51 protein-coding genes, 10 tRNA genes and 1 riboswitch (1 of these 62 running past the window's edge) are annotated in these 57,671 nt (G+C 33.4%); of the genes, 43 read left to right on the top strand and 18 right to left on the bottom strand.

All coding sequences use genetic code 11. The features are described 5' to 3' along the window. From BX659_RS00305 to BX659_RS00285, 5 genes are all read left to right on the top strand, one after another. On the top strand, nucleotides 1-60 hold the final stretch of the coding sequence (locus BX659_RS00305) for a DUF523 domain-containing protein (RefSeq protein ID WP_097016597.1). 405 nt of this gene lie to the left of the window's left edge; the window shows 60 of its 465 coding nt (coding positions 406-465); its start codon lies beyond the left edge, outside the window; its stop codon occupies nucleotides 58-60. 131 nt (nucleotides 61-191) lie between these two features. Continuing rightward, nucleotides 192-656 carry a tRNA (uridine(34)/cytosine(34)/5-carboxymethylaminomethyluridine(34)-2'-O)-methyltransferase TrmL gene (gene trmL / locus BX659_RS00300; protein ID WP_172431816.1) on the top strand — a complete coding sequence of 155 codons (465 nt, stop codon included), beginning with the start codon at nucleotides 192-194 and terminating at the stop codon, nucleotides 654-656. Nucleotides 657-699: 43 nt separating this feature from the next. Continuing rightward, entirely contained in the window at nucleotides 700-1,557 is an 858-nt protein-coding gene (dat, locus tag BX659_RS00295; protein WP_097016599.1) for a D-amino-acid transaminase, read from the top strand. A 69-nt stretch (nucleotides 1,558-1,626) separates the two neighbouring features. Beyond that, on the top strand, nucleotides 1,627-1,851 hold the full coding sequence (locus BX659_RS00290; protein WP_097016600.1) for a hypothetical protein: 225 nt from the start codon (nucleotides 1,627-1,629) through the stop codon (nucleotides 1,849-1,851). A 151-nt stretch (nucleotides 1,852-2,002) separates the two neighbouring features. Further along, a complete protein-coding gene (locus BX659_RS00285) occupies nucleotides 2,003-2,329 on the top strand; it encodes a thioredoxin family protein (RefSeq protein ID WP_253250657.1) in 327 nt (108 codons plus the stop codon). 125 nt (nucleotides 2,330-2,454) lie between these two features. Here the strand turns inward: BX659_RS00285 and BX659_RS00280 are convergent. From BX659_RS00280 to BX659_RS00230, 10 genes are all read right to left on the bottom strand, one after another. Beyond that, nucleotides 2,455-2,539, bottom strand: a tRNA-Tyr gene (locus tag BX659_RS00280). Between the two features lie 96 nt (nucleotides 2,540-2,635). Continuing rightward, nucleotides 2,636-2,711, bottom strand: a tRNA-Thr gene (locus BX659_RS00275). Between the two features lie 64 nt (nucleotides 2,712-2,775). Continuing rightward, a tRNA-Asp gene (locus BX659_RS00270) sits at nucleotides 2,776-2,852 on the bottom strand. Between the two features lie 91 nt (nucleotides 2,853-2,943). Beyond that, nucleotides 2,944-3,019 (bottom strand) — tRNA-Val (locus BX659_RS00265). A gap of 97 nt (nucleotides 3,020-3,116) precedes the next feature. Then, nucleotides 3,117-3,192, bottom strand: a tRNA-Glu gene (locus BX659_RS00260). 207 nt (nucleotides 3,193-3,399) lie between these two features. Next, nucleotides 3,400-3,475: transfer RNA gene (locus tag BX659_RS00250), tRNA-Lys, on the bottom strand. An 85-nt stretch (nucleotides 3,476-3,560) separates the two neighbouring features. Next, a tRNA-Lys gene (locus BX659_RS00245) sits at nucleotides 3,561-3,636 on the bottom strand. 73 nt (nucleotides 3,637-3,709) lie between these two features. Then, nucleotides 3,710-3,785: transfer RNA gene (locus tag BX659_RS00240), tRNA-Lys, on the bottom strand. Between the two features lie 35 nt (nucleotides 3,786-3,820). Then, nucleotides 3,821-3,897 (bottom strand) — tRNA-Arg (locus BX659_RS00235). A 101-nt stretch (nucleotides 3,898-3,998) separates the two neighbouring features. Beyond that, nucleotides 3,999-4,075, bottom strand: a tRNA-Pro gene (locus BX659_RS00230). A gap of 431 nt (nucleotides 4,076-4,506) precedes the next feature. Between BX659_RS00230 and BX659_RS00225 the strand changes: the two genes are divergently transcribed. Together BX659_RS00225 and BX659_RS00220 are read left to right on the top strand one after the other, a co-directional pair. Further along, a complete protein-coding gene (locus tag BX659_RS00225; protein WP_097016602.1) occupies nucleotides 4,507-5,343 on the top strand; it encodes a helix-turn-helix domain-containing protein in 837 nt (278 codons plus the stop codon). Nucleotides 5,344-5,523: 180 nt separating this feature from the next. Next, nucleotides 5,524-7,101: a PAS domain-containing sensor histidine kinase gene (locus BX659_RS00220; protein WP_097016603.1), complete on the top strand. Its 1,578-nt coding sequence runs from the start codon at nucleotides 5,524-5,526 to the stop codon at nucleotides 7,099-7,101. 238 nt (nucleotides 7,102-7,339) lie between these two features. Here the strand turns inward: BX659_RS00220 and BX659_RS00215 are convergent, their stop codons facing one another. Both BX659_RS00215 and BX659_RS00210 read right to left on the bottom strand, forming a co-directional pair. Beyond that, nucleotides 7,340-7,561 (bottom strand): NifU family protein, encoded by a 222-nt coding sequence (locus BX659_RS00215; RefSeq protein ID WP_097016604.1) that lies wholly within the window; start codon nucleotides 7,559-7,561, stop codon nucleotides 7,340-7,342. Nucleotides 7,562-7,813: 252 nt separating this feature from the next. Next, nucleotides 7,814-8,779: an L-lactate dehydrogenase gene (locus BX659_RS00210; RefSeq protein ID WP_097016605.1), complete on the bottom strand. Its 966-nt coding sequence runs from the start codon at nucleotides 8,777-8,779 to the stop codon at nucleotides 7,814-7,816. A gap of 204 nt (nucleotides 8,780-8,983) precedes the next feature. Here BX659_RS00210 and BX659_RS00205 point away from each other — a divergent pair, with 204 nt between their 5' ends. The 11 genes from BX659_RS00205 (at nucleotide 8,984) to BX659_RS00155 (ending at nucleotide 22,649) form a co-directional block, all read left to right on the top strand. Next, the gene (locus BX659_RS00205; protein WP_097016606.1) at nucleotides 8,984-9,373 is read left to right on the top strand and encodes a Fur family transcriptional regulator; all 390 of its coding nucleotides are present in this window, start codon (nucleotides 8,984-8,986) and stop codon (nucleotides 9,371-9,373) included. A gap of 68 nt (nucleotides 9,374-9,441) precedes the next feature. After that, nucleotides 9,442-10,368 carry a UV DNA damage repair endonuclease UvsE gene (uvsE, locus tag BX659_RS00200; RefSeq protein ID WP_097016607.1) on the top strand — a complete coding sequence of 309 codons (927 nt, stop codon included), beginning with the start codon at nucleotides 9,442-9,444 and terminating at the stop codon, nucleotides 10,366-10,368. Between the two features lie 198 nt (nucleotides 10,369-10,566). Next, nucleotides 10,567-11,322: a basic amino acid ABC transporter substrate-binding protein gene (locus BX659_RS00195; RefSeq protein ID WP_097016608.1), complete on the top strand. Its 756-nt coding sequence runs from the start codon at nucleotides 10,567-10,569 to the stop codon at nucleotides 11,320-11,322. A 248-nt stretch (nucleotides 11,323-11,570) separates the two neighbouring features. Beyond that, a complete protein-coding gene (locus tag BX659_RS00190) occupies nucleotides 11,571-12,359 on the top strand; it encodes a basic amino acid ABC transporter substrate-binding protein (RefSeq protein ID WP_097016609.1) in 789 nt (262 codons plus the stop codon). A gap of 341 nt (nucleotides 12,360-12,700) precedes the next feature. Continuing rightward, nucleotides 12,701-13,243, top strand: coding sequence for a ribosome hibernation-promoting factor, HPF/YfiA family (hpf, locus tag BX659_RS00185; RefSeq protein ID WP_097016610.1), 543 nt, complete (start codon nucleotides 12,701-12,703; stop codon nucleotides 13,241-13,243). 235 nt (nucleotides 13,244-13,478) lie between these two features. Next, nucleotides 13,479-16,037: a preprotein translocase subunit SecA gene (gene secA / locus BX659_RS00180; RefSeq protein ID WP_097016611.1), complete on the top strand. Its 2,559-nt coding sequence runs from the start codon at nucleotides 13,479-13,481 to the stop codon at nucleotides 16,035-16,037. 106 nt (nucleotides 16,038-16,143) lie between these two features. Beyond that, nucleotides 16,144-17,239, top strand: a protein-coding gene (gene prfB, locus BX659_RS00175; protein WP_253250658.1) for a peptide chain release factor 2 whose coding sequence is annotated in 2 segments (ribosomal slippage) — nucleotides 16,144-16,215 and nucleotides 16,217-17,239 — 1,095 coding nt in all. Because the reading frame shifts where the segments join, the coding sequence is not laid out codon by codon here. Nucleotides 17,240-17,577: 338 nt separating this feature from the next. Further along, a complete protein-coding gene (locus BX659_RS00170) occupies nucleotides 17,578-19,296 on the top strand; it encodes an HD domain-containing phosphohydrolase (RefSeq protein ID WP_172431812.1) in 1,719 nt (572 codons plus the stop codon). Between the two features lie 177 nt (nucleotides 19,297-19,473). Then, nucleotides 19,474-20,196, top strand: a complete 723-nt coding sequence (locus BX659_RS00165) for a ZIP family metal transporter (RefSeq protein WP_097016614.1) — start codon at nucleotides 19,474-19,476, stop codon at nucleotides 20,194-20,196. 147 nt (nucleotides 20,197-20,343) lie between these two features. Continuing rightward, a complete protein-coding gene (locus BX659_RS00160) occupies nucleotides 20,344-20,979 on the top strand; it encodes an LmeA family phospholipid-binding protein (RefSeq protein WP_258176073.1) in 636 nt (211 codons plus the stop codon). Nucleotides 20,980-21,317: 338 nt separating this feature from the next. Next, nucleotides 21,318-22,649: an MATE family efflux transporter gene (locus tag BX659_RS00155; RefSeq protein WP_097016616.1), complete on the top strand. Its 1,332-nt coding sequence runs from the start codon at nucleotides 21,318-21,320 to the stop codon at nucleotides 22,647-22,649. Nucleotides 22,650-22,851: 202 nt separating this feature from the next. Here the strand turns inward: BX659_RS00155 and BX659_RS00150 are convergent, their stop codons facing one another. Further along, nucleotides 22,852-23,379: a cyclodeaminase/cyclohydrolase family protein gene (locus BX659_RS00150; protein ID WP_172431813.1), complete on the bottom strand. Its 528-nt coding sequence runs from the start codon at nucleotides 23,377-23,379 to the stop codon at nucleotides 22,852-22,854. Nucleotides 23,380-23,731: 352 nt separating this feature from the next. On the opposite strand from BX659_RS00150, the gene hcp reads away from it, so the two are divergent. The 10 genes from hcp to BX659_RS00100 all read left to right on the top strand — a co-directional run bounded on the left by hcp (nucleotide 23,732) and on the right by BX659_RS00100 (nucleotide 35,120). Beyond that, nucleotides 23,732-25,378, top strand: coding sequence for a hydroxylamine reductase (hcp, locus tag BX659_RS00145; protein WP_097016618.1), 1,647 nt, complete (start codon nucleotides 23,732-23,734; stop codon nucleotides 25,376-25,378). Nucleotides 25,379-25,453: 75 nt separating this feature from the next. Continuing rightward, entirely contained in the window at nucleotides 25,454-25,945 is a 492-nt protein-coding gene (locus tag BX659_RS00140; RefSeq protein ID WP_097016619.1) for a ferritin family protein, read from the top strand. 209 nt (nucleotides 25,946-26,154) lie between these two features. Then, nucleotides 26,155-27,999, top strand: coding sequence for a DUF5693 family protein (locus BX659_RS00135; RefSeq protein ID WP_097016620.1), 1,845 nt, complete (start codon nucleotides 26,155-26,157; stop codon nucleotides 27,997-27,999). Between the two features lie 511 nt (nucleotides 28,000-28,510). Further along, nucleotides 28,511-29,602, top strand: a complete 1,092-nt coding sequence (csaB, locus tag BX659_RS00130; protein WP_097016621.1) for a polysaccharide pyruvyl transferase CsaB — start codon at nucleotides 28,511-28,513, stop codon at nucleotides 29,600-29,602. Continuing rightward, nucleotides 29,599-30,342, top strand: coding sequence for a WecB/TagA/CpsF family glycosyltransferase (locus BX659_RS00125; protein ID WP_097016622.1), 744 nt, complete (start codon nucleotides 29,599-29,601; stop codon nucleotides 30,340-30,342). Before csaB ends, BX659_RS00125 begins: the two co-directional genes overlap by 4 nt. A gap of 15 nt (nucleotides 30,343-30,357) precedes the next feature. Beyond that, a complete protein-coding gene (locus tag BX659_RS00120; protein ID WP_097016623.1) occupies nucleotides 30,358-31,206 on the top strand; it encodes a YitT family protein in 849 nt (282 codons plus the stop codon). A 155-nt stretch (nucleotides 31,207-31,361) separates the two neighbouring features. Further along, entirely contained in the window at nucleotides 31,362-32,036 is a 675-nt protein-coding gene (deoC, locus tag BX659_RS00115) for a deoxyribose-phosphate aldolase (RefSeq protein WP_097016624.1), read from the top strand. Between the two features lie 236 nt (nucleotides 32,037-32,272). Continuing rightward, nucleotides 32,273-32,428, top strand: a complete 156-nt coding sequence (locus BX659_RS00110) for a XapX domain-containing protein (RefSeq protein ID WP_097016625.1) — start codon at nucleotides 32,273-32,275, stop codon at nucleotides 32,426-32,428. A gap of 238 nt (nucleotides 32,429-32,666) precedes the next feature. Then, nucleotides 32,667-33,857 (top strand): NupC/NupG family nucleoside CNT transporter, encoded by a 1,191-nt coding sequence (locus BX659_RS00105; protein WP_097016626.1) that lies wholly within the window; start codon nucleotides 32,667-32,669, stop codon nucleotides 33,855-33,857. Between the two features lie 291 nt (nucleotides 33,858-34,148). Continuing rightward, nucleotides 34,149-35,120: an ATP-dependent 6-phosphofructokinase gene (locus tag BX659_RS00100; RefSeq protein WP_097016627.1), complete on the top strand. Its 972-nt coding sequence runs from the start codon at nucleotides 34,149-34,151 to the stop codon at nucleotides 35,118-35,120. Nucleotides 35,121-35,402: 282 nt separating this feature from the next. Here BX659_RS00100 and BX659_RS00095 read toward each other — a convergent pair whose 3' ends face one another. Continuing rightward, a complete protein-coding gene (locus BX659_RS00095; protein ID WP_172431814.1) occupies nucleotides 35,403-36,356 on the bottom strand; it encodes a sugar-binding transcriptional regulator in 954 nt (317 codons plus the stop codon). A 358-nt stretch (nucleotides 36,357-36,714) separates the two neighbouring features. Between BX659_RS00095 and ulaG the strand changes: the two genes are divergently transcribed. The 12 genes from ulaG (at nucleotide 36,715) to BX659_RS00035 (ending at nucleotide 50,698) form a co-directional block, all read left to right on the top strand. Further along, a complete protein-coding gene (gene ulaG, locus BX659_RS00090) occupies nucleotides 36,715-37,785 on the top strand; it encodes an L-ascorbate 6-phosphate lactonase (RefSeq protein ID WP_097016629.1) in 1,071 nt (356 codons plus the stop codon). Nucleotides 37,786-38,416: 631 nt separating this feature from the next. Next, entirely contained in the window at nucleotides 38,417-39,844 is a 1,428-nt protein-coding gene (locus BX659_RS00085; RefSeq protein WP_097016630.1) for a PTS ascorbate transporter subunit IIC, read from the top strand. A gap of 36 nt (nucleotides 39,845-39,880) precedes the next feature. Continuing rightward, entirely contained in the window at nucleotides 39,881-40,162 is a 282-nt protein-coding gene (locus tag BX659_RS00080; RefSeq protein WP_097016631.1) for a PTS sugar transporter subunit IIB, read from the top strand. Nucleotides 40,163-40,317: 155 nt separating this feature from the next. After that, a complete protein-coding gene (gene tkt / locus BX659_RS00075) occupies nucleotides 40,318-42,288 on the top strand; it encodes a transketolase (RefSeq protein ID WP_097016632.1) in 1,971 nt (656 codons plus the stop codon). Nucleotides 42,289-42,320: 32 nt separating this feature from the next. Then, the gene (locus BX659_RS00070; RefSeq protein WP_097016633.1) at nucleotides 42,321-42,779 is read left to right on the top strand and encodes a PTS sugar transporter subunit IIA; all 459 of its coding nucleotides are present in this window, start codon (nucleotides 42,321-42,323) and stop codon (nucleotides 42,777-42,779) included. Beyond that, nucleotides 42,776-43,420, top strand: coding sequence for a 3-keto-L-gulonate-6-phosphate decarboxylase UlaD (locus BX659_RS00065; protein ID WP_097016634.1), 645 nt, complete (start codon nucleotides 42,776-42,778; stop codon nucleotides 43,418-43,420). The genes BX659_RS00070 and BX659_RS00065 overlap by 4 nt, the downstream gene beginning before the upstream one ends. A gap of 66 nt (nucleotides 43,421-43,486) precedes the next feature. After that, nucleotides 43,487-44,347 carry an L-ribulose-5-phosphate 3-epimerase gene (locus tag BX659_RS00060; RefSeq protein WP_172431815.1) on the top strand — a complete coding sequence of 287 codons (861 nt, stop codon included), beginning with the start codon at nucleotides 43,487-43,489 and terminating at the stop codon, nucleotides 44,345-44,347. Continuing rightward, nucleotides 44,347-45,039 (top strand): L-ribulose-5-phosphate 4-epimerase, encoded by a 693-nt coding sequence (gene araD, locus BX659_RS00055; protein ID WP_097016635.1) that lies wholly within the window; start codon nucleotides 44,347-44,349, stop codon nucleotides 45,037-45,039. The genes BX659_RS00060 and araD overlap by 1 nt, the downstream gene beginning before the upstream one ends. Nucleotides 45,040-45,264: 225 nt before the next feature. Then, nucleotides 45,265-46,236, top strand: a complete 972-nt coding sequence (locus tag BX659_RS00050; RefSeq protein ID WP_097016636.1) for an ATP-dependent 6-phosphofructokinase — start codon at nucleotides 45,265-45,267, stop codon at nucleotides 46,234-46,236. 318 nt (nucleotides 46,237-46,554) lie between these two features. Next, a riboswitch (cyclic di-GMP riboswitch) is annotated at nucleotides 46,555-46,644 on the top strand. 152 nt (nucleotides 46,645-46,796) lie between these two features. After that, nucleotides 46,797-47,591, top strand: a complete 795-nt coding sequence (gene budA, locus BX659_RS00045; RefSeq protein ID WP_097016637.1) for an acetolactate decarboxylase — start codon at nucleotides 46,797-46,799, stop codon at nucleotides 47,589-47,591. A gap of 87 nt (nucleotides 47,592-47,678) precedes the next feature. Beyond that, complete coding sequence (locus BX659_RS00040) at nucleotides 47,679-48,749, top strand: DctP family TRAP transporter solute-binding subunit (protein ID WP_216358742.1); 1,071 nt, start codon at nucleotides 47,679-47,681, stop codon at nucleotides 48,747-48,749. Between the two features lie 92 nt (nucleotides 48,750-48,841). Next, nucleotides 48,842-50,698: a methyl-accepting chemotaxis protein gene (locus BX659_RS00035; RefSeq protein WP_097016638.1), complete on the top strand. Its 1,857-nt coding sequence runs from the start codon at nucleotides 48,842-48,844 to the stop codon at nucleotides 50,696-50,698. A gap of 271 nt (nucleotides 50,699-50,969) precedes the next feature. Here the strand turns inward: BX659_RS00035 and nrdD are convergent, their stop codons facing one another. From nrdD to BX659_RS00025, 3 genes are read right to left on the bottom strand one after another with little or no spacing between them, the layout of a single operon-like run. Next, a complete protein-coding gene (gene nrdD, locus BX659_RS18765) occupies nucleotides 50,970-51,113 on the bottom strand; it encodes an anaerobic ribonucleoside-triphosphate reductase (RefSeq protein ID WP_143786648.1) in 144 nt (47 codons plus the stop codon). Nucleotides 51,114-51,131: 18 nt separating this feature from the next. Next, complete coding sequence (locus BX659_RS00030; protein WP_106231471.1) at nucleotides 51,132-51,824, bottom strand: anaerobic ribonucleoside-triphosphate reductase activating protein; 693 nt, start codon at nucleotides 51,822-51,824, stop codon at nucleotides 51,132-51,134. 15 nt (nucleotides 51,825-51,839) lie between these two features. Next, on the bottom strand, nucleotides 51,840-53,873 hold the full coding sequence (locus BX659_RS00025; RefSeq protein ID WP_106231470.1) for a ribonucleoside triphosphate reductase: 2,034 nt from the start codon (nucleotides 53,871-53,873) through the stop codon (nucleotides 51,840-51,842). Nucleotides 53,874-54,581: 708 nt separating this feature from the next. Between BX659_RS00025 and BX659_RS00020 the strand changes: the two genes are divergently transcribed. From BX659_RS00020 to BX659_RS00010, 3 genes are all read left to right on the top strand, one after another. Then, the gene (locus BX659_RS00020; RefSeq protein WP_106231468.1) at nucleotides 54,582-54,800 is read left to right on the top strand and encodes a FeoA family protein; all 219 of its coding nucleotides are present in this window, start codon (nucleotides 54,582-54,584) and stop codon (nucleotides 54,798-54,800) included. 69 nt (nucleotides 54,801-54,869) lie between these two features. Next, nucleotides 54,870-55,661, top strand: coding sequence for a FeoB small GTPase domain-containing protein (locus tag BX659_RS00015; RefSeq protein WP_106231466.1), 792 nt, complete (start codon nucleotides 54,870-54,872; stop codon nucleotides 55,659-55,661). Further along, nucleotides 55,648-57,042 carry a nucleoside recognition domain-containing protein gene (locus BX659_RS00010; RefSeq protein WP_106231465.1) on the top strand — a complete coding sequence of 465 codons (1,395 nt, stop codon included), beginning with the start codon at nucleotides 55,648-55,650 and terminating at the stop codon, nucleotides 57,040-57,042. The genes BX659_RS00015 and BX659_RS00010 overlap by 14 nt, the downstream gene beginning before the upstream one ends. Nucleotides 57,043-57,069: 27 nt before the next feature. Here the strand turns inward: BX659_RS00010 and BX659_RS00005 are convergent, their stop codons facing one another. Further along, entirely contained in the window at nucleotides 57,070-57,498 is a 429-nt protein-coding gene (locus BX659_RS00005) for a metal-dependent transcriptional regulator (protein WP_097016644.1), read from the bottom strand. Nucleotides 57,499-57,671: the final 173 nt, after the last annotated feature.

Raw genomic sequence — 57,671 nt, 5'->3', positions numbered from 1 at the left:
AAAGAAGGAATTGAAGTATTTAATGAAGAAGAGATAGATAGGATAATTACTAAATTATAATCTTTTCATAAAAAGAAATAAGTATGAGATTTTATAAGTAGCAGTATGATAGATTAAGTAAGAATAATTATTGTTTAATAATATTTGCTTATTTTATGAAATCGTTTGAAATACTTTTAAGATTAAGGAGGATAACAGTGAATATAGTTTTATATCAACCACAGATTCCACCCAATACTGGAAACATTGCTCGGACTTGTGCCTGTACTGGATCGAGCTTACATCTTATTAGACCTTTAGGTTTTTCAACTGATGAAAAGACTGTCAAACGAGCAGGATTGGATTATTGGGATAAATTGAATATTCATTATTATGATAGTTTAGAAGAGTTATTTGAAAAGTATAGTGATAGTAACTTTTATTTTTCTACTAAATATGCTAAGAATCATTATACAGATGTCGAGTATGAGTCTGATGATTTTCTAGTCTTTGGTAGAGAAACTACAGGTTTGCCTGATAATATTATCAAGGATTATTCTGATAATTGTATTAGAATTCCAATGAAGGCTGAGACTAGGTCACTTAATCTGGCTAACTCAGTATGTATAGTTTTATATGAAGCCTTAAGACAGACTGGTTTTTCAGAATTATTATAATAATTGATGCTTTTATAGTATTTTTTTCTTGAGGAGGGGAATAATGAAAGATATAGCTTACATAAGTGGACAATTTGTAGAACAATCTGATGCAAAAGTCTCTATTGAGGATAGGGGATTTCAATTTGGTGATGGAATCTATGAAGTCATTAAATTATACGATGGAAAATTATTTAAAGCTGATGAACATTTTAAGAGACTATTAAATAGTGCAGATTTAATTAGATTAAAGGTCAAGCACACCTTAGAGGAGTTAAAAGAGATAGCATTAAAGGTTATAGATAAGAATATAAATAATCAATCGGGAAGCCTTTATATCCAGGTAACCCGTGGGGTTTCACCTAGAAATCATAGTTTTAACCCTGACCTTGACCCTACAATTATTATGTATCTTCTACCACCTCAGCCTTTTCCAGAAGAGTTATGGGAGAGTGGTGTTAATGCAGTAACCCTGTTAGATACTAGATGGAGTTATTGTAATATAAAAACTACTAACTTACTACCTAATATCTTGGCAAATCAAGAGGCTAAGGACCAAGGTGCTTTTGAAGGATTTTTTGTGTCACCTGATAATATTGTCATTGAAGGGACTAGTAGTAATGTATTTATAGTTAAAGATGGTATAGTTATAACCCATCCAATTACTAATAAATTATTAAGTGGTATTACTAGAGAGATAGTTCTAGAATTAGCTGAAGAGAGCTTTGAAGCTAAAGAAGAGACCTATACAGTAGAAGAGCTTTATGATGCTGATGAGGTCTTTATTACCAGTACTACTAAGGAAGTCTTAGGTGTTATAGAGATAGATGGTAGAAAGGTCAATGATGGCAAAATTGGTCCTATAACAAGAAGGTTGCATAGTAGTTATAGGAAGTATAGGGAGAATATCGATAATTTTTAGTTCTTTAAAATTAAAGTATCTTTAGTTGAATATTATCATAAATTAAAATAGTAAGGGGAGATATTTGAGATGAAAAAAGGACTAGAGTTAGAGTTACATGTTTGGCAAGAGGTAATAAGTCTATTGAAGTATGATTATGAACACACTGATAATTATCAAGATAAAGAAGAGTTGACCGTAAAGATTATAGACGCTAGTAAAAAGATAAAGTCATTAAAGGCTCAAATAAGAGAAGAGAAGCAACAGCAATTAGCCAGCTTAGAGAAGGGGCTTTATCAAGAGAAGGTTTCATAATTTCTAGTTGATAGCTTATAAGCTGTCATTAAATTAATCTATAGCTTTCTATCTATTTGAGAGATAATCTTAATCAAATCTTCTAAATTTAATAATTGACTAATATCTAATTAAAGCAGCTTTCCACTTGTTTATTCAAAGAGGATAAGGAGTGATAGGCATAATAGAATATGCTAAAGTAAATGACGATAATTTTGATAGAATAGTAGATTCTTATAAGAACTTATTGATACTCTTTACTTCACAAAACTGTGGTTATTGCCAGATTGCTAAGAAGAACTTAAATCAAGTCATAGATTCATTTCCTGAAATTTTAGTTTATGAATGTTCTATTTCAAATTCTCCAAAGATTGTAGAGCGATATCAGGTATCTAGTGTACCTATATTGAAGCTATTTATAGAAGGAAAGGTTGTATATACTGCTTTTGGAATAAGAGAGAGTAGTGACTTATACTATCAGATAAAGTCCTTCTTATAATGGAAAGAGGCGAGGATGATTTAAATCATCCTCGCCTCTTTGTATCATATCTATTAATTTTTAATAAGTTTAGATTAATATTCAAAAAATAAAAAGACTTGGTTAATAACCAAGTATAGAGTAAATGGTGGAGGGGAGAGGATTTGAACCTCTGAAGGCGTCGCCGGCAGATTTACAGTCTGCTCCCTTTGACCACTCGGGAACCCCTCCGTGTATTTTGTTTTTAATTAATAACTAACAATCTATAATAAAAGCTTTAGTAGCTTTATTTTTTAACTGAAAATTATCAATTATTAATAAAATAAATGGAGCTAACTGTCGGAGTCGAACCGACGACCTGCTGATTACAAGTCAGCTGCTCTACCAACTGAGCTAAGTTAGCATGTTTTTGTTTTTTGCCTCTAGCTAATAGCTGGTAGCTAACTACTAGAAGCTAACAAAATAAATGGCGAGGATGACGAGACTCGAACTCGCGACCTCCGGCGTGACAGGCCGGCGTGGTAACCAACTCCACCACATCCCCGTATATTAGTCAAAAGTTAATAGTGAAGAGTTAATAATTAAAGATCATTACAACTCTTAATTTTTAACTTTTAATTCTTAACTAAATAAAATGGTGGGCGAAACAGGACTTGAACCTGTGACCCCCTGCTTGTAAGGCAGGTGCTCTCCCAACTGAGCTATTCGCCCTTGTTTTAGCTGTTGGCTGCCAGCTTTTGGCTACTGGCTTAGAACTTAAAAAGGTTTTAAGCTAGTGACTAATAGCTAGAAGTTAGTAGCTAATTAATGGTACCCCCAAGGGGATTCGAACCCCTGTCGCTGGGATGAAAACCCAGTATCCTAGGCCACTAGACGATGGGGGCCTATTAGGATTATCAATTACTCACAATACCAGATTATAAATCATTTTTAATTGCTTGTCAACTAAAAAATTTAATCTGTTTAAATGGTGTGACGGGCTTGATCTTTTAACCCAAATTTTCATTGCATTCTTCAATAAGAAATTTTGGTGCACTGCCTTCGATGGGCAAGTACCGAAAACTTCATATCGTTTTAAAATCAAAAGTTTTTGGTGAGCCATGGAGGATTTGAACCTCCGACACCCTGATTAAAAGTCAGGTGCTCTACCGACTGAGCTAATGGCCCATGAATTCAGTAATTAAATGAGCAGTAACTAGTAACATTCTTTAACTGAGTACTTCTTACTATTCACTCGTTACTGTTTTTAATATGGTGGATCATGCAGGCCTCGAACCTGCGACCCCCTGATTAAGAGTCAGGTGCTCTGCCAACTGAGCTAATGATCCACTAATTAAAATAGTGTGACGGTCTCGATGACCTAATGCCAAAATCAATCTTGCGTTTTTTAATAAAAGATTTTGGTGGGCTATGCAGGCTTCGAACCTGCGACCCCCTGATTAAGAGTCAGGTGCTCTACCAACTGAGCTAATAGCCCTTTTTATAATAAAACTGTTGTTATAATCTAATAAATGGCGCGCCCGGGAGGAATCGAACCCCCAACCTTCAGATTCGAAGTCTGCTACTCTATCCGATTGAGCTACAGGCGCATGAATTTCAGATTATAGTTTATAGAGAATAGATTATAGATAAAACCTCCAAAAACTTAAATCTTTTGAATTTATCTGTTATCTATTATCTGCATTTTAAATGGTCGGAGCAGCAGGATTTGAACCTGCGACCCCCTGGTCCCAAACCAGGTGCGCTACCAAACTGCGCCATGCTCCGGCGTATCAAATAGAAGTAATTATCAATTCGACAAATTCTATTATAATAAATTATCTTAAGTGTGTCAAGAAAAAATCATCAAAAATTATTTTTGGGGTATTTTCTGTGACAACGCTTAATAATATATCATTTTCTTTTTATTTTGTCAATAAACTATTATCTAGAAGTTTTATCTTTTAAAATTAATTTATTGTATAAGTAAATCAACTCAATTTTTATCTGTGGTGTTTTGCTAAATAAAGAATGAAAAAGATTATTATTTTTAGTATAATGTAAATAAAATAGAATACAATTCAAAGAGAATTAGTAATGTGAATAGATATCAAAATAAGGTTAATTAAATTAATATATATCAATAGTATTTAAATTTTAATACTTCTACTTTGCTAAAAAGTTAAATTAATTATAGATTATAGTAAAAGGAGATATAGGTGCCAATAGTGGATTTAAATAGTATAAAAATATATCAATTGATTAAGCAGTGGAACAATATAATTGACAATGTTAAGTATAACCCTACATATAGAGAGATTACTCTAAAGGCTTGGCAGAGATGTAAAGAGGAGAATATTAGTTCTAAGTTTGCTAAACTCCACTGCTTATCAGAGAAAGAGTTACAGATTATACGTAATAAAAATGAAGAACTAATAAATGCGGCAAAGCCTTTTATGGAGGATATCTCATTAAGTCTACTCAACATTCCTCATATTATATTTCTGACAGATAAAGATGCTTGGTCTATTGAAATTTCAGGTAATCTTACTGGTGAAGGAATAGGATTAGGTATAAATTATTCAGAAAACTATGTAGGAAATAGTACTATTGAAACTGTTTTAAAAGAAGGGAGACCTTTATTAATATATGGTGTAGAGCATTATGTAGAAGGTTATCGATATCTATGTTGTTTTGGACTACCTATACGGGATAAAGATGGTAAGATAATTGCTGCTTTAAATCTGTCAGTTCCTATAGAGTATGCTGATCCTAAAAATCTAATGATAGTCTTGACTGCTATTAAAGGTCTTGAAGAGAAATTAAAGAATATAGAAAATAAAAATAAATTGCTAGATGATAAAAGTATAGGAAAAAGAATTAGGAAGATAAGGGAGCAAAGGTCTCTAACTCAAAGTAAATTAGCTAGCAAAGCAGATATCTCCCAATCTTTTTTAAGTGATATTGAAAATGGAAGAAAGAGTCCTACATTAAGGAGTATAGGATTAATAGCTAAGGCCTTTGATCTACCAATTAAAAACTTAATAGATTATTAGTAAACAGAAAAGACAGCAGAAGATTAATCTTCTGCTGTCTTTTAATTAGAATAAGCTTTCTTGGGAGTAATCAGGTATCAATATCGCTATAACGATAAAGGGAAATATAGATAAAATATTTAAAAGATACTATAAGATACCAAAATATTCTATAAAATTTTATCAGGAGGCTATTAGTAAATGAAGAGACCTATATATGAAAATTTCAATAATTTGGAAGATTTCTATCAGATATTTTTTGAGGGTAACCCTGCAATTATATTATTAATCAATCCTAAAACAGGTCAAATTGTAGATGCAAATCGATCTGCCTGTTCTTTTTACAACTATACAAGAGAAGAGATTTTAGATAAAAATATCAGTAAGATCAATGCTTTATCTGATGAAGAGATATTTAAGGAGATGAAAAAGGCAGAGCTAGAAGAGCGGAGTTACTTTAATTTTGTACATAAGCTGGGAGATGGGAGTATACGTGAGGTTCAAGTATATAGCAATCCACTGGATATCAAAGGAGAAAAACTATTATATTCTGTTATTTTTGATATCACAGAAGAGAATATAATTAAGCAGCAGGAAGAAAAATACAGAACTTTGTTTGAAAACACAGGAACAGCTACTTTTGTTGTTCAGTCAGACACTACTATCGCTATGGCTAATCGAGAAGCAGAGAGATTAACTGGTTACTCTAAAGCAGAGATTGAAGGAAAGATGAAATTCACTGAGTTAATTGCCTATAAAGAAGAATTAGAAGAGATGTTAGCTTATCATTATCAGAGAAAGTTAAATAAAGAAGATGTCTCCAATAAATATGAATTTCACCTAATGGACAAGTATGAAAATATTAAGAATGTATTATGTCAAACAGAAATAATTTCTAAAACTAACCAGAGTATTGTTTCACTAGCAGACATAACAGAAGAGAAGTCTTTGAAGAAGCGCCTTGAGTCAAATGAATTGAAAGAAGAATTCTTTTCTAATATCTCTCATGATCTAAAGTCTCCACTAAATTTGATATTATCTTCAGTTCAGGTTCTAAATATGTACTGTAAGAATAATTTAGCAAAAAATAATATTAAAAAAATTAATTCTTATACTCATATGATTAAACAGAATAGCTATAGATTATTAAAACTAGTAAATGACTTAGTTGATCTGACTAAAATTGATTCTAATTCCTATAATATAAAATTAGAAAATCATAATATAGTAGAAGTTATTAGCTTAATAGCCCAATCCACTAAGGGGTATATAGAGAATCAAGATAGATTATTTAATTTTAATAGAAGAACAGAGCATAAGATGATTGCTTGTGATCCCTTTAGTATAGAAAGGGTTATTTTAAACTTGATCTCTAATGCAATTAAATTTACCAATAAAGATGATCAAATCTCTGTAACTATAGATTCTAAAGATAATGAGGTTTTAATCTCTGTTAAAGATACTGGAATTGGTATGAATGAGACTGAACAAAAGAGGATATTCAATCGTTTTGAACAAGTAGAGGAAGGTATTTTATCTGGAAGAAATATTTTAGGCAGTGGAGTTGGACTCTCTCTTATTAAATCTCTGGTTGATCTACACCAAGGAAGAATTGAAGTAAAGAGCGAATATGGTAAAGGAAGTGAATTTATTATATATATTCCAGATAGAAGAGTTAAGCAAGAGAATAATTCTTATGCTAATTATGATAATATAGGAGTGGCTGAGAAGTTAAATGTTGAATTTGCAGATATATATAGTTATCCAATTTTAGAATGAATTAAAATAGAGGTCAAGTTGGCTGACAGTGATGAGTAACCAGTGACTAGCAATTGGTAAAAGATAAAGACATGAAATATATTGTATGTCTCACTTTACAATTGGATGGCTATACTTATTAGTGAGAGGAAATAGTAATTTAATGATTATCTTATTAGTAATTTTGAGTTTTAATTTTAATATGAGAATATTGATAAAGGATAAAACCTCGATTCATTGAATCGAGGTTTTTAATATACTATACTGATTGTACTTCTTTTACTTCAGGAATAAACTTCTTTAGATTCTTTTCAATACCCATTTTTAGAGTCATCTGTGACATTGGGCATCCAGCACAAGCTCCTTGAAGTTCAAGTTTTACAATTCCATCTTCTGTAACTTCTACTAATTTAACATCGCCACCATCTGCTTGTAGAGATGGTCTGATTTGATCTAAAACCTCTTTTACTTTCTCTTTCACAACTTCTCACCTCCTTAAAATAAGTCTAATTTATCCGACACCTGAGTGTCTCTAAAACTTCCACTTCTATTAAGTGGGAGATAAGAGACACTATGGTTCTGGATTCGTTCTAGGGCCTTAGGTCATCCTGTGGATATAAGTCTCAGAGGGAGATGAAAAACTCCCTTTGAAGCTAAGAACTCACTTTATAGATCGGTCTATTTTTCCAAAACTTATCTAGCTTTATTTCTAGATTGAAGACTTAAACTCCTTTTATAAATCCAAAGTTTTAGCAGTTTCTTTTAAAGTGATTGCTGAATTTACAAACTGATCTTTCTCTTCTTTATTTAATGGTAAGTCTAATACCTTAGCAATCCCTGAACTATTAACTATAGTAGGAAGGCTTAGAGAGATATCATCTATTCCATAATTTCCTTCCATTAAGCTAGAGACTGTCAAAATAGCATTTTCATCTCTAATTATTGCTCTAACAATTCTAGCAACTGCCAAAGCAACAGCATAGAAGGTAGATCCTTTTCTTTCGATTATTTCATAGGCGGCATCTTTGACCTTATGAGCAATTTGATCACGGTTATTACTAGAACAGTCACCATCACAGATTGGACAGTAATCATCGATTTTAGTTCCAGCGATATTGGTTAAACTCCAGACTGGAACTTCACTATCACCATGCTCTCCAATAATATAACCATGGACATTACTAGCTGCAATCCCACAGTTTCTACTGATTAATGATCTAAAACGAGAACTATCCAATACAGTACCAGAACCAATAACCCTTTCTTTAGGAAAACCAGACAATTTAAGTGTGACATAGGTTAAGATATCTACTGGATTAGTAACTACTAATAGAATAGCATCTTGATTATACTTAGTGATTTTTGGTATAATCTGTTTAAAGATTTCAGTATTTTTCTTAACCAAATCTAAACGTGTTTCATCAGGTTGCTGATTGGCACCAGCAGTAATGATGATAATATTGGCTTCTGCACAGTCGGAGTAATCACCAGCATGTACTTCAACTGGCTTAACAAAGGAACTACCATGATTTAAGTCCATTGCTTCACCTTCTGCTCTATCTTTATTGATGTCAATTAGGATAATCTCAGAAGCAATACCTTCAATCATTAGTGCATAAGCTGTTGTAGCTCCAACACCACCTGCACCGATAATAGCAATTTTATTGGGGTCGTTCTTGGAATGGCATTTAATGTTCATTCTTATCCTCTCCTTTATATTCTAAGAATATTATATACAAAATAAATATCTTATAGTATATAATTATTGATAATAATTATTATTCCTTTTTTTGATAGAAAGATTTTAAAATAAAAATAGTTATTATTACTAATTAGCATTGACACGTTATTTTATAATTGCTATAATTTAATTAAATAATACTTAATAGAAGGGTGAGCAGTTATGAAAAATCCCCAAAGGCGTATGACTAAGCAGAGAAAGAAGATACTAGAGGTCTTAAAATCTACTAGATCTCATCCAACAGCTGATTGGATTTATGATGAAGTAAAGCAGGAGATTCCTAATATTAGTTTAGGGACTATCTATCGTAATTTAAATGTTTTAAGAGAGATGGGCGAGATTATTGAATTAAATTATGGTAGTAGTTATAGTCGCTATGATGCTAACTCAGATGATCATTATCACTTTACTTGCTTAGAGTGTGGTCAGGTGATGGATGTTGATTTAGATGTGGACAGAGAATTGGATGAAGAAGTGGCTGATTGTATTGGTGGGGAAGTTTCTTATCGTCGAACAGAGTTTTTTGGTTATTGTGCAGAATGTAGTAAATAATAATTATAAAGGGTAAGCCTCCTATAGAGATAGGAGGCTTTTATTATTTAAAGAGAGGATTGATTAAGATGGAATTGGGTTATGCCTGTATTAATCTTAATTTAAAAGACTGTACACCTAATCGTAGAACAACTGTGGGACACTTAAAGAAACTGTCTCTTGAGGGTCAAAAAATTAAGCTGAATACATTATTAAAGGAGAATTTAGAGAATACCTTACGGATATTGAAGTTTAATAAGGCTCATAATATAAAATTTTACCGTTTCTCTTCTAACATTGTTCCTTTAGCTACCCATGAGGTTAGTAATGGGTGGAATTATCTCAATAAGTTTGAAAAAGAGTTTCTAGAGGTTGGAAATTATGCTAAAAAAAATGAGATTAGAGTCAGTATGCATGCTAGTCAGTATACTATCTTAAACAGTAATCGAAAGAATGTCGTTGAGAGGTCGATTGAAGAGTTAGAGTATCATTCTAAGTTTTTATTGGCAATGGGTTTGGATACAACCACTAAAGTAGTCTTACACATCGGAGGTGTCTATGGAAATAAAGAGAAGGCAATAAATAGATTTAAGAAGAACTTTGAAATTCTATCTGAAGACATAAAGAGTAGACTAATTATAGAAAATGATGACAAATCCTATACTGCCACTGAAGTATTAGAAATAGCAGAAGAGTTAGGGATACCTATTGTCTTTGATATCCATCATTTTAACTGTAACCATACTGAGGATGAAAAATTAGAGGAGATCTTGCCAAGGGTATTTGCTACTTGGGAAGGGCATGGCAAGCCAAAATTTCATTTTTCTACACCTAGAAGTGAGGATGATTATGCCAGTCATGCTGATAATATTGATCCTAAGGACTTTAAAGAGTTTATCGATTTACTTACTATAGGCGATAGAGATTTTGATGTAATGCTAGAGTGTAAGAATAAAGATAAAGCATTGCTTAAATTAAGGGAGGATTTTAAGCAAATGTATAATTTAAAAATATGAGCTTTAGATAAGGGGGGTTAATGGGCATATTGAAACATTTTAGATACTAGCTACTGGCTGCTAGTATCTAAAATCTTGTTTTATCTTTCAATTATATCAATTGTTCTTAGAATAAGATATAAAAATAACTAAAATTCTTGCATGTTTATAATCTAAGTTGTATAATTATAAAAAAGAAGATAGTAGGAGGAACTGATGATGAAAAAAATAATTTTACTTACATTAGTATTTGCTTTATTTATAATGGCAGGATGTTCTAGTCAAGAGCAAGGGACTTGGCAGAAGATTGAGAAAGAAGGGAAGCTAGTAGTTGGTATGAGTGCTGATTATAAACCTTTTGAGTATCATGATAAAGGTGATAATATTGTTGGTTTTGATGTAGATGTTTTAAAAGAGGTTTCTAAAAAATTAAATCTTAAGCTAGAATTAAAGGATACTGCTTGGGATGGAATTATTCCAGGGTTACAAGCTAAAAAATATGACTTAATAATGTCAGCTATGACAATCACTGAAGAGAGAAAGAAAGCAGTTGGTTTTTCTGATTCTTATTTTAATGCTGGTCAGATAATTGCTGTATTAGATGGTAATAATAATATTAAAAGTGTAGAAGATTTAAAAGGTAAAAAAGTTGGAGTACAGTTAGGAACAACAGCTGATTTAGAGGCTAGTGAGATGGAAGGTGTAGAAGTTAAGCGTTATGAGAAGATACCACAAGCTTTTATTGAGTTAAATAATGGTAGAGTGGATGCAGTAGCTGCAGATTTACCAGTAGTGGCTAAATATACTTTAGAACATTCTGGGGTTAAGATTGTAGGAGAGCCATTTACCACAGAGAACTTTGGTATTGCTATGAGAAAAGGCGATACAGAGTTATTAGAAAAAATTAATACTGCTTTGGCTGAATTAAAGCAAGATGGTACTTATGATGAAATTTATGCTAAATGGTTTAAATAAGAAGATTAAATAAAAAAGTAGCAGAATGTGAAATGTCCCCTACCTAGGGCGTTTTATGTCCTGTTGCTTTTTTTTATTTCTTTACGGAATCTATTAGTGCAGAAGTTGCTAGTATAGTAGGAAATTAGAGTTAATGTAATGTTCATGTTATATTTATGTCTGTTTTTTCAAATAATCTTGACTGACTCTAATAAAAAAGGTATAATTAACAAAAACATAACATGAAAATGATATTAGGAGGGAATTTGATGTTAAGAAAAAAGGGATATTTATTAATTTTGGCTCTGATATTTGTTTTTTCTATATCAACTGTAGCGGGAGCATGGTGGATTTTTGGTAGTGATGAACAAGCTACCTGGGATAAGGTTCAAGCAGAAGGAAAATTAGTGGTAGGTATGGATGCGGCTTATAAGCCGTTTGAATATCAAGATAAGAATGGGGAAATTGTAGGTTTTGATGTAGATGTATTAAAAGAGGTTGCTAAAAAGTTAGATATAAAATTAGACCTACAAAATACATCCTTTGATGGAATTATTCCAGGATTACAAGCTAAAAAATATGACTTAATAATGTCAGCTATGACGATCACTGAAGAGAGAAAGAAGGCAGTTAATTTCTCTGATCCATATTTTAATGCAGGTCAGGTGATTGCAGCAATGGGAGATAACTCTTCTGTAAAAGGGGTTAAAGATTTAGAAGATAAGATAGTTGCTGTTCAATTAGGTACAACTGGAGATTTAAAGGTAAGTGAAATGGAAGGAGTTAAAGAGATTAAGCGTTTTGATACCATTCCAGAAGCATTTATTGCTTTACAAAATGGTCAGGTAGAGGCTGTAGTTAATGATTTACCAGTAACAGCAGCTTATATTAAAGAGCATCCAGAGGTTAAGATAGTAGGTGAGCCATTTACTACTGAATATTATGGTATTGCATTTAGAAAAGAAGATACTGAGTTGAAGGAAAAAATTAATGAAGCTTTAGCTGAACTAAAGCAAGATGGTACTTATGATGAAATTTATGCTAAATGGTTTGAATAAGAGAAAGTAGCAGGAGATCCTGCTACTTTTTTAGTTTAGGTCTTAATTAAATCTATTAAGATGTTTTTGGAGATTGGTCATCAGGAGTCTGGAATCTGTTAAATATACAGGTGCCTGCTCCTTGATTACTGGAAACTAAAGTGTCGAAATATCTCTTAGATATCAATTGTTTGTATATTTAGTATTAGCACCATAAGGCTTTAGCAATGAATACTGATTAATCAGTAAACTTTTTTGTTAAAAATTAAAAATAAATAGAATAAAAAGCAGGAATATCTCAATATAAGATAGAATTATATAAATAGATTACCCAGATTATCTTGGAAGGAGTTGGTCTAGTAATGAAATTTATTGTTAGAGGTAAAAACATAGAAATAACAGATTCTTTGAGAGATTATGCTGAAGATAAGATTGGTAAAGTTAGAAAGTATTTTGAGTATGAGGATGTTATAGAAGCTCAAGTCTCTTTAGAAGTTGAGAGAGGGCGCCATATTGTAGAGGTAACTCTTTTTGTAGATGGGCTTATTTTAAGAGCTGAAGATAAGACTGATGATATGTATACTTCTATAGATGGAGTAGTTTCAAAATTAGAGGGTCAAATTCGCAAATATAAAACAAAGATCAACCGTAAGATAAAAGGAATTAATAAAGAAGATATCTTAGATATAGAAGATGATAATGATAATGATGAGGATGAACATGAAGTAAGGGTTGTTAAGACTAAGAAGTTTGCTATTAAACCTATGTATATAGAAGAAGCAGTTATGCAGATGGATTTATTACATCATGATTTTTTTGTATTCTCAAATGCTAAGACAGAAGAGGTCAATGTAGTTTATAAAAGAAATGATGGGAACTATGGTTTAATTGAACCTACATTCTAAGAGACATAATCAAGAAAGGCTAGCTATTAATAGCTAGCCTTTTTTTCTTTATTTCTTTAATAGTGACTAGAAAAAGGAGATTGATCTTTGGTTAGTTGACAGTATATGGTTAATGGTGTATAGTTAGAATAAGAATGAGTCTATTTAGAATTAATAATTATAAATAATATGAGAGTTACTTATAATAAAATTTTAAGATTTGTGTAAATTATTTTAAAGAGGTGAATACATACATATGTTTAAACTTTTAAAGAATCTATTTACTGACCCAAATGAAAAGAAGCTAAGAAAGTTAGAGCCTATAGTAGAAGAGATTAATAAATTAGAAGCAAAGATTGGTTCTTTAACAGATGCAGAATTAAAGGGAAAGACTGAGGAATTTAAAGATAGATTGGCACAAGGGGAGAGCTTAGATGAACTCCTACCTGAGGCCTTTGCTGTAGTAAGGGAAGCATCAAAAAGAACTACTGGGATGCGCCATTATGATGTACAGTTGATTGGTGGTATAGTTCTACACCAAGGAAAGATTGCTGAGATGAAGACAGGGGAAGGTAAGACTTTGGTAGCTACCTTACCAATTTATCTAAATGCACTAACTGGAAAAGGTGTTCATGCTATTACTGTAAATGACTATTTAGCAGAGCGTGATAGTGAGTGGATGGGGCAGATTTATGAATTCTTAGGTTTAGAAGTTGGACTAGTATTAGAGGATATGGATTATGATGAAAGAAAGCAGGCTTATCAGGCTGATATTACCTATGGAACGAATAACCAATTTGGGTTCGATTATTTAAGGGACAATATGGCAATTGATGATGATCATTTAGTTCAAAGAGAGCTACATTATTGTATTGTTGATGAGGTTGATAGTATCTTAATTGATGAGGCTCGTACCCCATTAATTATCTCTGGTCCTACCCAGCAATCTCCAGCCTTATACTATAAATTTGCTGAAATAGCAAAGAAGTTGAATAAAGAGGAGCATTACACAGTAGATGAGAAGGCAAGTTCTATTACCTTAACCGATGAGGGAAATGATAAGGTAGAGAGTATCTTAAATATTGATAACTTATATGATAATCAGTATATGGACTATTTACACCATATCAATCAAGCCCTAAGAGCAAAAGAGCTAATGAAGCGGGATAAAGATTATATCGTTAAAGATGGAGAGGTACATATTGTTGATGAATTTACTGGACGCTTAATGTCTGGACGTCGTTATAGTGAAGGGCTCCATCAAGCAATTGAAGCTAAAGAGGGGGTAGATATTCAAAAAGAGAGTCAGACCCTTGCTAGTATTACCTTTCAGAATTACTTTAGAATGTATGATAAGTTAGCTGGTATGACAGGTACTGCTGCTACCGAAGAGACAGAGTTTGAAGAGATTTATGACTTGGAAGTGGTGGTTATTCCAACAAATGAGCCAGTAGCCCGTGAGGACTTACCTGATGTAATCTATAAGACTGAAGATGCCAAATTTAATGCTGTAGTAGCAGATATTAAAGCAAGATATAAGAAGGGGCAGCCTGTACTAGTTGGTACCGTCTCAATTGAGAAGTCGGAAGAACTCAGTAGGAGATTAAAACAGGTTCATGTACCCCATGAAGTGTTGAATGCCAAATATCATGAGCGAGAGGCTGAGATTGTCAAAAGAGCTGGTCAAAGAGGAGCAATTACTATTGCTACCAATATGGCTGGTCGTGGTACAGATATTGTTTTAGGTGATGGAGTTGATAAATTAGGAGGCCTTCATGTAATTGGTACAGAACGCCATGAGAGTAGACGGATTGATAATCAGTTAAGAGGGCGTTCAGGAAGACAGGGAGATCCAGGTTCTTCCCGTTTCTATGTATCATTAGAAGATGACTTGATGAGACTATTTGGATCTGATAGGATTGCAGGGGTGATGAATACTTTAGGGTTAGAGGATGACCAACCTATTGAACATAATTTGATTACCAAGTCAATTGCTAATGCTCAAAATAGGGTAGAGTCACGTAACTTTGAGATTAGAAAGAGTATCTTAGAGTATGATGATGTATTGAATAAACAGAGACAGGTTATCTATAATCAGCGACGTAGAGTTCTAGAAGGAAAAGATTTAGAAGAGATAATCTTTGGAATGGCAGAGCAATGGTTAGACGAAAGTTTAGATATTTATATAAATGATAAGGTGCATCCTGATGAATGGGATTTAGCAGGATTAGTCAATTATCTAGCTAATCAATTAAAAGGTTTAGACTTATCTGAAGAAGAATTATCTAGTTTAAGTAGAGAAGAGATTAAAGATGAGTTATTTAATAAATTTACCACTGCTTATCAAGCAAGAAGGTCAGAATTGGGTAATGATGGTATGGAAGAGCTAGAGAAGGTGGTTATGCTTAAAATTATCGATCAAAAATGGATGGATCATCTCCATGCTATTGATGATTTACGCCAGGGGATTGGTCTTAGAGCATATGGACAGCGAGATCCTTTAGTTGAATATAAATTTGAAAGCTTTGAGATGTTTAAGCAGATGAGTTCTTGGATTAGAGAGGACATCATTAAATATTTATTTGCTATTGAAGTGGTAAGAAGTGATAGTATAGAGGATGATAGAAGCTTTGATTATGGTCATGGTCCTTTAACGACAGCTTATGATACTGTGCGTCCACCAGTTCAAGGTCAAGGGCAACAGGAAGATGAGGTTAAGCTAAAACCGATCGTTAAAGGAGAAGAACCAGGGAGGAATGATCCTTGTCCCTGTGGAAGTGGGAAAAAGTATAAGAAGTGTTGTATAAATAAATAAAGCAGTGACAAGTGACGAGTAATGAGTAAGAAATAAGAAGTTTTTACTAATTATTGTTCTTACTGCTCACACTGGTACTCAGACTATATATAAAGGAAGTGGTTTGATGTTGGAAAATGAATTAAACTCTAGATTAGAAGTTATTACAGAAAAATTAGCAGATTTGAGGGAGTCTCTTTGACTATGATGCTTTAGTAACTAAAAAAATGGAGTTAGAAGCTAAGATGGCTGACCCTGATTTTTGGAATGATAGTGATAAAGCTCAAAAGGTTGCTCAAAGATTAAGTGGGGTTAAAGGAAAGATAAGTGATTTTGATCAACTCAATGATGAGAGTGAAGAGCTGATACTATTATTGGAATTGGCTGTAGAAGAGGATGATAAGGGTGTAATTGAAGAAGTTCAAAAAAGAACAACAAAATTAGAGAAGGATTTAGAAAAACTAGAGTTAAAGACTTTATTATCTGGTGAATATGATGAAAATAATGCTTTACTATCCATTAATCCCGGGGCTGGAGGAACTGAATCCCAAGATTGGGCTGAGATGTTACTAAGAATGTATACTCGCTGGGCAGAGCAGCGTGGCTATAAAGTAGAGACTTTAGAGTTTATGGCTGGTGATGAAGCTGGGATTAAGAGTGTAACTTTACAGATAACAGGTCCTTATGCCTATGGATATTTACAGGCTGAAAAAGGGGTTCATCGGTTAGTAAGAATCTCTCCCTTTGATGCTTCAGGAAGACGCCATACCTCTTTTGCTTCGGTAGATATCATGCCTGAGATTGATGATGAAATTGAGATTGAAATCGATCCTAGTGATTTGAAGATAGATACATATCGGGCTAGTGGTGCAGGGGGACAGCATGTTAATACTACTGATTCAGCTGTAAGGATTACCCATATACCTACAGGGATTGTAGCCCAATGCCAGAATGAACGTTCACAACATAAGAATAAAGAGAGTGCTATGAAGATTTTGAAAGCCAAGTTATTTGAATATATGCAAGAGAAGGAAGCTGAAAAGCTAGATGAGATTCGTGGTGAGCATAAAGAGATTGCTTGGGGAAGTCAGATTCGTTCTTATGTCTTCCATCCTTATCAGATGGTCAAAGACCACCGAACCAATGTAGAAACAGGTAGGACTAGCGATGTGATGGATGGAGATTTAGATGAATTTATTGAAGGGTATTTAAAGTATAAGTAATATTGCATTTAATATGAATAAATTTTAAGCGGGGTAGTTGCCCCGCTTTTTATTTTAGATTAAATAGATATTATCCTTTTATGGTGATGTGCTCAGGTGGAGTCAGAAGATAGATAAAGAAATTTTGAAATTTATGTTAAAATAGAGGGGAGAAAGCAGCCTACTAATGTAGGCTGCTTTCTTATATGCAATTATTGGGCTTGTTGACAATTTAATAGGGGATTGTTATTATTAATAATTAATAAATAGTATTAATATAGGGTTTAGAGAGAATATGTGATATAATAATTGTACACTAGAATAAAATAAGAGTATTTTTACTATAAATGAGGTGGCCTATGAGCAGAAATATAAGAGAGATTATAATTATTCTTTTATTTATGATGTTAAGTTACTCTTTTTTCTCTGGAGAAGTTGTGCTGGGCGCGGATATTGTAGAAAAACTACTAGTTTCTAAGAATTTAAGTGTAGCAATAGGGGATATATATGGTTTCTTTTTAGAGAATGAATTGCTATTTAATAGGATAATGAATTTAATGGTTATGATTAATTTGTTATTATTCTTATTTTTAGCTAAATTTTATAAAGATTATAAAGAAAATTCAGTAGATAAAAAAGAATTGAGTAAGAAATTAAAAGATCAAAATCTTCTATTAGATGATATAAATATACATGTTTGGACCTTTAAGGATGAAGAGACTTATGGACTAGTAAATAAAGCACATGCAGAGTTTATAAATAAGAGTAAAGAGGAGATAGAAGATCAGAATATATATAATATCTATCCTAAAGAGGAAGCTGAAAGGTCTATTAAGTGTAATAGTAGAGTCTTTAGAGAAAAGGTAGAGGTTTACACAGAAGAGATATATAAAGATAAGAATGGTGAAGATAGAATATTAGCTATAACTAGAACTCCAAGATTGGATGAGATAGGTCAAGTAGATTATCTTATCTGTTCTGCTGCTGATATAACTGCTCATAAGATGACAGAAGAGAAGATTAGAAGTATGACTTATTATGACTCCTTAACTGGACTATATAATAGAAGATATTATGAATACATCTTACCTAAGCTAGATAGAGAAGACAATTTACCTTTAAGTATAATTGTAGCCGATTTAAATGGTCTAAAGCTGGCTAATGATGTCTTTGGTCATGAAGCTGGGGATAGGCTTTTAAAGACATCAGCTAGAATTTTGAAGGATTCTATTAGAGGTGAGGATGTAGTCATTCGGTGGGGAGGAGATGAGTTCTGTGCTCTTCTTCCTAATACTGGTGCAGAAGAGGCTCAAATAATTATTGAAAGGATTAAGAGTAATTGTTTGAGATATGACCTCTCACCTTTCTCTCCAAATATTGCTTTAGGGACTGCTACTAAATATACTATGCTAGATAGGGTTGAAGATGTATTTAATAAGGCAGAGGATAGGATGTATAAGCAGAAGTCAGAAGAGAAGAATAATATTAATAATCCTATCTTATCTTCTTTGATAGAACGATTTTTAAATAATGGATATGAGGAAGAGGAACATTTAGTTAGAGTTAGAGAACTCTCCCTTAAATTTGGAAATAAGCTAGGGCTATCCGATAATTTAATTCATAAGCTGTTTTTATTAGCAGAGTTTCATGATATAGGAAGATTAACAGTCTCCTCAGGAATATTACAAAAAAGAGGAGAGCTAAATAAAGGAGACTTAGAAGAGTTAGATAAGCATATTGAAGCTGGTTATAATATAGCTAAAAACTTTAAAATTTTAAACCCAATCTCTGAACTTATCCTTTATCATCATGAAAATTGGGATGGGAGTGGATATCCTATAGGATTAAGAGGAAAGGAGATACCATTATTATCAAGGGTGTTAAGAATTATTGATGCTTATGATATAATGGTCAATGGTAGACCTTATAGACAAGCAATCTCTAAAGAAGAAGCAATTAAAATATTAAAAGCAGGAGCAGGGGCTAAGTATGACCCTGAACTGGTTGATGAATTTATAGAGATGATAGAAGATAAGCAAGAAGTTAGGAGTAATAAATGGGAAGAGATAGATGAGTAGAAGCTAAGACTCTTAGTTAAATGTAAGCTTACATTTAATTAGGAGTCTTTTTAAATCTAGTTTAATCTGCTGGCTGGTCAAGTATAACTATTAATCATCTCACATAAAAGTATATAAAGTATTTATTTGTTTTCTTTTGTGATTATAGTTATTGATTCTTTAAGGTGAGGTGATAAGATGAATTCAATTGTTCTAACAACAGCCATTGGCCTGTTAGCAGGGATGTTGGGAACGGGTTTGGGAGGAGTTGTTACTTTTTTTTGGCGAAAGCCCACTAATAAATCGGTTAGCTTTTTATTGGGAGTTGCAGGTGGAATTATGTTAGCCATTGTAATGGTTGATTTAGTTCCAGAGTCTATTCATCATAGTAGTCTAGCTTATGCAGTTAGTGGATTATTACTAGGTTTTATCCTATTAAGTATAACCAGTAAATTTTTTAGAAAGTATATAAAAGGAGAGGAGTATATTCATACAGGAGTATTACTGGGTTTGGGTATCTCTATGCATAACTTTCCAGAGGGTTTAGCCATTGGAGCAGGATATATTGCTACAGCAGAGCTTGGTTTTGGTTTGGCAATAGTGATGGCATTTCATAACTTTCCAGAGGGTTTATCGATGGCAACCCCAATGAATGTAGGAGGGTGGAGTCCTATTAGAATCTTTATAGCTACACTTTTGCCTGGGATACCAATGGGGATTGGAGCTTTTTGTGGGTCTTTGATAGGCTATATCTCCCCAGAGTTCTTATCGGTTACTTTAGGCTTTGCAGGAGGAGGGATGTTATACTTAACCCTATTTGAGCTGATACCTAGCTCTTATAACTTTGACTATGGTCTAGATGCAACCTTAGGAATAATAGTAGGACTGGGGACAGGAGCTGTTTTGACATTCTTATTTTAAAGCCACTTAATACTAAATTAAATCTCTTAGAATATAATAGATCTTTATAATAGTTGAATAGTCTTTATATCATATATGAATTGGGGTGAATGTATGCGAAATTTTAAAGTGCTTGTGATTATATTTTTATTAGTAATATTGGCTTTTATGCAATTTTATTTACCACAATCAATCTCTCAAAGGCTGACCAGTACTTTAAAAGAAGAGGTGGATAAGAGTGATAGATTAGAAGTAGATATTGACTCTTTTCCCGCGATAGAGTTATTGCTAGGTAGAGTTGATAATTTGAAGTTTAGTGCAGATAATCTGATTATAGATTCATTACCAATCAGTAATTTTGAAGGGGAGTTTAAAGATTTAAGGGTTAAGAAGGTAGATGGTCAATGGCTGGTAACAGGAGGGGAGAATACTTACCTTAATTTGAAGTTCTCAGAAGAAGAACTGAATCAATATCTTGCTAGTAGAGAGGAACTTGACATATTTGATAAATTTAAGATGGAGCTTTTAAAGAATAAAGTAATGATGGTAGGGGATATACAATTTTTCAATGCTACTGTAAATATTCAATTAGCAGGTAATTTTGTAGTTAAGGATAAAGATACTATTGTTTTTAGCTCTGATGAATTGGCGGTGCAGAATATTATTATCCCTAAAAGTTTGATTGAACAGCTTAAGGATAAGTTACAATTTGAGATTGATTTTGCTGATTTACCCTTTCCTGTCAAGATTGAGCAGGTCAAATTAGAAGAAGATAGCTTGGAGATTTTGGGGGAGAACAAATAGAATTCAGTAACGAGTGATGAGTGACAAGTGATGAGAAGAACTTCTTACTCGTTACCCGTCACTTGTCACTGATTACTAAAGTGTCGCAATCTCTCCATAAGGTCTTATTTTAAATTCACAAAACTATATCAGTGATTGAAGATTTTAGATGATTCCTGTATAATATAGTTTATGACCAACTGGTCAAACCTTTATAATCTACTTTTAAACTTGATTTATTGATAATAACTGCTTCTAGTGATAAGAGTTAATGAAGGTATAAGTTTAATGTAACAGATATAAGTAACTTCAAAAAGTAATTATAAGAAGCTAATAAACTATAAGATAGAAGGGGTAATATGGAGAAGAGAAAAAGTTTGTATCAACTTGCAGGGCCAATTTTTATTGAGATTTTATTATTTATGCTACTTGGAGTAGCAGATATTTTTATGTTAAGTCAATTTGATGATAGGGCTGCTGGTGCTGTAGGAGCATCTAATCAGGTGATTGCTAATTTGAATCTGATATTTGTTATAATCTCTGCTGGTACAGCAGTATTAGTAGCCCAGAATGTTGGGGCAAAAAGAAAGGATGAAGTAGAAAGAGTAAGTGCTATATCTCTTGCTGTGAATTTGATAATAGGTATAATTATAAGTATTATCATGATCTTTTCTGGAGATTACATATTACTTAAAATAGGGCTGACTTCAGATTTAATGAAATATGCTTCTGAATATATTACAATTGTAGGTGGAGCCTTATTCTTTCAAGCAATATTAAATACTTTGACTGCCATTATTAGAAGCCATGGTTATGCTAAGCAGAGCATGATTATAACTGTTATTATGAATATTATAAATATTTTTGGTGATGCAATCTTCATTTTTGGTCTATTTGGAGCACCAGTTTTAGGGGTTAAAGGTGTAGCAATTGCTACTACTTTTAGTAGAATTTTTGCAACTATTGTGGCTTTTGTCTTCTTATTTAAGAAGTTACTACCTCTAACTATATTTTCTCATTTAAAAGAGAGACCAGTTAGAGTACTTAAGAAATTATTTAAAATAGGCTTTCCATCAGCAATGGAGAATATGTCTTATAATTTAGCTCAGACAGTTCTGATGACTATTATATTGGTTAATTTTGGTGAAATGTCCTATATAACTAGGACTTATGCTTGGATGATAGGTTGGTTTGTAATGTTATTTTCGATAGCCATCGGACAAGCAAGTCAAATAATGATTGGACACTTAGTTGGAGCCAATGAAATAGAGCAGGCATATGAGACTGGACTTAAGAATTTTAAAATTTCTATGGTTTTTACAGCAATAGGTAGTATATTTATATTCTTTTTTGGGAAATATCTCATTGGATTTTATACAGATAACTCTGAAATTATCATATTGGGCACCTCAGTTTTGATGATAGATGCTTTTCTAGAGCCAGGAAGGAACTTTAATGTTGTGCTAATTAATACTTTAAGAGGAGCAGGTGATGTAATATTTCCTGTAGTAATGGCGATTATCTCGATGTGGGGAGTTGCAGTCTTGGGTGGATACTTCTTTGGAGTAGTCTTGGGCTATGGACTTCCTGGGATTTGGCTGGGAATGACCTGTGATGAATGGATTAGAGGTATCTGTATGTTCTTTAGATGGCGGAGTAGAAGATGGACTAAGAAATCAATGGTTGGGTGATAAATGACCAGTGACGAGTAGAGGTTTTTTATCATAACTCATTACTATTTAAGAAGGATCTCTATAAATTATCAATGTGATTTATCTCATATTAATCTCTTAAATAGTATATTATAATTTAATTATAGTAATTGACGTCATCAATTATTGACTCCCTTGTTTTTTATATAATATATTTGAAAATAGTAGCTGCTGGCAGCTACTATTTTTGTTTTAATAGGAAGTTATTTAATTCTTCAACCTCTTTTCTTACCTGCTGTATACACTCATCAGCAGTGAAGAACTGATAATTTGAATCGATAATAGCTAGTGCTCCTTTAATACTTGCTCTTAAATTAAAAATAGCGATTTGATAGTCTGCTCTGACACTCTTTTTTATATCAGGTTTAATTTGAGATGCTAGTCTAAGAGCTAAGGATGAATTTTTAGCTATCTCTAAGGGGATATCGATTATCAGCTGAAGGGTCTGTAGATCTTTAAATTGCTTCTGCTGATTGAGTTTAAAGGCTTGAACATCTCCATCTATAGCTTGAAGAAGGTTCTTTTCTATCTGCTCTAGTTTTTCTAAATCAATTGTTATTTTACTGACTTTAGAGGCTAATTTGAGCAGGGATACTCCTAATAGAGCAGTGGTAGCAATTGTTGATCCTCCAGCTGGAACAGGTTCTTCTGTACTTGAAATCAATTGGCTGAACTCTTGAATAGATTTCTCTATAATAATTTTAATCAACTCCTTATATAGATTCCTTGCAGCTATTATATAATAGCTCAATAGCTGAGTAAATAGATAAATATGATTTCTGGTAAATTATCACTCTGAATGTGAGTTATATCATATAAGTTTAGTTTTAATAAATTTATAATATAGATAAGAAGAGTAAAAATTATTTAAAGCTATTAGAAAGTAAGTAGTAAATAAAGTTAAAACTAGATTATTTATATATATAAGGAGGAAATTGAAGCTTTTATCCTGTAATTAATAAATAGGAGTGTATTATCTATGAATTCTGTATAAATAATTATCTAGTTTTATGTATCAAGCTGAAAGATCAAATACATAAATTATTTAGGGGGGATTTTTAATGTCAATGTTCTGTTATCAATGTCAAGAAGCAGCAGGTGGAAAAGGCTGTACTGTCAGAGGTGTCTGTGGTAAGACTGATACTACAGCAAACCTACAAGATTTATTAATCTATTTGCTTAAAGGGATTTCTGTTTATAGTACCAAGGCTAAAGATCTTGGAGTTGAAACTCCAAAGGTAGATACCTTTGTAATGGAAAGCTTATTTATGACAATTACCAATGCCAACTTTGATAATGATGCTTTTGTAGAGCAGATTAAAGAGGCTTTAGAGTTAAGAGATGAGATTAAAGCTAAAGCAGAAACAGCAGGTGCAGAGTTTGCTGATCTGTATGAAGGAGCTACTTGGAGTGGGACAGAAGATGAATTTTCAGCTAAGGCTGAAGAGGTTGGAGTCTTACAGACAGATAATGAAGATGTGAGGTCTTTAAGAGAATTGATTACTTATGGTGTTAAAGGATTAGCTGCTTATACAGAGCATGCTTATAATCTAGGCTATGAAAACCAAGAGATTTATGACTTTATGCAAAAAGCATTAGCTGCAGTAACTGATGATAGTTTGACAGCCGATGATTTAGTAGCATTGACTTTAGAGACTGGTAAGTTTGGAGTAGAAGGTATGGCTCAATTGGATAAGGCTAATACAGAGACTTACGGTAATCCAGAGATTACAGAGGTAAATATCGGAACTAGAAGCAATCCAGCTATTCTAATCAGTGGTCATGACTTGAAGGATATGGAGCAGTTATTAGAGCAGACAGAGGGGACTGGAGTAGATGTTTATACTCACTCTGAGATGCTACCGGCTAACTATTATCCAGCATTTAAGAAGTATGATCACTTCGTAGGGAACTATGGTAATTCATGGTGGAAGCAGAAAGAAGAATTTGAAAGCTTCAATGGACCAATTCTATTTACAACTAACTGTATAGTGCCACCAAAAGGCAATGCTAGTTATAAAGATAAGATCTTTACAACAGGTTCTGCTGGTTTAGATGGGGCAACTCATATCGAGGCTGATGAGAATGGTAAGAAGGATTTCAGTGAGATTATCGAGTTGGCTAAAAAATGTGATGCACCTCAAGAGATTGAAAATGGAAAGATTGTGGGAGGATTTGCTCATAATCAGGTCTTAGCACTAGCTGATAAGGTGGTAGATGCAGTTAAATCTGGTGCTATCAAACAATTCTTTGTTATGGCTGGTTGTGATGGAAGAATGAATAGTAGAGATTACTATACTGAATTTGCTAAAGAGCTGCCAGAGGATACAGTTATCCTAACAGCAGGCTGTGCTAAATATAGATATAATAAGCTTGACTTGGGAGATATTGGAGGAATTCCTAGAGTCTTAGATGCAGGACAATGTAATGACTCATATTCCTTAGCAGTAATTGCGATGAAGCTGCAAGAGGTATTTGAGCTAGATGATATCAATGAATTACCTATCTCCTATAATATCGCTTGGTATGAGCAGAAAGCTGTAATTGTATTATTAGCTCTATTATACCTAGGGGTTAAGAATATCCACTTAGGACCAACATTACCAGCATTTTTATCTGAGAATGTAGCTAACGTCTTAGTTGACAAGTTTGGTATTGGAGGAATTAGTGAGGTAGAAGAAGATATTGAAATGTTCATGCAAGGATAATTTCATATAAATAATCTGAAGTCTATCCTCTTGGGATAGACTTCTTAATAATAATTAGAGAGGAGTTTTTTTAAAATGAATATCTATGACTTTGCTATTGATTTTGAACAGGAAAATAAAGACTATTATGAGGAATGTGCTAAGCAGACAAGAGATAGTAATTTAAAGAGGATCTTTAATTATTTGGCTAAGGAAGAGAGAAGGCATGAAGAGATTGTTAAGAAATTAAAGCAAGAAGAGGAAGTTGCTGAGATAGAGTCTGATATTTTACCTAAGGCAGCAGAGGTCTTTAAAGAGATAGCTAAGGATATCTCTGTCAATAGTGAAAAGCCAGTTCAAGAGGATGTCAATCTCTATAGAAAGGCTGTAGAGATGGAACGGAGTAGCTACAACTTTTACCAACAAAAAGCTGAGGAAGTTGATAATCCTGTAATTCAAGAAGCCTTTTTAAAATTGGCAAAAGAAGAGAAACGACATGAAATCATTATGGATAATATTGTAGAACATCTAGAAAGACCTCTAAACTGGATTGAAGATGCAGAGTTTAATCATTTAGATGAGTATTAGAGAGATTAACATATGGAACACCAAAAGTAGATTAAAAGATTAAGGTTAAAAAAACCTTAATCTAAATTCGCCTCTGTTCGTGAAATTGGTGGCAAAAATTATTTGATTTAATCTTTAAATAACTTCAATTAGAATAATTAACCTTAAAGATTCTCATCCTAATTACAAGGATGAGTTTTTTTATTGATTATATACAAATGGGGGATTTTATGAAGCGGTTCCTAGGTTTAATTATCATAATTGGATTAATCTCTGCTACATTCTTAATTACTAAGCGGCATCAAGTAGAGAGTAGTAATAGGGATGTAGAGTTGGTAATAGATTATAGTTCATTAGCAGAGAAGGAACAGATTGACTTACTGATAAAGCTTAAAGATTTGGGGGTTAAGTCAGTAGCCTTAGAACAAGAGAGTTTAAGGTCTTTAGAAGCAAAGAATAGAATAACTTATTATTCAGGTAGGGAGCTTAATTTTCTTAGCAGATTTTTATCTCAAGATAAGGACTTCGATATAGATAGGTTATATATTATGGGAGATAATGAAGTATTATCAAGACTTAAAGATTTATTAGTTACTAGGTTAGGGGAAGGTAGAGTTGAGCGAAGCGGTGATTTTTTATTAATCTCTGATTGGAAGGATAAGTATTTGGATATTCCTCTTTACTTTGATAGTGAGGTGCTAGCTAAGCTAAAAGGATTGGGGTTTAATTTAATTCCTCGTATAGCTGCTGATAATTCAGTGGAAGAGTTTAGAGAGATAATTAATAGGCTGCCTCATTTTGACAAAGTAATCTTTAGTGGAGATAATGTGGTTGCTTATCCCAAAGAGCTTGCAAAGACAGCTAAAATTCTAAAGACAAATGGGATAACTTTAGGTATAATAGAGCCTTTTATTGCTTATCAGCAAGGGGCAAATCAGTTAGCTAGAAATATTAATTTAAATGCTGTAAGGGTACATAGTTTACAGCAAGAAGAATTAGCAAAGCTTGGTATTGAGAAGACGATTGACCGCTACTTTAAAGCGGTTTATGAGAGAAATGTCAGAGTTCTATATTTAAAGCCTTTTGATGAAAGAGCAGATACCATCAAGGTTATCAAGGGATTAGCAGAAAAGCTGCGTAAATCTGGTTACCACTTGGAAGTAGCACAGCCTTTTAAAGAGCTAGAGGATAACAAAAGATTAAAGCTAATAGTTGGACTATCTCTGATAGCAATAATTAGCCTACTGTTAACCTTTTACAGTTCCAAGTTAGCTTATCTTTGTTTTGGATTGGGCGCATTAGCTTTAGTTGGGCTTTATATCTTTAATCAACAATTAACCTTAGAGTTGATAGCTTTAAAAACTGCAATCATCTTTCCGCTAGTCACTTTTATCTATCTTCTTAATAGAATCAAGGGAGAAGGAACTTTAATTAATTGCTATAAACTCTTTATAAAGGGGACTATGATGACCATTAGTGGAGGAATTTTAATACAAGGGCTTTTAGTAGATAGAGAATATCTCTTACAGGTTGCCCAATTTAGAGGGATAAAGTTGGCTTTTTTACTACCTTTAATTTTAAGTACAATTTATTACTTATATTTTAAATATGGTAATTTAGAAGATTTAAAGCAGGATATAAGTAAGCTGCTTACAAGAAAGATAAGTATACAGGATATAATTGTAGTTGCTGTTTTAATTATTGGAGGAATTATTTACTTGAGTAGAACAGGGAATAATCCAATAATTCCAGTGACTAGCTTTGAGATACAGGTTAGAAAGCTATTAGAAGATATCTTGGTGATTAGACCAAGATTTAAGAGTTTTTTACTGGGACACCCTTTATTAATTTTGGGCATTTATCTCTCCTTTAAAGAGAAAAGGTATCTATGGTTGCTATTATTAGGATTGATTGGGCAGATTACTATTTTAAATACCTTTTCTCATCTGCATACCCCCTTTATTGTCTCTTTATTTAGAGTATTGATTGGAGTGGGATTAGGGGGGGTTATTGGGGGGGGGTTAGTTTGCGTAGTCAAATTAATCTCAAGATATAGGGATAAATCTTTATTTTAGTTTGATTTGAAGCTATCGGTTAATGGGTATATTGCGACAGTTTTTCTTTTTTGTTTTTTTAACAATATCTTAGTGTTAAGCTTTGCTCAAAAACCTCTGCTTTATTTTAGTTTAGGTTTCGCCTAAACGGCGAGTTACGTTTTTCCTTGATGAAAAAGTAACCAAACCTACAGGTTCATAGAACCTTCCGTGGCAAAAACAGCCCAATCAATAAGAAAATTAAACTTACTCAGCAATCAGAGTACTAATTATTATCATTAATCAGATTCTTTAATCAAAATTTAATTAAACTCTAAATTTCAACTTAATTTTTGCTTCGTTCAAACATTAATTTTCTTAGATTTAAAAACCTTTAAAATCTTTTAATTATCCATTCTCCATTTTAAGAAAGTGTCGTAATATCTCTCTATTATACTGTTTTTTAAATTATCAACTATACACTGTCTCTATGAGTCTACAGTACAAGACTCTTCGTGTAAAGCACTATCAACTCACAAAGGGAAGTGAGACAATGAAAAGAGTAATCTTATCTGGATATTATGGATTTAAGAATGCAGGTGATGAGGCAATTTTAGCTGCATTAATTGATAACTTACAGAGAAGTGGAGCTGATATCGAAATTATTGTACTCTCAGCAAATCCAGAGTGGACAAGGTCGGTACATGGGGTTAAGGCTATCGGCAGAACAAATATTACAACTTTAATTCATTATCTCAAGGGTGCTGACTTGTTTATTAGTGGTGGAGGTAGTTTGTTACAAGATGTAACTAGTAATAAGACTATTCCTTATTATCTGGGGATTATTCTATTGGCTAAACTCTTTAAGGTTCCAGTCTTCTTCTGTGCCCAAGGTGTTGGTCCAATTAATCATGCCTTTAATCATCATTTAGTTAAAGAGGTTTTAAATAGAGTTGATTTAATCACTGTAAGAGATATAGAGTCTAAAGAGTTATTAGAGGAGATAGGAATAAGAGAAGCTATACATTTAACTGCTGACCCTGTCTTTGCTCTGCAAAAATCAAATCAAGAGCGGATAGAAGAGATTTTTAATAGAGAAGAAATAAAAGTTGAAGAGAATATACTTGGGGTATCACTAAGACCGTGGCAGGATAATAGTTACTTAAGGCAGATGGCTAAAATCTTAGATGGATTAAAGGAGAGGTTAGATATCAATATTTTATTTATTCCTCTCCATTATCCTGTTGATGTAGAGGTTAGTAGAAGGGTGGCTGAGTTGATGGAGAATAAAATAGAGATAATTAATAACAGTTATACCCCTCAAGAGTTATTAGGACTGATGGGAGAGGTTGAGATGTTGCTAGGTGTAAGGTTACATTCATTGATCTTTGCTGCTATAAATCGAGTGCCCCTTGTTGGAATATCATATGATCCCAAAGTCGATAGTTTTCTCAATAGATTAGAATTATCAGCACTAGCTAAGATTGATAATTTAGATATCTCAAAAGCCATAGATGAAATTGTTGGAATTTGGGATAAAAAAGAAGATTTGCAGAAGGGAATAAAGAAAAAAATTAATAATTTAGAAGGACTAGCCCATCAGAATATAGAACTATCATTAAGGATTCTAGGTGATAATTCATGAGAGATAGAGTAGATATTTTAGGAGTATTAGTAGATAAAGTTGCTCAAAAGGAGGCTTTAAATAGAGTCAAGTCCTTTATAGATTCTAAAGATAGCCATATCATAGTTACCCCTAATGCTGAAATGATTATTAGAGCACACCAAGATGAAGAGTTAAGGCGGATTCTAAACTCTGCTGATTTGGTTATACCTGATGGGACAGGGGTAGTACTGGCTTCTAAGTTATTAGGAAACTCTTTAACGGAAAGGGTTACTGGGATTGATTTGGTGAAGGAATTATTAGAAATTGGTAGTAAAGTAGGTTATAATTTTTATTTCCTAGGTGGTGCACCAAAAGTAGCCCAGGAGGCTAAAGCCAAGGTAAAAGAAAAGTATCCTAACTTAGATATTAGAACCCATCATGGCTATTTAGATAGAGCCTTGGAAGCTAAGGTTTTAGAAGAGTTAGAAAATACTAAGGTTGATATATTATTAGTAGGAATGGGAGTACCTTTGCAGGAAAAATGGCTAGATAAACATTTAGCTAATTTAGAGATTCCAGTAGGTATTGGAGTTGGTGGTACCTTTGATATCTTAGCTGGCAAGAAGAAGCGTGCTCCAAAGATGATACAGAACTTTCATCTAGAATGGTTGTATCGACTACTACAGGAGCCTAAACGTTTGGGTAGAATGTCGGCATTACCCCAATTTATCTATGAGATATTTCAAGAGAAGCTTAAAAAATTAAATAAGTTAAAGTAAGTAAGGGTGTTGATGATGAGAAAACAGACGATATATGATTATTTTTGGATTACAATCGGGTCAATAATTACAGCAGCAGGGTTAGTAATGTTCTTAATTCCTAATAAAATTGCAGCTGGAGGGGTAAGTGGACTCTCTACAGTAATCTATTATCTCTTTGGCTTGCCTGTGGGGATGGTCAGTTTGGCTATCAATATTCCCCTCTTTATCATTGGGGTTAAGGAGATGGGGGCTAAATTTGGGATTAGAACCTTGTATGGAATCTTTCTACTCTCTTTTGGGATAGACTTGTTGAACCCTTATCTACCAGTTTTAACCCATGATCCTTTATTGGCATCTATCTATGGTGGGGGAGTAAGTGGTTTGGGTCTTGGACTGGTATTTAGGTCTAAAGGGACTACTGGAGGAACTGATTTAGTAGCCCAATTGATCAATAAATTTACTGGAATCAGTGTAGGTAAGAGTTTAATGATTATAGACTTTTGTGTGATCGCTCTAGCAGGAATAGTCTTTAATGCAGAGATTGCCCTGTATGCTTTTATTGCTATGATGATTACTGGTAAAGCAATTGATATAGTGCAAGAAGGTCTAAAGATCTCTAAGGGTACCTTCATTATCTCAGACTACTCAGAAGAGATTAGAAAGAATATCTTGGAGAAGATGGATCGTGGAGTTACTATTTTAAAGGGAAAGGGTGGTTTTACTGAACATAATAAGGATGTCCTACTCTGTATTATCAGCCGTTCAGAGGTCTCTGATTTAAAGAGAATAGTACATAATATCGATGAGAATGCCTTTGTAATTATTACTGAAGTCCATGAGGTATTGGGCGAAGGATTTAATGAGAATGCTTTTAAAGATTGAAATATAGTGACGAGTAATGAATAATGAGTAATGAGTAACGATACTTGTTTGCTAGTAAATTGGATATATTAAAATTAAAATACATTGAAAAATAAACTTTGGTATGATATTATTAAGTTGTCAGACGTCATACAACATATATAGGAGGAGAAAAAATGGATAATAAAGAGTTAGCAGCTATGATTGATCACACTATATTGAATGCTGATGCCTTAGATAAAGATGTTAAGTTAAAATGCCAAGAGGCTTTAGAGTATCGTTTTGCTTCTGTTTGTGTTAACCCTTCCTTCGTTTCTTTAGTTAATAAGGAGTTAGAAGGTAGTGAAGTAAAGGTCTGTACAGTAATTGGCTTTCCACTAGGTGAGACGACAACTGAGACTAAGATCTTTGAGACTAGAAATGCAGTCAAAAATGGTGCTGATGAGATTGATATGGTAATTAATATTGGTGCGATTAAATCAGGTGCTTGGGATATTGTCAGAGATGATATTAGAGCAGTTGTAGAGGCTACTAAAGGAAGTGCAATAGTTAAAGTAATTATTGAAACTTGTTACCTAACTGAAGAAGAGAAGGTCAAGGCTTGTCAAATAGCAAAAGAGGTAGGAGCAGGTTTTGTTAAGACGTCTACTGGATTTGGAACTGGTGGAGCAACTGTTGAAGATATAAAATTGATGAGAGAGACTGTTGGTCCTGATATGGGAGTCAAAGCATCTGGCGGGGTACGAAGTAAAGAGGATGCCTTGAAGATGATTGAAGCGGGAGCAACTAGAATTGGAGCCAGCTCTGGAGTTGCAATTGTAACTGGTGATAAGGGAACAAGTGACTATTAAAATTAAATAAATTAATAAATAAAAGTGATATCCTAGGATATCACTTTTATTTATTAATTTTGCAAAATTCTTGACAAAGACAATTAGATATATTAAAATTATAATGTAAGATGTCAGACGACTTACCTTTACCAATTTTTAATAATTAAAGTTGTTAGAGGTAAGTTTTTTATTTCAACTCACTTATTTAAGTGAGTGGGTGGGAGAGGGAAACCAAACTAGAGGGAGGCAACACAATGAGTCAGGTTCTAATCTCTACATTATGTGGATTGTTAGTAGGAGCTTTATTCTCTTTCTTAAAGTTACCTGCACCAGCTCCGCCTAATTTAGCAGGAGTTATGGGTGTTGTAGGTGTCTATTTAGGTTTAGTATTAAGTAAAAGTTTATTTTAAAAATTAAACTTTATGATGATTATAAGAATATAGATTAAGACCAAGGAAATTTTGACTTAATGTAAAGGCATATCTTAAGAGGTTAGACGTCTGATAAGATAATAGTTATTGTAGTGGCATAAATTTTATAGCCACAGATTTCTCAGATATCCAATTTAATAAGCTGACGTCTAATAATCAATAACTATTAATAAGCCTCTAATTTCATTTAAATTATAAACTAGAGGGGGCTATTAATATGTCAAGGTTAATTGGTGTAATTGGTATGTTTGTCTTAATTGGTATTGCTTATCTAATTTCTGAAGATAGAAAGAAGATTGATATCCGTCCAGTAATCGGTGGTCTATTATTACAATTGGCATTTGCTTTTACAATTTTGAAGTTACCTATCGGAAAGGTAGCCTTTCAAAAATTAAGTGATTTTATTGCTACAATTTTAGGATTCTCAACAAAGGGTGCTGAGTTCTTATTTGGTTCTCTAATGAGCACAGGATTTAGTTTTGCACTCTCTGTTATTCCTACAATTATCTTCTTCTCATCACTTATGTCGGTATTATATTACCTAGGTGCTATTCAAAGGGTAGTAGAATTTATGGCTAAAATTATGAAGAAGGTAATGAATTTAAGTGGTGCAGAGTCTTTATCTGCAGCAGCAAATGTCTTTGTTGGGCAGACAGAAGCTCCGTTGGTTGTTAAGAGATTCGTGCCGAATATGACCCGTTCAGAGCTAATGGCTTTAATGTCAGGTGGGATGGCTACTGTAGCTGGTGGTGTAATGGCAGGGTATATTGGAATGGGAATCGATGCTGGGTATCTATTGGCTGCTAGTATCATGTCAGCTCCAGCTGCTTTGATGATGGCTAAGATTGTTGTGCCAGAGACAAAAGAATCGGTTACTTCTGGAGAGATGAAGGTAGATATTGAAGTAAATAATGCTAACGTAATCGATGCTGCTGCTGAAGGGGCAAGTGAAGGTTTGAAATTAGCCTTGAATGTAGCTGCGATGTTACTTGCTTTTGTATCAATTATTGCTTTGATCAACTATCCATTAAGCTATCTTGGTACAAGCCTAGAGCAGATTTTAGGTTATATCTTTGCACCATTATCCCTAGTAATGGGTGTTCCTATGGCTGAAATTACTGAAGTAGGGAGCCTATTAGGACAGAAGATGGCATTAAATGAGTTCGTAGCTTATACTCAGTTGTCTGAAATGATTAAAGAGGGAGTATTATCCCACAAAGCGCAATTAATTGCTACCTTTGCCTTATGTGGATTCTCTAACTTCTCCTCAATTGCTATTCAAATTGGTGGACTAGGAAGTTTAGCACCAGAGAGAAGAGGAGAGCTGGCACAACTAGGTGTAAGAGCATTAGTAGCAGGTTCTTTAGCAACTTATATGACTGCTACAATTGCGGGGATTTTAATGTAATAGAATAGATTATTTGGAGGGAACGGTATGTACCGTTTCCTCTTTTGATATAGACTATAAATAAATTGTTTTAGGTTTTATAATATGAGTATATTAGGACAGTTTTTCAAATATATAACGAATAATTAAAAGGTCTTAAAGTAGGGTTTGGTCGAGACCAGGCCCTACAAAAAGATTAACATTTATAAAATAATGAAAGTGTCGCAATCTCTCTCTTAAGTTTTACTTTAAACAATATAGATTAGGCATAAAAAAATAGATAAAGGTAAAATTAAATTTAGGAGGTGCCTTATGCAAAGAATTGGTGTGTTAACAAGTGGTGGTGATGCTCCAGGGATGAATGCTACCTTGCGAGCTGTGGTGAAGGCCGGTACATATCATAATTTAGAGGTTTTAGGAATCGAGGCTGGCTATATTGGACTTCTAGAGAAGAGGTATAGAAAGTTAGAAATATTAGATGTAGAAGAGATTGTCAGCTATGGGGGCACGATAATCAAGACTGGTAGAACCAAGGAGTTTCAAAGTGAGACAGGTTTTAAGAAGGCATTAGCTAATATCAAAAACCTAGAGCTAGATGGATTGGTGGTAATCGGTGGTAATGGTTCAATGAAGGGAGCGCAAAAGTTAGTAGATGCAGGAGTGAAGGTAATAGGTGTACCTGGAACCATTGATAATGATATTACAGGAACAGATTATGCTATTGGCTTTGATACTGCTTGTAATATCGTTACCGAGACAGTCGATAGAATTTTAGATACTGCTACCTCGTTAGTAGGAGATACTCCTCGGGTCTTTGTAATTGAGGTGATGGGTCGCCACTCTGGGGAGATTGCCATGAACTCTACCTTAGCAGGAAGTGTAGATGGACTATTAATTCCTGAGCTAGAGATAGATTATGATGAGGTTGCTGATAATTTAAAGAGAAAGTTTGAAATCGGTAAAAATTATGGGATTATTTTGATGGCTGAAGGTGTAGGAAAGGTTGATGATATTAGTAGAGAGCTAGAGATGCGCTTAGGGTATAAGATCAGAGAGACCTTGTTGGGTCATCAACAACGTGGTGGACGTCCAACGTTCTTTGATCGGGTCTTGGCAAGTAAGTTAGGAGCAGAGGCGGTTAATCAACTGGTTAAAGGAGAAAATGCTAAGATGGTGGGAATAAAGAATAATAAGGTAGAGGTAACTGACTTAAAAGTAGTAAATAATAGTGATAAAGAATTTAATGATAAGGATTATAAGTTAAATAGAATACTTTGTTATTAGTCATCTAAATTTAGAATGAAAGAATAGAAAGATAAAGCGACGCTTTATCTTTCTAGTTGACGGTTGACAGTGTACACTGTACAGTTAAAATAACTAAAGCCAAACCTTTATAAACTGTACTCTATGAATAGTTACATAGATTTTAAATATTCTGACTTAAGGGTTTAACTGTCAATCGTCAACCGTAAACTGTCAACTAAAAAAGTGTTGCAATATCTCCATTAAGTTTCACCTTAAGATGGTTTCTATACTGTATAGAAACCATCTTATTTAATTTTTGGATTAGAATAACTCATTTAATTCTAATACTTTTTGAGCTGCTAGATCATCAGTAATAAGAACATTAATATGCTTGCCTCGTAAAGCACCTAAGATTGTTCTAGCTTTAATTTCTCCTCCTGCTACGCCAATTACGGTATCGATTTTCTGTAAATCTGCTAACTCAATTCCAATGATATTATTATGCTCTTCTAAATCTGCTAATTCACCATTAATATTATAATGATGAGCACAGATGTGTCCAACTGCTCCTTTATAGCGTAAGTTTTCTAAAGATTCTTCTTTAAGATATCCCTCCCATAAAGCATTAGGAGTAGAGTTATTTAATGCACCAATTCCAGTTAAGATTATATCTGCTCTATGAGCAAGAGCCATAGTTTGAATTATTGCTGGTTGCTTAATTAAGGCATTGTGGGCAATATCATCCTTAATAAATAAAGGGGCATATAAATAGTAATAATTGCCCCCGTAAGCAGTAGCTAGGTGTCTGACTAAGTCTGGAGCATCTATAACTGGATTGTTAGTGGCTGCAGCACCAATTACTTGAACAACTTTAATAGGTAATTTTTTAGAAGGATTTAAAGATTTAACAACATTATACATTGTTTTTCCCCAAGAAATACCTAAGATAGAATCGGCTTTCAAGATATTGTCTAGATAGTCTGCTGCTAATACTCCTAAGCCCTTTAGTATTTCGTTATAATGGAGTTCTTTACTATTTAAAACTCTAACTTGATTTAACTCAAAAGTTTCTAATAGTTTATTTTCAGTTTCTAAGGAACGTGCCCAAGGGTAGTTAATATTAATTTCTACAACGCCTTCTTCTTTTGCTTCTTTTAGCATTCTAGAGATTTTTGAACGAGAAGTATGAATTCGCTTAGCAATTTCTGATTGAGTAAGTTCTTCTTCATAGTATAATCTAGCAACTTCTGCTAATAATGTTTTTCTTTCAGTCATATTTATCCCTTCTTTCATATGTTTTTTGATACAATCAGAATGATACCCTTCCACAAATGAAAAATAATTTCACATATTCTCAATATAACTTTATCGTATATTTGCTTTATTGTCAATTATTACGTTTTGTTTATGAAAGGTAAGATTATAAGTATTATATATAAATTAATCTGCTCACCAGAAGGTATGATTGATAATGAAAAGATGTTCAAATCAACTGAGAACATGTGCAATTTTTATAAAAGTGTTGATTTAGTTTTGTGACTTTGGTAAACTAAGAGCAAGATAACATTTGATTAAAAAGCGAACATATGTTTGAGGTGTGATTGAATTTATAATAAAGAGAGGAGAATGAAGAATGGCTAAATATGACGTTAAAGAAATTACAAAAGAAAAGTGGTTAATGGATAATTTTCCTGAATGGGGAACATGGCTGAATGAAGAAATTGAACAAGAGGTTGTTAAGCCAGGTACATTTTCTATGTGGTGGTTAGGTTGTACCGGTATCTGGGTCAAATCTGAAGGAGGTGCAAATATATCTATTGACTTCTGGACTAAAAGTGGAAAGAGAACTAAAAAGAATAAATTAATGAGAGAGCAACATCAACATCAAAGAATGATTGGATGTGTAGCACTTCAACCGAATTTAAGAAATGTGCCTTGTGTATTAGATCCATTTGAAATCAGAGAAGTAGATGCAATTATGGCGACACATGACCATGGAGATCATATTGATCCATATGTAGCTGCAGCAGTATTAGAGAACTGTGATAAGTCAGTTAAGTTTATAGGACCAGAAGCTTGTGTTGAATTATGGATTAGTTGGGGAGTACCTGAAGAAAGATGTATTACTGTAAAACCAGGAGATACAATTAAAATTAAGGATACTGAAATTGCAGCTTTGGAATCCTTTGATAGAACAGAATTAGTAACAGCTCCAAAAGGAGTTACTTTAAAAGATAAAATGCCTCAAGAAATGGATAGATTAGCTGTGAACTACTTAATTAAAACTCCAGGAGGAAATCTTTATCATAGTGGAGATTCACATTATTCTAACTATTTTGCTAAACATGGCAATGAACATAAAATTGATGTAGCTCTAGGATCTTTTGGAGAAAATCCTAGAGGGATGACAGATAAGCTAAATGCTGCTGATATCTTAAGAATGGCAGAATCTTTAAAGACTGAAGTTATAATTCCTATTCATCATGATATTTGGACTAATTTCATGGCAGACCCTAAAGAAATAACAACTTTGTGGGAGATGAAAAAAGATAGATTACAATATCAATTTAAACCATTTATTTGGCAAGTAGGAGGTAAATTTACTTGGCCAGCAGATAAAGATAGAATGGAATATATGTATGATCGTGGATTTCATGATGCTTTTGCAATTGAGCCTGATTTACCTTTCAAATCTTTATTATAATAAATTATTTAAATTTAAAGAAAAAATTATAAGTTTAAAGTAAGCTTTAATGATGTTTATTCTTATACCCAATAAGAGTATCTTAGTGTGGATACAATAAGAAATAGTTATTTAAAAAGTAAAATAGGTTAGAATAAATTTTTTATATTTTATTTCTGCCACATATATAAGATGACCCCCATAAGTATTACAAGAGAATATTACTTTTTGAGGTCAATATTTGTTATAATGGTCAGATAGAATTAAATGTTATGGTAATTTTCTTTATACTAAAACTATTAAACGGTTAGTAGTTGATACTTTTATATATAGAACATGAAAAAGATTTTTAATTAGAATGTTTTATATGCTTTTGAACTTATTCACACTTGCCTACAAGTTCAAAAGAACTTTTCGTGGTTATTGACTTCTTACGAGTCTAAATAAGGCTCTCCATGGTCATTATGCTTTATTAAAAAGATTATAAAGCATAATTTCCCCATTAAAAAATTGTGAAGCCAATTTTCCCACTAATCACTGACACTATGAAAACTGAAATTTTTTTCAGTTTTTATATAGTATCTTTAATTAATGATGAAAGTTTTATCTTTTACTAACTCAAAATAAAACATAACTTAGGGGGAATGTAGATATGTCAGTAATGTATAAATTTTTTGAATTGTTTACTAACAACATTTTAACTCAGCCTCATTTTTTCATTGGCTTACTTGTTTTTATTGGATATGCATTATTAAAAAGACCACTTTACGAATCCTTTGCGGGCTTTATTAAAGCGGCTGTAGGTTATTTGATTTTAGGAGTTGGTGCGGGTGGCTTGGTTGTAACTTTTAGACCAATTCTGGCTGGATTAAATGGTAGATTTAATTTAAATGCAGCAGTAATTGACCCTTATTTTGGGTTAAATGCAGCTAATTCAGCTATAGAAAGCATTGGCTCTACTACATCTTATATGATGATTGCTTTATTAGTTGGTTTTGGCTGGAATATGTTATTAGTTCTCTTTAGAAAATATACTAAAGTTAGAACTTTATGTATTACTGGTCACATTATGATTCAGCAGGCTGCAACTATCACATGGTTAGTTTTCCTTTCTTTTCCTCAATTTAGAAATATGCAAGGGGTGATTTTAACTGGTCTGTTGATTGGAACGTACTGGGCTGTATTTACTAACTTAACTGTTGAACCGGTCAAAGATTTAACTGATGGCTGTGGTGGATTTGCTGTAGGGCATCAGCAGATGTTTGGTGTCTGGCTTGTTGATAAATTAGCTCCTAAGATAGGTAATAAGGATAAAAGTATTGATAACCTTGAATTGCCAGGTTGGCTTGCTATATTTAATGATAATGTAGTAGCAACTGGGACATTAATGCTTGTTTTCTTTGGTACTTTAATGGTGATTCTTGGAGCTCCATATCTTCGTGAAATTGATCCTAGTTTTAAAGTTAGCACTGCTTTTCCAACTTATATAATTACTAAGTCATTAAAATTTGCGGTTTATTTACAAATTTTGATGTTAGGAGTAAGAATGTTTGTTGCTGAGTTAACAGAATCCTTTCAAGGAATTTCAGAGACAGTTCTTCCAGGATCTGTACCAGCTATTGACTGTGCAGCTGTATATAGTTTCTCATCTCCTAATACAATCTTATTTGGGTTTATCTTTGGGCTTATAGGACAATTAATTGCAATTGCAGGATTATTAGTCTTTAAGTCACCAATTATGATTATTACAGGATTTGTTCCAGTCTTTTTTGACAATGCTACACTGGCTGTTTTTGCTAATAAGAAAGGTGGAATTAAAGCTGCAGCAGTCTTAACATTCTGTTCAGGAATAATCCAAGTTCTTGGTGGAGCCTTTGCAGCTGCATATTTTAAACTTTATAAGTTTGGTGGCTGGCATGGTAATTTTGACTTTGATACATTATGGCCAGTAATAGGTGTTGCTATAAATAAATTAGCATTACCAGGTGTATTTATTACTATCGTATTAATGTTAGTTATTCCACACTTACAGTATCGTCGTGATACTAATAAAGAAGAGTACTTTGAGGTAATTGCATAGTTAAAATAGATTTAAAATAAAAAAGGGGTTGATAAAATGAGAGTAGTTGTAGCCTGTGGTAATGGTATGGGAACAAGTCAAATTATGAAGATGAAGGCTAAAAAAGTATTTAAAAAATTAGATATTGCTATTGATATAGATCACATGAGTATAGGGCAAGCTAAAACAGCTGCTAAAGATTATGATGTAGTAATCTGTTCTGAAGCTTTAACTTCTAATTTTAATATAACTAATAATAAGACTAAATTAATTGGGTTAAAAAATCTTTTGTCTGAAGCTGAAATGGAAGAAAAGATTAAAGAAACCTTAGATATTTAATAGATTAAAAGTGATAGAGGTAAAGGTGGCTAAGTCTACTTAGCCACATCCTATTAGCTAAAGACTATTTACTTTTATTTTTTCAAGAATAAAGTTCATGAATATTATTAATTATCAAAATATTTAGAATATAGATGTAAAAGGTGGGAAGTCAATTGTTAAAAAAAGTGGCTAATATTGTTAGAGGTTTAGCAGCTGATGCTGTACAACAAGCTAATTCAGGTCATCCAGGAATGCCTATTGGTTGTGCTGATATAGGGGCATTACTTTTTGGGGAAATAATGAATTATGATCCTAGAAGTCCCAAGTGGCCTAATCGAGATAGATTTATCCTTTCAGCAGGACATGGCTCAGTTTTATTATATTCATTACTACACTTGTCAGGCTATGATTTATCATTAGATGATTTAAAGAATTTTAGACAATTAGATTCTAAAACGCCTGGTCACCCTGAATATGGAGAGACTGCAGGTGTAGATACTACAACAGGACCATTAGGACAAGGACTTGCTAATGCAGTGGGAATGGCTGTAGCAGAAAGAATGCTTGCTAAACGTTATAATACAGATAAGTTTAACTTAATTGATCATTATACCTATACCATTTTAGGTGATGGGTGTATGATGGAAGGAGTTGTGGCAGAAGCAGTTTCTTTAGCAGGTCATTTAGGTTTAGGAAAGTTAGTTGCTATTTATGATAGTAATGATATTTGTATCGGTGGTAATATTAACTTAACCTTTACTGAGGATGTAGCAAAGAGATTTGAGGCTGCTGATTGGCATGTTATTGATAATGTTGATGGTCATGATATTATAGCTTTAAAAAAGGCGATAGAAGAAGCTAAAAAGGTTAGTGATAAACCAACTTTAATAGTTGCTAAAACACATATTGCTTATGGATCACCTACTAAGCAGGATAGTAATGTGGCTCATGGTGCTCCTTTAGGAGAAGAAGAGATTAGAGGTTTAAAAGAGAAATTTAATTTACCTAAGCGTAAATTTTATGTATCAGATAAGGTTAAAGAATTTTTCTCTATTCGTCAAAAAGAAATGAAAACCAACAGAGAGCAATGGGAAGAATTATTTAATCAATGGACTCGAGTTAATCCAGAATTAAAAGCAGAATGGGATTTAGGTCATAATTTAGAATTACCAGTTGATTTAACAGAAGCTATTGAAGAATTAGAAATAAAGACACCTATTGCTACCAGAAAGGCATCTGGAGAAATATTACAGAAGATTGCTGATAAAGTAACTTATTTAGTTGGTGGCTCAGCAGATTTGGCTCCATCGACTAAAACTTATCTTAGTAAGTATAGTGAAATACAGGCAGATAATTATGAAGGGCGTAACTTCCGTTTTGGAGTTAGAGAACATGCGATGGGCGCTATTGCTAATGGAATTTCAGTTCACGGCGGTTTAAGACCTTTTGTAGCAACCTTTTTTGTTTTCTCTGATTATATGAGACCTGCCATAAGAATGGCAGCTTTAATGAAACAGCCTGTAATTTATGTCTTAACTCATGATTCAATTTATTTAGGGGAAGATGGTCCAACTCATCAGCCAGTTGAACATCTAGAATCATTACGAGCTATTCCTAATTTGAAAGTACTTAGACCTGCTGATGCAGAAGAGACTAAAGTAGCATGGCTAGAGGCGATGAAACGAACAGATGGACCAACAGTTTTAGTTTTGACTAGACAGGGATTACCAAGCATTGATAAGGGTGAAGGTTTAAAAGATTTTGCTAAAGGTGCTTATGTTGTTAAAAGAGATCAAGATGCTGATTTATTCTTAATGGCAAGTGGTAGTGAAGTTGCTCTTGCTATAGATGTAGCTGAAATTTTGAAAGCTAAGGATAAAAGAGTACAAATAGTATCTGTTCCAGATAGAGATGAGTTTGTTAAACAGGATATTACTTATATAGAAGATTTATTAGGTAGTCAAGATAGTTTCAGAGTTGTACTTGAAGCTGGTATAAGTCAAGGTTGGTATAGATTATTAAATAATAGATATCATGTAGTAAGTATTGAGAGCTTTGGCGCCAGTGGACCAGCAGTAGAGTTAGCTGATAAATTTGGATTTAATGCTGAAAAGATTGCTAAAGATATTCTTAATAAACTTTAGTTAATTTAAAATGATGGGAAGGAGTTTTTGATATGGGAAAATTAAAAGAAATGCTTACTAAAGATACAATAGCTTTGAATCAATCTGCTAAAGATTGGGAAGAAGCTGTTAAGGTAGGAAGTAAACTTTTAGTAAATGTAGGAGTAGTCAAAGAAAGTTATATTGATGCAATTATTGAATGTACCCATGAAAATGGTCCTTATTATGTAATGGCGCCAGGCTTAGCTATGCCTCATGCTAGACCTGAAGCAGGAGTAATTAAGACTGGATTTAGTTTAATAACTTTAGATAAACCAGTTGAATTTGGACATGAAGGCAATGATCCAGTTGATACTTTAATTACTTTGGCAGCTGAAGATAATGAATCTCACATGGAAGCTATTCAAGAGGTGGTAATGTTATTTTCTGATGAAGAAGCTTTTGAAACTATCAGAAATGCTGAAGATATTCAAGAAGTGTTAGATTTATTAAATGAGGGGGGATTTAAATGAGTTCATTACCAAAGCTTCAAATTGCTTTAGATAATCAAACTTTAAGTGATGCAATTAAATCAATAAATGCAGTTGGAGAAGAGATAGATGTGGTTGAGGCAGGAACTATTTTATGCTTACAGGAAGGGATGGAAGTTGTAAGATGTCTTAGAGCACTTTATCCTGAGAAGATAATTTTAGCAGATACAAAATGTGCAGATGCAGGTGGGACAGTGGCTAAAAATTGTGCAGATGCAGGTGCAGATTGGATGACTGTTATCTGTTCTGCAACAATTCCAACGATGAAAGCAGCTTTAGCAGAAGTTGATGACTTACAAGTGGAGTTATATGGTGATTGGACTTTTGACCATGCTAGACAATGGAAGGAAGCGGGATTAAGTCAAGTTGTGTATCACCAAAGTAGAGATGCCTTAAATTCTGGAAAGAGCTGGGGAGATGAAGACCTTGATAAGCTTAAAAAGCTTAGTGAAATGGGCTTTAAAGTTTCAGTAACAGGTGGACTTAACCCTGATACTGTAAAATTATTCAAAGGAATAGATATATATTGTTTTATTGCTGGGAGAGGAATTAGAGATGCTGAAGATCCAATAGCAGCAGCCAGAGAGTTCAAAGCGGAAATTGCTAAATATTGGGGGAAATAAGGCTTTAAATTAGAAATCATCTAGTCCAGCAGGGTTAGATGATTTTTTTATAAAAGGGGTGGGATTATGCATAATTTGGATAAGCGACCACTAGGTCTTTATGAAAAAGCTTTACCTAATAAGATGGACTGGAAGACAAAACTGGAATCGGCTAAAGAAGCTGGTTTTGATTTTATTGAAATATCAGTTGATGAAAGTGATGGAAGGTTAGCCCGTTTAGATTGGAGTCAAAAGAAGAGGGATGAAATTAAAGAATTGATTGCTAGAACGGGTGTTAGAATTTCTTCTATGTGTTTAAGTGCTCATCGAAGATTTCCTTTTGGGAGTGAAGATGAGAAGACTAGAGAAAGAGCAAGAGAGATTATGGTTAAAGCAATTGAACTTTCTGTTGATTTAGGAATCAGAATTATTCAGTTAGCAGGATATGATGTTTATTATGAAGAGTCAAATGATAGAACTAAAGAGTTATTCTTAGAAGGGTTAAAAGAAGCGGTAACTTTAGCAAGTAGAGCTGGGGTGATTTTAGCTATTGAGATTATGGATACACAATTTTTAGGTACTATCACCAGAGTTATGAAATATATAAATGAATTAAAGTCACCTTGGCTTAAAATTTATCCTGATTTAGGTAATTTAAGTCAATGGGCTATTAATCCAGAAGGAGAATTAGAACTTGGTTTAGAGCATATTGTAGCAATTCATATTAAGGATACCAAGCCAGGGCTATTTAAATGTGTTCCTTTTGGAGAGGGAACAGTAGAATTCACTAAATTATTTAGTAAATTGAAGAAATTGGATTATCAAGGGGCATTCTTAATTGAAATGTGGGCAGATAATAATCAGTCTTATAATCAAAAGCGAGCTATTAAAGAAGTTAGAGAGGCTCGAATTTGGGTGGAAGAGAAAATGAAAAAAGGGGGATTATAATGTCTTTAGAGCAATTAAAAAAAGAAGTATTAGAAGCTAACTTAGAATTACCTAAGAAGGGGTTAGTAACTTATACTTGGGGTAATGTAAGCGGGATAGATAGAGACAAAGGTTTAGTTGTAATTAAAGCAAGTGGAGTTGCTTATGGTGAGATGACAGTAGATGATTTAGTAGTAGTAGACCTTAGAGGTAATAAGGTTGAAGGTAATTTAAATCCTTCTTCTGATACAGCTACTCATTTAGTATTATATAACAATTTTCTAGAGATTGGTGGTGTAGTTCATACTCATTCAACATGGGCAACAATCTGGGCTCAAGCAGGTAAAGCTATCCCTCATTTAGGTACCACTCATGCCGATTATTTTTATGGGAAAATTCCTTGCACTCGTCAGATGACTGAACAAGAGATTGAAGGAGAATATGAAAAGGAGACAGGAAACGTTATAGTTGAAACTTTTGAAGGTCTTAAAGCTTCTTATATTCCAGGAGTAGTTGTTAATAATCATGGTCCTTTTGCCTGGGGTAAAGATGCTAATGAGGCTGTTCATAATGTAGTAGTTATGGAAGAGGTGGCTAAGATGGCTTATCGTACTGTGAAGTTGAACCCTGAAGTTAAGAGTATACCTCAGAAATTATTAGATAAACATTTTTTGAGAAAGCATGGGGATAATGCTTATTATGGACAAAAATAAGAATGAATATCTTTTGTTAGAATATAGATAAACAATTTTAAAGTGAAACTTAATGGGGATATTGGGGCACTTTCAACCTTACCCCTTAGCCCCCTCTCCTTAACTAATGAGAGGGCTAGGGTGAGGTGTGAGTTCTAAAAATGTCGCATTATTGCTCTATATAACACATATTTAAGTTTGATTCTGAAGTCACAAGTCTATAATTATATAATAAAGAGGTGCCTTATGCAAAGAATTGGTGTGTTAACAAGTGGTGGTGATGCTCCAGGGATGAATGCTACCTTGCGAGCTGTGGTGAAGGCCGGTACATATCATAATTTAGAGGTTTTAGGAATCGAGGCTGGCTATATTGGACTTCTAGAGAAGAGGTATAGAAAGTTAGAAATATTAGATGTAGAAGAGATTGTCAGCTATGGGGGCACGATAATCAAGACTGGTAGAACCAAGGAGTTTCAAAGTGAGACAGGTTTTAAGAAGGCATTAGCTAATATCAAAAACCTAGAGCTAGATGGATTGGTGGTGATCGGTGGTAATGGTTCAATGAAGGGAGCGCAAAAGTTAGTAGATGCAGGAGTGAAGGTAATAGGTGTACCTGGAACCATTGATAATGATATTACAGGAACAGATTATGCTATTGGCTTTGATACTGCTTGTAATATCGTTACCGAGACAGTCGATAGAATTTTAGATACTGCTACCTCGTTAGTAGGAGATACTCCTCGGGTCTTTGTAATTGAGGTGATGGGTCGCCATTCTGGGGAGATTGCCATGAACTCTACCTTAGCAGGAAGTGTAGATGGACTATTAATTCCTGAGCTAGAGATAGATTATGATGAGGTTGCTGATAATTTAAAGAGAAAGTTTGAAATCGGTAAAAATTATGGGATTATTTTGATGGCTGAGGGTGTAGGAAAGGTTGATGATATTAGTAGAGAGCTAGAGATGCGCTTAGGGTATAAGATCAGAGAGACCTTGTTGGGTCATCAACAACGTGGTGGACGTCCAACGTTCTTTGATCGGGTCTTGGCAAGTAAGTTAGGAGCAGAGGCGGTTAATCAACTGGTTAAAGGAGAAAATGCTAAGATGGTAGGGGTTAGAAATAATGTAGTAGAGGCAGTAGATTTAGAGGTAGTAAATAGTGAGCAGAAGAGCTTCAATGATAAAAATTATGAGTTGACTAAGATGATCTGTTATTAAAATTAATAGAAAGAAGACAGTAGAATAGCTCAATATACTTATCGTTGAGTAAGTTTAAGATGGTTTCTAGGTCAGAGAAACCATCTTGTTTAATTTTTGGCGAAAATATTTTGTTAAAACCGATTTTCTATTAGATAATGTAAATTTTTCAAAAAGTTAAGCAAATAATTGTTTGAATGAAATTTAAACCATTAAATTAGTTTATTAACTTGATTTGGTATATTATACATGGTATAATTTTAACATAATATAAGAGATATAACTATTTGATCCTTTTAGTTATCATTTTTGGTATAAAAATATAATATATCTTTATTATTCCTGAAATAGCACACTTATTGAAAGATAAGGTCGCAAAGTTTTTGAGTCTAAGGTACAATTTTGTACTAAGATCGTCAGACTACCGAAAGAATAGTGAATAGAAAAGTAAGCAGTTCTATTCCTTTCATTTAGAGGGATAGGACTATTTATTTTTTTGTTATGCTGAAAAACATTTTTCAGCATAGTTAATAGATTTTTAAATAATTATTCAAAAACTTATATTCAGAGAGGGGATAGCTATGAAGATTATCAAAAAAAGTAGTTTTTATTTAGTAGTAAGTTTTTTATTAGTAATGGGTTTAAGTTTAACTGCTTATGCTCAGATTGAGGGGCAAGATACTTTATTTCAAATTTCAACAATCGATGCTTTATTACAAGGATTATATGATGGAGATATTACTGTTGGTCAATTGTTAGACCATGGTAACTTTGGTCTTGGAACTTTCCATGATTTAGATGGAGAGATGGTTATTTTAGATGGTGTAGCTTATCAAGTAAAATCTACTGGAGAGGTAAAAGAGGTTTCAGATATTGTCAAAACTCCTTTTGCTGTAGCTACATATTTTGATGAAGATAAAAGTGCTGTATTTAAGGGAGTAAAGGATATTGAGGAGCTTAAAAAAGAGTTAACAGAATTGTTGCCAAGTAAGAATATATTCTATGCTATTAAGATTGAAGGGGAATTTAAACATGTGAAGACTCGTAGTGTGCCTAAGCAGAGCAAGCCATATCCAAAGTTGGCTAAAATAGCGGCTACGCAACCAACCTTTGATTTTTATAATACCAAGGGAACATTAGTTGGTTTTTGGTCTCCATATTATGTTAATGGAATTAATGTTCCTAAATTTCATCTACACTTCATTAATGAAGACCGTACAGGTGGAGGGCATTTACTTGAATGCCAGTTAAAGCGTGGAGAAGTTCAAATTGATTATTCATCAGGCTTCCAATTAATCTTACCTCACAGTAATTCATTTAGAAAGATAAAGCTAAATGAAGAATCAGGCGAGGATTTAGAAGATGTTGAAGAGTAGAGTTTAACTCTAAATTAAATAAGCTTCCTCTTTTAGAGGGAGCTTATTTTTAAATTCTATAAAAGAGATTTTAAGGGGGAAGATAAATTGAAGAAGAAATTATTGATTTTATTGGTCTTAACATTAATGCTATTTGTTAATATTTCAGTAGGGTCTGCCGCTGAATTTAAAGAAGAATATAAACTTAGTGTAGTTGTTGGACCAGGGTTTCCTTGGGGAGCTGGGGCAGAAAGGTTTGTTGAGCTAGTAGAAGAGAGAACAGCAGGAAAGGTGAATATTAAACCTTATTTTGGTGGGAAACTCTTTGCAGGGAAGCAGACAAATGAATTTGCAATGTTACAGCAAGGACAGATAGATATGGCTATATCTTCTACTATTAACTGGTCATCTCAGGTTAAGGAGTTAAATGTCTTTTCTCTACCTTTTATGTATCAAGGCTATGATCAGATTGATGCCATCTATAGTGGTAAAACTGGAGAATATATTTTAAATACACTAGAAAAGAAGGGTGTTAAGGCATTTGGTTGGGGAGAAAATGGATTTCGTCAAATTACTAATAGTAAAAGAGCAATTACAAGTCCTGATGATTTGAGAGGACTTAGAGTTAGAGTAGTTGGGACACCTATCTTTTTTGATACCTATAATGCTTTAGGTGCAAGACCAGTAAGTATGCCTTGGGGATCAGCAATCAATGGGTTTAAGCAAGGTGTAGTTGATGGTCAAGAAAATCCATTATTGGGTGTAGAGATACCAGTTAAAATTTGGAACTATCATACTCATATTACCTTATGGAATTATCTATTTGATCCATTAGTGATTGGTATTAATAAAGATGTCTGGGATAATTTTGATAGTAAAACCCAAAATATTATTGAACAATCTGCTAAAGAAGCTTTAGAATATGAGCAGATGTTAGCAAGGATGGGTCTTGATGATGGTAGTGCATTGAATTATTTAAAAGAGAATAATGAAGAAGGTATATTTTCTTTTGAAGACCCTATAAAATTTATTGAGAGCAAAGGAATGAAGGTTAATACCTTATCTGCTGCACAATATGAAGCATTTAAAGCTAAGACAGAGCCGGTAAGAGCTAAATGGAGAAAGATAATTGGAGAAGAGTTATATCAAATTTTATTAAAAGATTTAGAAGGTAAATAATTATTGATAATAAGAGGTTTCTTTCATTGTTAGCTATAGAAAGAAACCTCTTATCTAGTATTTAGATAATAAAAGGAGGGAAATGTAATATTATGAAATTAAAGGAAGTAAACCTAAAGAATAATCTATCCTTTAAAGCTGTAGGTACTATAGTTGCTATCTTAGTAATTTCATTTCTAATCTTAGGGTTAATAGTCAATAATTCTGTATCAAAGGAGCTGACTAAATTAGCTCAAGAAAAGAATGAGGAGAAAGCAGATGGATTAAAGAATCAAATTGAGTCCTTTTTTTATAGAAAAGAAGAGATAATAAAATTGATTTCCCGCCAAGATTCTGTTAAGTATGCAAATGAATGGGCAGTCAGAGATCTATTTGAGAATTTAAAGGATGATTATCCTTATTTTGTAAGGCTATATCTTAGTACAAGCTTTGGTCAAAATTATTTTTATCCTGAAGATGAAGAGATCAACATTAATGATAAGCCTTGGTATCAAGAGATTAAAAATAGCAAAGATATTATGTGGAGCGATCTTCATTTAGATAAAGGGCTTAAGAAGCCATTAATTACTTTAGTAGCCCCTGTAATTAATGATAATGGTGATTTTATAGGAGCTTTGGGCATAGATATGTTGTTAACTCCTGTACAGAGTATGGTAATTGCTAGTTCAACTGATTCTAGTTATGTGTATGTTGCTAATAAAAATAATGAGGTCATTGCTCATCCAGATAAAGAGATGATTGAAAAGAGCTATGATTTAGGGCAAATTATAGATATGAACACTGTTAAGAGTAATAAAAGGGGAAGTGTGGAGTATTCTTTTAAAGATAAAGAAGTGATGGCTTCTTATGTATCACTACCTGTAATTGATGGGGTTATATTCGCCCAGAATTCAGTTGAGAAAGTTTATGAAAGTAAGAACAAGATTGGTAGACAAATTTTAATAGTAGATATTATTGTGTTAATTTTAGTGGCTATATTTATTTCTATCTTTATCAAGAAGTATCTAATAGATTTTATCTCTGAATTAATTAAGGTTATGAAGAAAGTTGCTCAGGGTAATTTGCAAGTAAGTATTGATTCTAAACGTAATGATGAAATAGGACAATTAGCAATAGAATTTAACTCTATGGTTGATAACTTAAAGAAGATTGTAATCGATGTTTTAGAAGCAGCTAGTGATATTTCATCAACTAGTGAAGAGTTATCTGCCTCTAGTCAAGAAGGTAATGCGACTATAGAGAATACTAGACAGCTTATAGCAGAAATATCAACAAGTATACAACAAATTTCTAGTAGTGTGCAAGAGGTCACCTCTTTTTCTAAAGAAGCTAGTTCTAAAACTGAAATAGGAAGTAGTAATATTAAAAATGCAGTAGTTAGTATCAAAGATATTAATCAAGTGGTAGGGGAGACTGTAGAGGTGATTAATCAGCTAGATAATGATTCACAGATGATCGAAAAGATTATTGATTTAATCAATAATATAGCTGAACAGACCAATCTATTAGCACTTAATGCATCTATTGAGGCAGCGAGAGCTGGGGAGTATGGACGAGGCTTTGCAGTAGTAGCAGATGAGATTAGAGAGCTAGCAGTAGAGACTAATAATGCAACATCAGAGATTTCCAATTTGGTAGTAGAGATTAAAGGTAAGTCTAAATCTGCTCTAAAAGCTATTAATCAAGTTGAATCAAAGACTAAAGATGGACAAGAGATTATAGAAAGTGCAGGCAATCTCTTTAAAGAGATCGAAGATTCTAGTGAAAGTACATTTACTCACCTTGAAAAGACTGCTGCTTCTAGTCAGAGTTTAGCAGATAATAGTCAAGAAATCATAAATGTTACTGATGATATCAGTAATATGTCTGCAGAGGTTACCTACTCTTCACAAGAGCTGGCTAATATGGCTCAGAAGTTACATGAATTGGTTGATAAATTTGAAGTTTAGATAAAAGATGATTAATTATGAGAAGGTAGTTTTCTTCTAAATAATTTGACTATTAGTTTGATATTTATCCGACACCTAAGTGTCTCTAAAATCCCCACTTCTATTAAGTGGGAGATAAGGGACACTATGGTTCTGGATTCGTTCTAGGGCCTTAGGTTCATCCTGTGGACATAAGTTTCAGAGGGAGATAAAAAACTCCCTCTGAAACTAAGAACTCACTTTATATAAAAAAGCAAGTTGGAGTTTTAAATCCAACTTGCTTTTTTTGAATTTATTTAGCTTCTTTTAATGCTTTATCGTAGGTCTTTCTGTCCACCCATTCTTCTTTCTTACCTTTATTCCACTGACTTACAGGTGTTAAGAATCCAACTACACGAGAATAAACCTCACATTTTTGACGTTTTCTATTTTCCATATCCTGTGTCACCTCCTTTTAATTACGAATTCCTACCTTGACTACATAGGGAGAAACTATCTCTTTAAATTTATTTAATTTATCAGGGGGAAAGGAGCTTAATTCTTCCAACCCTTTATCCAGAGTATTAATTGGTCTAAAGTTTTGAATATAATAACGTTCTGCTCCAGCGATTAATTCCCCGATATCTTTAAAGTCCTGTTCTGTATGTAGAGTAGGGACTACTGTAGTTCTAAACTCATAATCTATCTTAGAACTTTTAATTAATTCGATACTTTTTTTAACTTTATCTAGATTACACTCTCCAACTACTGCAGAGTAGCTTTGCAGAGATGATTTGATGTCCATTGCTATATAATCTAATAAATTAGCTGCAAGTAATTCTGCCAGGATATCAGGGTTACTTCCGTTTGTATCAAGCTTGACCTTTAATCCTGTAGCTTTAATTTCTTTGATAAAGTCTATCAGCCCTGGTTGTAGAGTTGGCTCTCCTCCAGTAATAGAGATTCCATCGATTAATTTTTTTCTCTTTTCTATAAAGTTCCATAAATCTTCTAAAGATAGATAAGAAGATCTCTCTGAGCTATTAGCAATCAATGATGCATTATGACAATAAGGGCATTTATAGTTACATCCTTGAGTAAAAACTACAGTAGCAATATGCTCAGGATAATCGATTAAACTTGTCCGTTGCAAACCAGCTATCTTCATCTTAAAACAACCTTTCTAAGCACTCTGTTCTTCTTCAAACTCCATTTCAGCATCACATTTAGGGCAATATTCATGCTCTCCATCTAAATACCCATGAACAGGGCAGACACTAAAGGTTGGAGTAATGGAGTAGTATGGTAACTCAAAATTGTCAGCGATATTCTTAACTAGCTTCTTCACCGATTGAATAGATGGCATCCTTTCACCTAAGAAACCATGAACAACGGTTCCGCCAGTATATCTCTTCTGCAATTCATCCTGTAGCTCTAAACTTTCAAAGATATCATCGGTATAACCTACAGGTAATTGTGTTGAGTTAGTATAGTATGGGTCTGCACCTTCAGCTCTGACTCTATCCTCATTGGCACAGATGATATCATTAGCAAACTTCTTCTTATCCAAATTAGCAAAACGATAAGAGGTACCTTCAGCAGGAGTGGCCTCTAAGTTATAGATATTGCCAGTATCCTCTTGATACTCTACTAGCTTATTACGCATAGCATCCATTATTCTAATAGAGAAGTCTCTAGCTTCTGGGTGAGTAATATCTTTGCCCATAAAGTTGATTACAGCTTCATTCATACCATTTAATCCAATAGTATTGAAGTGGTTCTTCCAGTACTCATCAAAACGCATTTTAACATTACGGAGGTAGAACTTACTATAAGGATATAATCCTTTATCAGTCAATCTCTCTAATATCTTTCTTTTAATCTCTAAGCTCTCTTGAGCTAAATCCATTAAAGCATAAGTACGTTTAATGAAATCCTCTTCATCTTCAGCTAGGTAACCGATTCGTGGCATATTTAAAGTTACAACACCGATACTTCCAGTCATTGGGTTGGCACCAAATAATCCTCCACCACGTTTTCTAAGCTCAGTGTTGTCAAGTCTAAGACGGCAGCACATACTTCTAACATCATCAGGCTTCATATCAGAGTTGACGAAGTTACTGAAATATGGAATACCATACTTAGCAGTCATCTCCCAAACTGGCTCTAAGATCTCATTATCCCAATCAAAGTCTTTGGTGATATTGTAAGTTGGAATAGGGAAGCTGAATACTCTACCCTTAGAATCACCTTCTAACATGATTTCAGCAAAGGCCTTATTTAACATATCCATCTCTGTTTGGAACTCTTTATAAGTCTTATCTTGAGCCTCTCCACCGATAATTACTGGTTCATCAGCTATAATCCCTGGACAAACCAAATCCATAGTGATATTTGTAAAAGGTGTTTGGAAACCTACTCTAGTAGGTACATTTAAGTTAAAGATAAATTCTTGCATAGCTTGTTTAACCTCATTATAGGTCAAATTATCATATTTGATAAAAGGAGCTAAGTATGTGTCAAAGCTTGAAAAGGCTTGAGCTCCAGCACTCTCCCCTTGTAATGTATAGAAGAAGTTTACTGCTTGTAATAAAGCAGTTCTAAAATGCTTTGGTGGCTTACTTTCTACTTTGGTAGAGACTCCACCAAATCCATTAAGTAGTAAGTCCTTTAAATCCCAACCACAGCAATAGACACTTAAGTGGCTTAGATCATGGATATGCATATCTCCTGAAAGGTGCTTATCTCTGATTTCTTGAGGATAAATCTCTTGTAACCAATATTGTGCTGTAATCTCAGAAGCAATATGGTTATTAAGTCCTTGTAAGGAATAACCCATATTACTATTCTCATTTACCTTCCAATCGCTCCGATCTAGATAATTATCTATAGTCTTAAGAGCATCGGTAAATAGTTGTTCAGTATCTCTTAGCTTAGCATGTTGTTCTCTATAAAGGATATATGCTTTAGCAATAGCAGCATAGCCTTTTTCAATTAGAATCTTCTCTACTAGATCTTGTACCTGTTCTACTGTTGGAATACCATCTTCTTTAAAGAAAATCTTTAGATAATCGACTACCTCTTGACTGATCTCTTCTCCAATGATATCTGATTCTACTCCAACTGCCTTAGCTGCTCTACTAATTGCTTCTTTAATCTTTTCTTTCTTAAAAGGAACATTCTTTCCATTTCGTTTCTTTATGTACTTATTAACCATTAATTTACCTCCTATAACATTAAATCATATTTCTAATTTTATCTTATTTAAATTTGTCTGTCAACATTCAAACAACAACATATAGTGGTGAGAAATAAAGTATACACTATATATTGTACTTTTATTAATATTATCTAAAAAATTTAATTTGATTCTTAGAATTTTTTTCTTGGGAAGGAGATTGAATCTAATAATCTTAAAAGTAAGTCAATCTAAGATTAAAGTGAAAATCAAAAAGTTAGTTACTTCGACCTAGTGTCAGTTAGAGGTAGTAGAATAAAAGCAACTAGAATAAAAGCAACTAGAATAAATCTGATTTTCAGAATTTACTTTTAAAATTTTCAAAATAGTTATAAGTATCTTATCAAAATTATTAATTAATTTCTTATTGATATAAGAGATTATCTTTATTCTTATTTCTTATTAACTATTAAAAGCTAGTGTATTATATAAAGCGACAAGGCTAATTTTATCTCATCTACTTTTATATGTCAAACTCAACAAGGTCAAGATATAGTGTACTGAATCTGTTATAGTACTATATATTGACCCTTATTATCATTATCTAAAGATTTCTATTTAATTCTTGTTATTTTTTTCTTATAGTCAAATGCACACTTTTAGATTTAGTACATATTATGGAGTGAAAGTAAGTTAACCTTGGTTAAGATTATTAGTCTAAACTAATAAATTAAGGGGGTGAAGATAATGTTATTAACTCAACTACCTTTAGGAGTAATCTCTGAGGTAGTAAGCTTAGAAGCAGAGGGGATTAAAAGGAGGAGATTATTGGACTTGGGCTTGATTCCAGGGACACAGATAATAGCTAAAAGGAGAAGCCCTTCTGGAGACCCAACTGCATATTTAATTAGAGGGACAGTAATTGCTTTAAGAAGTGAAGAGACCAATTTAATTAAAGTGAGGTGATGGTTATTAAAGTTATCAACCTTATTTTAGATGGTTTTATATATAAATTATAAATAGGGGGTATATATTATGGGTTTAACAGCTAAATCAAGTGGATTGAATCTGTTAAGGGAAACATTTAATCTGGATGTTGAGAGGAATAATCCTATAATTGCTCTGGCCGGTAATCCTAATACAGGTAAGAGTACAGTCTTTAATGCTTTAACTGGATTAAAACAGCACACAGGAAATTGGCCTGGCAAAACTGTAACTCAGGCACAAGGATATTATGAAAATCAAGGTCAAGAATATACGTTAGTAGATCTACCAGGTACTTATTCATTGTTAGCAAGTTCAACTGAGGAGATGGTAGCTAGAGATTTTATCTGCTTTGCTAAGCCAGATGCCACTATAGTTGTAGCAGATGCTACTAATTTGGAGCGCAATCTTAATCTGGTACTACAGGTTACTGAGCTGACCGATAATGTAGTCTTGTGCCTAAATTTGATGGATGAGGCAGAGCGAAAGAATATTAAAATAGATATTAAAGGTTTAGAAGAGGAGTTAGGAATACCAGTGATTCCCACTATAGCCCGTGATGGGATAGGGCTAAATGATCTTAAAAATATGGTAACAGCTATAGTTAATCAGGATAAGCAGATTAAACCAGTTAAAGTTAAATACTCTCCTCAAATTGAAGCAGCAGTTGAAGAGTTATTACCAGAGATAAAGAATACTTTAGGAGAACTATCAGAAGGGTTAAATTTGCGTTGGCTGGCTTTAAGATTATTGGAAGGGGATCAGACTATCTTAGATTCAATGCAGAATCATTACTTTAGAGAGAATTTAAAGGGTGGAGTTGATTGCTATGGAGTTGACTAAGATTAAAGATTTTAATGAGCTATTATCTAATATCTCAGATTCTTTGAATGGAAAGCAAAGAGAGCAACTAAGAGATCAGATAGTTAAGGATATTTATAGTAATGCAGAAGTAATAGCTGATAATAATGTCAGCATGCAAGGAGAGCAGACTGGAATAGGAGAAAAAATAGATGATATTTTAACATCTAAGTGGCTTGGCTTTCCGATTATGCTTCTGATGTTAGGAGGAGTTTTCTGGTTAACGATTGTGGGAGCTAACTATCCATCGGCAATGTTAGGAGAATTTTTATTCTGGGTTGAAGGTCATCTTAGTAATTTATTTATGGCTGTTGGAGCACCTAATTGGTTACATGGTATTTTAGTTGAGGGAATGTATAGAACTCTAGCTTGGGTCATTTCAGTTATGTTACCACCAATGGCTATCTTCTTTCCGATTTTTACCTTGCTAGAGGATCTGGGATATTTACCTAGGGTAGCCTTTAATCTCGACAATTTATTTAAAAAATCAGGAGCTAATGGTAAACAGTCTCTGACAATGAGTATGGGCTTTGGTTGTAATGCAGCAGGAGTGATTGCAGCTAGAATCATTGAATCGCCACGGGAGAAGTTATTAGCTATCTTGACCAATAACTTTGTCCCTTGTAATGGGCGTTTTCCCACATTATTGATATTATCGATGATTTTTATGGGAACTGTCGGTGGAAGGGGAAGCTCTCTTTTAGCAGCAGGGATAGTAGTTCTGTTAGTTTTAATTGGTATTGCTATTACCTTGCTGGTCTCTTGGATATTATCTAAAACCATCTTAAAAGGTATCCCTTCTTCATTTACTTTAGAATTACCACCTTACCGTAAACCACAAATTGGTAGAGTTTTAGTTCGCTCTTTTATAGATAGAACCTTATTTGTACTCTGGAGAGCGATAGTAGTAGCAGCACCAGCAGGAGGAATAGTTTGGTTGTTGGCTAACAATACAATTGGTGGAGTGAGTATTATTGATTATGTAGCTAATTTGATTGATCCTTTTGCCACGCTGATTGGCTTAGATGGAGTTATCTTAATGGCATTTATCTTAGGGCTACCTGCTAATGAGATTGTATTACCGATATTAGTCATGAGTTATCTCTCCTTAGGGTCTATGATTGAGCCTGATAGTGCCGATGCTTTAAGGGGGATATTAGTAAACAATGGTTGGACTTGGGTTACAGCACTCTGTACTATGCTATTTTCCTTATTACATTTCCCTTGTGGAACTACGATACTGACGATTAAGAAGGAGACTAATAGCTGGAAATGGGCAATCTTTGGTGCTGTGATGCCATTGACTGTGGCAATTATAGTTACTTTCTTGGTCAATCAGATATTTACTACATTATTTTTATAGAATTATAAGGTAGGGGGTAGTAGACCTCTACCTTTTGCGATAGCTATTGTTTTTTTCTCTAAATTCTAACAACTCTTTCTGTAATTCTGGTTTTCTCTTCAAAAACTCTACTAAAGATGTAATAGCAGAGACAGTATCTTTGGAAAGATAATGCTCCATTGCTTCTGCTTCTTCTGCTTTATTACACTTACTACCAATTATCTCTACAAACTCTTGTAAGGTCTTATTTCTTCTAACTAGAAATTCACCTAATTTTTCTCCTTTACTAGTTAGTTCTATGTTCTTATAGGGTTCATGGTTTAAGTAACCTTTTTTATTCAATCTTTTAACTGCCTTCGTCACCGATGGTAGTGAGACTTTGAGCTTTTCTGCTATATCTGTAGTCCTAACAAAACCTAATTCTTTATCAAAACGATAAATCTCTTCTAAATAGTCCTCTAAACTGGGAGAAAGCATTTATCTACACTCCTTCATTTTTTATCTTATAATTATTTGCTTAATTGTAAAATGAACTTGAACTAATAAAAATTAATAAAAAAATGCCCATAGTAGACCAAACTGTAATATAATTAGATCACCACAAAATAACTAATTACAGGCAGGTGCATACTATGGACTACTTAAATGAT

It is taken from the genome of Orenia metallireducens (assembly GCF_003001995.1).
In the GTDB taxonomy this organism is placed as follows: Bacteria; Bacillota; Halanaerobiia; order Halobacteroidales; family Halobacteroidaceae; genus Orenia; species Orenia metallireducens_B.
The sequence above is the reverse complement of the archived record's forward strand: the minus strand, read 5'-3'. Positions and strand labels throughout refer to the sequence as shown.

Excerpts from the sequence above, each read along its gene's own strand:
- dat (WP_097016599.1), top strand. The coding sequence starts at position 700 with ATGAAAGATATAGCTTACATAAGTGGACAATTTGTAGAACAATCTGAT.
- BX659_RS00290 (WP_097016600.1), top strand. The coding sequence starts at position 1,627 with ATGAAAAAAGGACTAGAGTTAGAGTTACATGTTTGGCAAGAGGTAATA.
- BX659_RS00220 (WP_097016603.1), top strand. The coding sequence starts at position 5,524 with ATGAAGAGACCTATATATGAAAATTTCAATAATTTGGAAGATTTCTAT.
- BX659_RS00210 (WP_097016605.1), bottom strand. The coding sequence starts at position 8,779 with ATGAACATTAAATGCCATTCCAAGAACGACCCCAATAAAATTGCTATT.
- BX659_RS00205 (WP_097016606.1), top strand. The coding sequence starts at position 8,984 with ATGAAAAATCCCCAAAGGCGTATGACTAAGCAGAGAAAGAAGATACTA.
- uvsE (WP_097016607.1), top strand. The coding sequence starts at position 9,442 with ATGGAATTGGGTTATGCCTGTATTAATCTTAATTTAAAAGACTGTACA.
- BX659_RS00195 (WP_097016608.1), top strand. The coding sequence starts at position 10,567 with ATGAAAAAAATAATTTTACTTACATTAGTATTTGCTTTATTTATAATG.
- BX659_RS00190 (WP_097016609.1), top strand. The coding sequence starts at position 11,571 with ATGTTAAGAAAAAAGGGATATTTATTAATTTTGGCTCTGATATTTGTT.
- hpf (WP_097016610.1), top strand. The coding sequence starts at position 12,701 with ATGAAATTTATTGTTAGAGGTAAAAACATAGAAATAACAGATTCTTTG.
- secA (WP_097016611.1), top strand. The coding sequence starts at position 13,479 with ATGTTTAAACTTTTAAAGAATCTATTTACTGACCCAAATGAAAAGAAG.
- BX659_RS00170 (WP_172431812.1), top strand. The coding sequence starts at position 17,578 with ATGAGCAGAAATATAAGAGAGATTATAATTATTCTTTTATTTATGATG.
- BX659_RS00165 (WP_097016614.1), top strand. The coding sequence starts at position 19,474 with ATGAATTCAATTGTTCTAACAACAGCCATTGGCCTGTTAGCAGGGATG.
- BX659_RS00160 (WP_258176073.1), top strand. The coding sequence starts at position 20,344 with ATGCAATTTTATTTACCACAATCAATCTCTCAAAGGCTGACCAGTACT.
- BX659_RS00155 (WP_097016616.1), top strand. The coding sequence starts at position 21,318 with ATGGAGAAGAGAAAAAGTTTGTATCAACTTGCAGGGCCAATTTTTATT.
- hcp (WP_097016618.1), top strand. The coding sequence starts at position 23,732 with ATGTCAATGTTCTGTTATCAATGTCAAGAAGCAGCAGGTGGAAAAGGC.
- BX659_RS00140 (WP_097016619.1), top strand. The coding sequence starts at position 25,454 with ATGAATATCTATGACTTTGCTATTGATTTTGAACAGGAAAATAAAGAC.
- BX659_RS00135 (WP_097016620.1), top strand. The coding sequence starts at position 26,155 with ATGAAGCGGTTCCTAGGTTTAATTATCATAATTGGATTAATCTCTGCT.
- csaB (WP_097016621.1), top strand. The coding sequence starts at position 28,511 with ATGAAAAGAGTAATCTTATCTGGATATTATGGATTTAAGAATGCAGGT.
- BX659_RS00125 (WP_097016622.1), top strand. The coding sequence starts at position 29,599 with ATGAGAGATAGAGTAGATATTTTAGGAGTATTAGTAGATAAAGTTGCT.
- BX659_RS00120 (WP_097016623.1), top strand. The coding sequence starts at position 30,358 with ATGAGAAAACAGACGATATATGATTATTTTTGGATTACAATCGGGTCA.
- deoC (WP_097016624.1), top strand. The coding sequence starts at position 31,362 with ATGGATAATAAAGAGTTAGCAGCTATGATTGATCACACTATATTGAAT.
- BX659_RS00110 (WP_097016625.1), top strand. The coding sequence starts at position 32,273 with ATGAGTCAGGTTCTAATCTCTACATTATGTGGATTGTTAGTAGGAGCT.
- BX659_RS00105 (WP_097016626.1), top strand. The coding sequence starts at position 32,667 with ATGTCAAGGTTAATTGGTGTAATTGGTATGTTTGTCTTAATTGGTATT.
- BX659_RS00100 (WP_097016627.1), top strand. The coding sequence starts at position 34,149 with ATGCAAAGAATTGGTGTGTTAACAAGTGGTGGTGATGCTCCAGGGATG.
- BX659_RS00095 (WP_172431814.1), bottom strand. The coding sequence starts at position 36,356 with ATGACTGAAAGAAAAACATTATTAGCAGAAGTTGCTAGATTATACTAT.
- ulaG (WP_097016629.1), top strand. The coding sequence starts at position 36,715 with ATGGCTAAATATGACGTTAAAGAAATTACAAAAGAAAAGTGGTTAATG.
- BX659_RS00085 (WP_097016630.1), top strand. The coding sequence starts at position 38,417 with ATGTCAGTAATGTATAAATTTTTTGAATTGTTTACTAACAACATTTTA.
- BX659_RS00080 (WP_097016631.1), top strand. The coding sequence starts at position 39,881 with ATGAGAGTAGTTGTAGCCTGTGGTAATGGTATGGGAACAAGTCAAATT.
- BX659_RS00070 (WP_097016633.1), top strand. The coding sequence starts at position 42,321 with ATGGGAAAATTAAAAGAAATGCTTACTAAAGATACAATAGCTTTGAAT.
- BX659_RS00065 (WP_097016634.1), top strand. The coding sequence starts at position 42,776 with ATGAGTTCATTACCAAAGCTTCAAATTGCTTTAGATAATCAAACTTTA.
- BX659_RS00060 (WP_172431815.1), top strand. The coding sequence starts at position 43,487 with ATGCATAATTTGGATAAGCGACCACTAGGTCTTTATGAAAAAGCTTTA.
- araD (WP_097016635.1), top strand. The coding sequence starts at position 44,347 with ATGTCTTTAGAGCAATTAAAAAAAGAAGTATTAGAAGCTAACTTAGAA.
- BX659_RS00050 (WP_097016636.1), top strand. The coding sequence starts at position 45,265 with ATGCAAAGAATTGGTGTGTTAACAAGTGGTGGTGATGCTCCAGGGATG.
- budA (WP_097016637.1), top strand. The coding sequence starts at position 46,797 with ATGAAGATTATCAAAAAAAGTAGTTTTTATTTAGTAGTAAGTTTTTTA.
- BX659_RS00035 (WP_097016638.1), top strand. The coding sequence starts at position 48,842 with ATGAAATTAAAGGAAGTAAACCTAAAGAATAATCTATCCTTTAAAGCT.
- nrdD (WP_143786648.1), bottom strand. The coding sequence starts at position 51,113 with ATGGAAAATAGAAAACGTCAAAAATGTGAGGTTTATTCTCGTGTAGTT.
- BX659_RS00030 (WP_106231471.1), bottom strand. The coding sequence starts at position 51,824 with ATGAAGATAGCTGGTTTGCAACGGACAAGTTTAATCGATTATCCTGAG.
- BX659_RS00025 (WP_106231470.1), bottom strand. The coding sequence starts at position 53,873 with ATGGTTAATAAGTACATAAAGAAACGAAATGGAAAGAATGTTCCTTTT.
- BX659_RS00020 (WP_106231468.1), top strand. The coding sequence starts at position 54,582 with ATGTTATTAACTCAACTACCTTTAGGAGTAATCTCTGAGGTAGTAAGC.
- BX659_RS00015 (WP_106231466.1), top strand. The coding sequence starts at position 54,870 with ATGGGTTTAACAGCTAAATCAAGTGGATTGAATCTGTTAAGGGAAACA.
- BX659_RS00010 (WP_106231465.1), top strand. The coding sequence starts at position 55,648 with ATGGAGTTGACTAAGATTAAAGATTTTAATGAGCTATTATCTAATATC.
- BX659_RS00005 (WP_097016644.1), bottom strand. The coding sequence starts at position 57,498 with ATGCTTTCTCCCAGTTTAGAGGACTATTTAGAAGAGATTTATCGTTTT.